Below are 56,313 nucleotides of genomic sequence, written 5' to 3' on the forward strand. Positions count from 1 at the left end.
GGCCGAGGCCCACCCCGGCTCCGGAGGTCGGGCCGACGACCGTGCGCGACGTGGTGGCGGTACGACCCGTCCACGGCGGGAGCAGCGATGAGCAGGCGCGCCCGCGCCCGGCGGCGGAACGAGCCCGCCCGCGGCGCCAACCGGATGCCGGCCCACGGCGCCGCGCGGGTGCGGGGCGCACCGGTGACGGCCGGCCCGGGCCGGTGGAGCGCCCGCGGCGCGGCCGGTGACTGGGTGCTGCTGCCCGGCGGCACATGGCGGCGCGTGGAGACGATCCGGGTACGGGCTCTGTTCGGCTGAGGCACGGGGCGTCCTTGGGCACCGTGACCGGTGCATGCCGAAGGCGTCCGGGTCGACCCGTGCGGGCCGGCCCGGACGCCTTCGGGAGGTCGCTCAGACCAGGTCGAACCGGTCGAGGTCCATGACCTTGGTCCACGCGGCGACGAAGTCCTTCACGAACTTCTCCTTCGCGTCATCACTGGCGTAGACCTCGGCGAGCGCCCGCAGCTCGGAGTTCGAGCCGAAGACCAGGTCGGCACGGCTGCCGGCCCACTTCACCTCGCCCGTGGCGGCGTCGCGGCCCTCGAACGTGGTCTGGTCCTCGGAGGTCGCCGACCACGTCGTGCCCAGGTCGAGCAGGTTGACGAAGAAGTCGTTCGTCAGCGAGCCGGGCGTCCTGGTGAGGACACCGAGCTGCGAACCCTGGTGGTTGGCGCCCAGGACGCGCAGACCGCCGACGAGGACGGTCAGCTCGGGGGCACTCAGCGTGAGCAGGTTCGCCTTGTCGAGCAGCAGGAACTCGGCCGGCAGGCGGTTGCCCTTGCCCAGGTAGTTGCGGAAACCGTCCGCGGTCGGCTCCAGCACCTCGAATGACTCGGCGTCGGTGTGCTCCTCGGTGGCGTCGACCCGGCCCGGGGTGAAGGGCACCTGGACCTCGAAGCCGCCCTCCTTGGCGGCCTTCTCCACGGCGGCGACGCCGCCGAGGACGATGAGGTCGGCCAGGGAGACCTTCTTGGCACCGGAGGAGGCGTTGAAGTCCTGCTGGATGCCCTCGAGGGTGCGCAGCACCTGCGCCAGCTGGTCGGGGTCGTTGACCTCCCAGCCGCGCTGCGGCTCAAGGCGGATACGGGCGCCGTTGGCACCGCCGCGCCTGTCGCTGCCACGGAAGGTGGAGGCGGACGCCCACGCGGTGGTGACCAGCTGGGACACGGTCAGGCCCGAGTCGAGCAGCTTGGTCTTCAGGGCCGCGATGTCCGCGTCGTCGATCAGCTCGCCCTCGCGCTGCGGCAGCGGGTCCTGCCACAGCAGGGTCTCCTCGGGGACCTCCGGGCCGAGGTAGAGCGACTTCGGGCCCATGTCGCGGTGGGTCAGCTTGTACCAGGCGCGGGCGAAGGCGTCCGCGAACTCCTGCGGGTTCTCGTGGAAGCGGCGGGAGATCGGCTCGTAGATCGGGTCGAAGCGCAGCGCCAGGTCGGTGGTGAGCATCGAGGGGGCGATCTTCTTCGAGGGGTCGTGGGCGGCCGGGACCGTGCCCTCGCCCGCACCGTCCTTCGGCCTCCACTGCTTGGCGCCGGCCGGGCTCTCGGTGAGCTCCCACTCGTAGCCGAAGAGGTTGTCGAAGAAGCCGTTGCTCCACTGGGTGGGCGTGGTGGTCCAGGTGACCTCGAGGCCGGAGGTGATGGTGTCGGCGCCCTTGCCGGTGCCGTAGGTGCTCCTCCAGCCCAGGCCCTGCTCCTCCATGGAGGCCGCCTCCGGGTCCGCGCCGACGTGGTCGGCCGGACCGGCGCCGTGGGTCTTGCCGAAGGTGTGGCCGCCGGCGATCAGGGCGACGGTCTCCTCGTCGTTCATCGCCATGCGGCGGAACGTCTCACGGATGTCGCGGGCCGCTGCGATCGGGTCCGGGTTGCCGTTCGGACCTTCCGGGTTGACGTAGATGAGGCCCATCTGCACGGCGCCGAGCGGGTTCTCCAGCTCTCGGTCGCCGGTGTAGCGCTTGTCGTCCAGCCAGGTGGTCTCGGGACCCCAGTAGACATCCTCCTCCGGCTCCCAGACGTCCTCACGGCCGCCGCCGAAGCCGAAGGTCTCGAAGCCCATGGACTCCAGGGCCACGTTGCCGGCGAGGACCATCAGGTCGGCCCAGGACAGGCTCTGGCCGTACTTCTTCTTGACCGGCCACAGCAGGCGGCGGGCCTTGTCCAGGTTGGCGTTGTCGGGCCAGCTGTTCAGGGGGGCGAAGCGCTGCTGGCCGGCGCCGGCGCCGCCGCGGCCGTCGCTGATGCGGTAGGTGCCCGCACTGTGCCAGGCCATCCGGATGATGAAGGGGCCGTAGTGGCCGAAGTCGGCCGGCCACCAGTCCTGCGAGGTGCTCAGCACCTCGGCGATGTCCTGTTTCACGGCCGGAAGGTCGAGGGACTTGAAGGCCTCGGCGTAGTCGAAGTCCTCACCCAGCGGGTTGGCGACGGCCGGGTTCTTGGCGAGGATCTTCAGGTTGAGCCGCTCCGGCCACCACTGGCGGTTGCCACCGCCCTGGGTCGGGTGCAGGGCGCGGCCGTGCGCAACGGGGCAGCCGCCGCTTCCCTCCTCCGACTTCGAGTCTGTGACGATCGCGTCGTGGTTCTCAGTCATGTGCAATCCTTCCGAACTGGACGGAACTCGGTGCTCAGGAACTGCGGCCGGGGGAACAGTCGGGGCAGGTGCCCCAGTAGACGACCTCGGCCTCGTCGATGGAGAAGCCACGGTCGTCCGACGCGGTCAGGCAGGGCGCCTCGCCGACCGCGCAGTCGACGTCCGCGACGGCACCGCACCACCGGCACACGGCGTGGTGGTGGTTGTCGCCGACGCGTCCCTCGAACCGGGCGGGGCTGCCGGCCGGCTCGATACGGCGTATGAGGCCCGCCGCGGTGAGTGCGTGCAGGGCCTCGTAGACGGCTTGCAGGGAAATGTGACCTACGCGGTCGCGGACCCCGGAGGCGATCGCCTCGACGCCGAGGTGGTCACCGTCCCGGACGGTCTCCAGCAGCGCGACGCGGGCCGCCGTCACGCGCAGGCCGGCACCGCGCAGCTCTTCAGCGGTGGTCGGAGTCTGGGATGCGGTCATGGCGCCGACCCTACCCTCATAAACACGAAGAGTTCAAGAAAACGAACGATGCAATTCTGGCCTCGTGTCGTCGGCTGATGTTCGCCTGTGCGTGGTGTTGCCCGACGGGGCCGGTGCGGGCACCGGAGCGCGCGGGCATGGACGCATCTTGTGGCCGTACGTCCCGCCCGGCGGCGCGCCGAGCCGCGGGGTCCACCGAACGGGTGAGCCCCGCGGCCCGGGACCGGCGCGTCAGCCACGACATGTGTCGGCGTGCAGTTCGTCGCGGATCACGCGGAAGTCCCTGCGCATCCGGGTCGGACTGAAGCCGGTGGCCGGCGTCTCGCCGGCACCGACGGTGTAGACGACACCCCGGGGGCGCAGTCCGCGCGGCGTCCTGGCGGCCCGGGCCGTGCCCGCGGGCAGCAGTGTCGCGGCGAGCCCTGCGGCCGCCGTCGCGGCGAGGAAGTGTGCGCGGTTGATCCCTTTTGGTCTTCTGCATACGGCCACCCTGGCGGGAGCGGGCCCGCCGACGCCGTCCGCCGATGGTCTACGGCACGGGACCGAAGGGAGGGCCTCGTGCGGCGAAAGTCGCGGCCTCCTCCGGCCGTCGTTCCCGTCGTCCCGGCCCCATGGGGGCTTCACTCGTATGGGCGTACCCGGGCCGCCGTCCGTGGCATCCCGGGGGTTCCGTCGTTCAGCAGCAGTGTGACCTTTGCAACGTGGCGTGATTGAGGCGGGGCGAACGGGCAATGTTCCCCTTCATGCCCCACGCGAACCTCCTGCGGCAGGTGATCGGATGACCACGGCGACGCCCCGGACGACCCGGACGCCGCCCACACGCACCGGCACGGCCTCGGCCAGATCCCCGGCGCCCGCCGCCATGTCCTCCCTGCCGTCGCTCACCGGCCTTCGCTGGGTGGCGGCGCTGCTGGTGTTCGGCCTGCACGTGAACAACTTCGGCTACTTCGGAGGTGACGCCGGCCGCATCGTGTCCTGGGGGTTCGGGGCCGGTGCCACGGGTGTGTCGTTCTTCTTCGTGCTCTCCGGTTTCGTGCTCACCTGGTCCGCCCGGCCCCATGACCGTCCGCTCGCCTTCTGGCGGCGGCGCATCGCGCGGATCTACCCGGTGCACCTGGTCACCCTGGCCGTCGCGTTCCTCATGACGTACACGCTGGCCCATCAGGCGAAGCCGGCACCCTCGCAGGCACTGGCCAACGTCCTTCTCGTCCACTCCTGGTGGCGCCCCTGGTGGCAGACGCTGAACCCGGTCAGCTGGTCGCTGGCCTGCGAGGCGTTCTTCTACGCGGTCTTCCCGCTGCTGATCCTGCTGCTGCGCCGGCTCGGCGCCCGGGGCGCGACGGCGCTGGGCGGCGTCTCGGTCGTGGCGGTGCTGGTCCTGGCCCGGGCGGACGCACACCATTGGACGAGCCAGCCGGTCTACTCCCTGCCCGCCGCCCGCCTCCCCGAGTTCGTGCTCGGCGCCGTCACAGCCCGGCTGGTGCTGCTCGGACGGTGGCGCGGGCCCGGCCTGGAGGCCTCGCTGGCCCTGGCGATCATCGGGTACTTCCTGGTCCCGCAGGTCACGCCCGGGTACTCCGCCACCGTCTGCACCCTCGCCGGGTTCGCCCTGCTCATCCCGGCGGCGGCCGTCGCGGACCTGCACGGGCTGCCCTCGCTGTGGCGGCACCGGCGGCTGGTGCGGCTGGGCGAACTGTCGTTCGCCTTCTACATGATTCACCTGCTGGTCCTGCGCGCGGGCACGACCCTGCTGGGCACCAAGCCGCACTTCGGGGTGCCGGCGGGTCTGGCGGTCACCGTCGCCGCCTTCACCGTGTCCCTCGCACTGTCGTGGGTGCTGTACGAGGCGGTGGAGCGACCGGCGAGACGCCTGCTGCTGCGCGGCCGCCGCAACGACGGCAGGTCCGCCCCGCAACGGGAGTCGGTCCCCTCCCGCCCCTAGGGCCTGGCCGGCGGATCGTGCCAGAACCGCGGGGTGCGGTAGCCGCTCGGGGGCGGGTCAGCCGCTGCGGTGACCCGACTGGGGTGCCGCTCGGGTCACCTCTCGGCTCCGGTCGGCACCGGTACGCGAGGCAGGCAGCGGCCAGGGCCAGGGCGGCGACGCCGGCGAGGAAGCCGTAACAGGTGACCAGGCCGTGCCCGTTGTCCTGGGCCAGCCGCATCGCGATCCCGGCCGCGGGCGCGGCCGCCGCCGTCAGGCGCCGCCCGGTGTCGGTGGCGGTGAGGAGGAGGGCCGCTGCGAGGGTGGCGGTGAGAAAGTAGGTGGCGCCCGAACTGCCCGCGAAATTGCGCGGGTCGGTGCTGGGGGCCGTCCCCCCGAAGGGAGCGTCGATCCGCTCGGGCAGCAGGATGCCCCGGCGAACAGCGTCAGCATGAGCGGGCCGCCCCAGAACCACTGGGCCGGCGCGGCGACGACAGCCGGCGTGACGATGTTCCAGGCGCCGCCGAAGAACCCGCCGTTCTGCAGGAACACCGAGGTGACGACACGCCACCAGCCGGTCCGGCGCGGATCGTGGTCCAGGGCGTCCATCGCCCCCGGCCCGGTCGCCTGCAGCACCACCGCGTCGACGGCCACCGCGGTCAGGCCGACGGCCGCCCAGGGGAACGGCCGCCGATGGATCGTGTCCTCACCGATTGTTCGGGAAGTCGTTCCTGTGGACGGCCCTGTTCCGGCGTCCCGCGCGGCCCGCGGCGGAACCGTATGCATAGGCCGGCCGCAGACAGGAACCCGGTCCTCTCTTGCAGCCGACAGGACGAGAGGTGGACTTCATGTCGCAGGTCGAGGAGTCCGTGCGGGTAGACGTTCCCGTGCGTGCCGCCTACAACCAGTGGACCCAGTTCGAGACCTTCCCCGAGTTCATGGAGGGGGTGGAGCGCATCGAGCAGCGCACGGACACCCTCACGCACTGGGTGACGAACGTCGGTGGGGTCCGGCGGGAGTTCGACGCGGCGATCACCGAACAGCGGCCCGACGAGCGGGTCGCCTGGACCACCGTGGACGGCGAGGCGCGGCAGGCCGGCGTGGTCACCTTCCACCGCATCGACGACTCCACGACGCAGGTCATGCTGCAGATGGAGTTCGACCCGGAGGGCCTGGCCGAGAACGTCGGCGACAAGCTCGGCTTCGTCAAGCGGCGGGTTTCCGGCGATCTGCAGCGGTTCAAGGACTTCATCGAGCAGCGCGGCGGCCTGGAGACCGGGGCGTGGCGGGGCGAGGTCGGCGGGTTGCACGGCCCCGGAGGTTTCTGACCCGTCGCACTCCCGGGTGACATGGACAACAGTCAGGAGAGACCGCCCTGATTCGGGGTAGACGGCACTGCGAAACCAGCCCGGCGGCCCAAGGCCGCCGGGCGCCGCTTGACGCAGTGAGGGAGCCGTGGCGGACGTGCGCGGGAAGGCAACCGGCGTGTCCCGGTGGGCGGGCGCGGGACTCTGCGCCCGCCCACCGCGCCGGTGCCTGCCGACGAGCACGGTGCCGCGGGCCCCGTCCACCGCACAGGCAGCGCGCCGCCGGACTCTCCGGCGGCGCGCTGCCTGTGCCCCGGGCGGATGACAGCGGAGAGGGCCCGACGGCCGGTGCGGTCGTGTCGAGCCCTCTCGTGCGCGCCGGGCCGGGTCCGCCAGGCGGCAATTCGGGTCGCCCCGACGGGGTTTGGCCCGGTCAGGGCCTCGGGGCTACCGTTGTCGCACGGCAATGATCGGCTCTGGGCCGGCCGACCGGCGACGGCGGCACCAGACTGTTGAAGAGAGAGGACGGACGTGCCGGAGCAGGACGCGGCGGGATCGGCGCCGCAGTTGGTGAGTTCCTTCCTGGAACGACGCCGCGAACAGATCGCCCAGCGCTGGGCGGACGCCCCCTTGTTCCGTTCGGTCTTCACCGTCTCCCGCGACGAGGCGGTCGAGGCCTGCAAGGCCGTCGTGGACGCCTTGTCCGACGTCGCGGTGAGCGGCCGGCTGGAGCACATCGGCGCCCCCGGCTTCACCACCGTGCGCGAACAGCTGGGCCGGATGGCGGCGACCCGGGCCCGCACCGGATCCACCGCGGCGCAGATCGCCGACGAGGTGGCCGGACTGCGCGTCCCGGCGGTCGAGCTGCTGCTCAGGGAGTTCCCCGACCCCTCCGGCGCCGAGGCCCAGGAGAGCGTGATCGCCCTGACCCTGATCATGAGCACGCTGCGCCTGGTGGTGATGGAGACGGCGCTCAGCGAAGGCGAAAACCTGATCCAGCGGCAGCGGCTGCAGCTGCTCGAAGCGGCCACGCCGGTCATCGAGCTGTGGGAGGGGACCGTCGCCGTACCGCTGATCGGGACCCTGGACAGCGCGCGCAGCCAGGTGGTCATGGAGTCCCTCCTGGAGGCGATCGTCGACCAGCGGGCCCGGTACGCCATCCTGGACATCACCGGGGTACCCACGGTCGACTCGCTCGTCGCCCAGCATCTGATGAAGACGGTGGCCGCCGCACGGCTGATGGGTGCCGAGTGCATCGTCTCCGGCATCCGTCCGGCGATCGCGCAGACGATCGTGCAGCTCGGCATCGACCTCGGAACGGTCATCACCCGTGCCTCGCTGGCCGACGCGCTCGCCTATACGCTGAGCCGGCAGGGCATCGAGGTCTCGACCCCCGCGGACGCCGGTGCGAGCGCCCGGTGAATCAGCCCGTTCCCGGTCAGGCCCAGGTACCCGTACTGGCGCTGGGCGACATCCTGCTGGTCACGCTGCAGGGGGAGTTGCACGACGGCATGGCCGAGCAGCTCCAGCAGGACGTCACCAGCCGGGTCGCGAACAGCGGGGTGACGGGCGTGGTGATCGACATCTCCGGTGTGGACATCGTGGACTCGTTCCTCGGGCGGGTGCTGGCGGAGATCGCCTCGACGGCACGGCTGCTGGCGGCCCGTACGGTGCTGGCGGGCATGCGGCCGGCCGTGGCGATCACGCTGGTCGAGCTGGGGCTCACGCTGCCCGGGCTGGTCACGGCACTCGACGTCGACCGGGCCATGGAACTGCTGTCGACGGGAGGGACCTGATGCCGGCCTCCGACCAGGCGTCCGCGACCAGCCTGCCCATCGGCTCGGACGCGGATCTGGCCTGGGTCCGGCAGCAGGTGCGGCAGTGCGCGGCGCAACTCGGTTTCGGCCTGGTGCAGCAGACCAAGGTGGTGACCGCGGCCAGTGAACTGGCCCGCAACACGCTGGTGCACGGCGGTGGCGGTCGGGCGGAGATCACTCCGCTGGACAACGGCCGCACCCGGGGGCTGCGGATGCGCTTCACCGACGAGGGACCGGGCATCCGTGACCTCGACCTGGCGATGCGGGACGGCTACACCTCCGGCGGTGGCCTCGGCCTCGGGCTGAGCGGCGCGAAGCGGCTGGTGCACGAGTTCGAGGTCGACACCGAGCCCGGCCGGGGCACCACGGTCACGGCCGTCGCCTGGGTCACGCACGTGCCGTCCTCCCGCCCGGGGGTGTGATGAGCCGGGTCTGGGAGGTCCCCGTGCACGACTCCACGCGGGTGCGGGACGTCCGCGTCGCGGCCAAGGAGGCGAGCGCCCACGCGGGACTGGGCTTGGACCGCACGGCGATCGCGGAGCTGGTCGCCACCGAGCTGGCGACCAACCTCCTCAAGCACGCGGGCGGGGGCCGCATAGTGCTGAACCTCGTGGACTGCCCGGCCACCGACGTGCCGTCCGGAGGGCGGTCGGTGCAGCTGTGCTCGCTCGACCACGGTCCGGGCATCGCCGACGTCGGCGGTGCTCTGCGGGACGGGTACAGCACCGCCGAGTCGTCCCTCGGCGCGGGCCTGGGCAGTTGCCGGCGGATCGCGAACGCCTTCCAGCTGTACAGCGTTCCGGGCCGGGGAACGGTGGCGACGGCCCGGATCGACCGCGAGCCGGCCCGGCGGCGGACGCCGGCGCCGGACGTGCTGGTGGGCGGGATCACCGTCGCACTGGCGCAGGCCGAGCACTCCGGGGACGCCTGGTGCTGGGTACGGTCGGGTTCCCTGCTGACGCTGCTGCTCGCCGACGGCCTCGGGCACGGCAGCAAGGCCGCGCACGCCTCCACCGCGGCGGTCGAGGAGCTGCGCCGGACGGCGCATCTGCCGCCGGTGGAGATCCTGCACCGCCTGCACGCCGCGCTACGGCCCACCCGGGGCGCGGCGGCCGCCGTGGCGCAGGTGGACACCGAGCGGCGGGAACTCGACTTCGCCGGGGTCGGCAACGTCGGCGCCCGGCTGCGCACGGCAGACGGCTGGACGTCCCTGATCTCCCACCCGGGCATCGTCGGGGCGTACTTCCCGGCGCACGTTCCGCTGCGCCGGGTGCCGTGGCGTGCCGACAGCCTGCTCGTCGTGTACAGCGACGGACTGCCCAGTCGCTGGTCGCCGCCCGACGACCCGCACCTGCTCGCCCATGATCCGACGGTGGTGGCCGCGACGGTCCTGCGCGACGCCAGCAGTCCCGCCCGCCCCGAACGCGACGACACCAGCGTGGCCGTACTGGCCCCCGACCGCCGGACCACCGCCCATGACAGTCGCCTCTGACACCTGGACCATCGCCTCGACCGCCGACGCGGCCCGCGCCCGTGCCCTGCTGGCGCGGCTCACGGTCGACGCCGGTGTGCCGGCGCTCGACCGCACCCGGTTCCTTGCCGCGTTCACCGGGCGGCTGCGCCGCTGCCTGAACACGGGCGGCGCGGAGATCGGCGTCCTGGCCGACGCACAGGGACACCTGCACATCGCCGTCCGGCAGCCGGGCCGGCCGGAGCCGTGGCGGCACACCCTCTCCTGCCCCTCTCCCCTGCCATGGCCGCTGCCGGGCCCCGCCGACCTGGATGGTACGGGGCTGGCCGAGGCGCTGCTCGACGCCGACGCGGACGCTGCCGCCGTACTGGAGAGCCTGGCCGAGACGGAGGAACTGGTCAGCCTGCACCGGGAGGAGCTGCACCAGACCGACCAGGGCGTCCTCGCGCTGCACGCCGAACTGGAGGCGGCCGCACTGGCGCAGCACGAACTTCTCGACGCCGAGCGGACCGCGCGGACCGCGGCGGAGAACGCCCGCCGGCTGCTCACCTTCCTGGCGAACGCGAGCGCCGCGCTCAACGCCTCGCTGGACCCCGAGGACATCCTGCGCCGGCTGCCCGACCTGCTCGTCCCGGAATACGCCCACCACGTGGACATCTGGCTGGTCGACGACGAGCGCACCCCGGCGGGCGGCCGCGCGGCCGCCACGGTCACCGCCGCGCGCACCGGGCGCCCCCAGCACGCGTCCGCCCACCCCGGCGAGCTGCCCGGCGTCGACGACGTGCCGGCCTCGGCCCTCTCCCCGGGCCGGCCGCTGCTGTGCATCCCGCTCGGCGCGCGCACGGTGCAGGGCGTGCTGACCCTGGCCGCACCCGGTGACCGCTTCGACCCGGACACCACCGTGATGCTGCTTGAGCTGGCCCGACGGGCGGGCATCGCCCTGGACAACGCCCGCCAGTACGAGCAGCACCGGGACGTGGCCGAGGCGCTGCAGCGAGCCCAGCTCACCGAACTGCCCAGCACGCCCGGCCTGTCGCTGGCCGCGCGGTATCTGCCCGCCACCCACGGCCTGAACATCGGCGGCGACTGGTACGACGCCTTCCCGCAGCCCGACGGCAGTGTGCTCGCGGTGATAGGGGACGTCACGGGGCACGGACTGCGCGCGGCCGTCATCATGGGGCAGCTGCGCACCGCCCTGCGCGCGTACGCCGTCGAGGGCAACGGACCCGCACGCATCCTCACCCTGCTGCACCGGATGCTCCGTCACCAGCAGCCGGAGCTGTACGCGACCTGCGCGATCGCCCGTTTCACGCCGGGAGATCCCACCCTGGTGTGGGCTGCCGCCGGCCATCCGCCGGCCATCGCACGGGAGCCCGGCGGCGAGGTCCACGTGCTGGAGGCCAAACCGGGGATCATGCTGGGCGTTCCCATCTCCTACGAGTACCAGGAGAACACCGTCCGGCTGCCCGCCGGATCCACCCTGGCGCTGTACACGGACGGTCTGGTGGAGCGGAGGGCCGCCGGGATCGACGCGGGCATCGAGCGCCTCGCGCAGGCCATGGGGGCGTTCGGTGCGACGGAACTGGAGGACCTGGACGCGGCGGCCGAGTCGCTGCTGAAGCCGATGCTGCACGACTCCGAACACGACGACGACGTCTGTCTGTTGCTCTGCCGTACGACGGAATCCTGAACAGCCCGTACGACGGAATCCTGAACAGCCGCGCGCCGGCCCCGGCGGGAGGGGCCGAGGGGCCGGCGCACGGCGTGGCGTCACTGCGAGGTGCAGACGTTGCCGACGGACGGGTTCAACAGACCGATGAGGTTGATGCTGTCGCCGCACAGGTTGAGGCCGAGATCGACCGGGACCTGGATGACGTTGCCGGAGAGGACGCCCGGGCTGTTGACGGCGGTGCCGACGGGGTTCGGGTCGGCCGCGTAGGCGGCCGTCGAGCCCGCCAGCCCAAGGGCACCCGCGAGAACTGCCGTGGTAACAAAGCTGCGCATACGCATGAGTTGCCTCACTGGTTGACGAATGGACCCTCTCATCACACCGGCAAGGGGCGTCGGCCGCCCGTCCTGGTACGCCGTCCGGGGCTTCGTGGGATGCTCCGATCAGGTGGTGGCCGGGAACCGTTCCCAGACTCGATGGGTGCCGAGCAGTTGGATGACCTGCTGAAGGGCGGTCGTCACGCTGTCGGCGAGGATCACGCCGGGCGCGTCGGAGGGGATGCCGGCGGCCTCCAGGACGTCCTCCCCGCCCTTGGAGGCGCCGATGGCCTTACCGTGCCGGAACGCCTCGTTCAGCAGCAGCCCGACCCGTGGGTCCGCGGTCGCCTGCCGGGCGGCGGGCAGTCCCGCCTTGGCGTCCCGGGAGCCGTAGGCGTCGGCGCCCACCCCGGGTGTGCCGGCCAGCAGGAGGGCGTCGAACTCGACGGACCGTGCGGTGGCGTAGGTGCGCTGGACGGTCAGGGCGTCCTGTCCCGAGCCGAGGGTGCCGCCCGCGGGGGCGATGACCAGCGGGACCATGCCGCCGTCCAGGATCTCCTGCCGCACGGCCCGTACGCCGTCCAGGTCACCGTCGGGGCCGGTGACCAGCCCGATGACGCGTCCGTCGGTGGGCCAGGTGCGGCCGACCTGGGACAGGGCGGGGCTGGGCTCGACGTCGGCCAGCGGGACGGTGGGCTGCGGGGCGGGCAGACCGAGGCCGGCGGCGACGCCCGCGCACAGCTCCGGGTCGATGTTGGCGAGGACCTGCAAGGTCCGTTCCCGGATGGGCTGTTCGTAGCACTTGCCGAGTTCGAAGGTGTAGGCGCCGATGATGTGCTCGCGCTCGACCGGGCTCATGCTCAGCCAGAACCGGCGGGGCTGGCTGAAGTGGTCGTCGAACGACTCGGGCGCCTCGCGCACCTTGGTCGCCTCCGGGATGCGCACGGGTGCCTCGACATAGGCGCCGAGGTCCGCGCCCGCGGTGAACGGGCAGCCGCCGTCCAGGGAGTTGGGCCGGTAGGGGGCGGTTCCGCGGTGCACGGCCGTCTGGTGCATGCCGTCGCGCAGCATGTCGTTGACGGGGGCGTGCGGCCGGTTGATGGGCAGTTGCGGGAAGTTGGGTCCGCCCAGCCGGGTGATCTGGGTGTCCAGGTAGGAGAAGAGCCGGCCGGCGAGCAGCGGGTCGTCGGTGATGTCGATGCCCGGGACGAGGTGCCCGACGTGGAAGGCGATCTGTTCGGTCTCGGCGAAGAAGTTCGTCGGGTTCCGGTTGAGGGTGAGCAGCCCGATGGGCTGTACCGGGGCGAGTTCCTCGGGGACGATGTTGGTCGGGTCCAGCAGGTCGATGCCCTCGAAGGTCTGGTCGGGGGTGTCGGGGAAGGTCTGGATGCCGAACTCCCATTCCGGGTAGGCGCCGGCCTCGATGGCGTCGGCGAGGTCCCGGCGGTGGAAGTCGGGGTCGACGCCGTTGATGATCTGGGCTTCCTCCCACACCAGGGAGTGCACACCCAGCTTCGGCTTCCAGTGGAACTTCACCAGGGTGGTCCCGCCCTCGGCGTCGACCAGCCGGAACGTGTGGACGCCGAAGCCCTCCATGGTGCGGTAGGAGCGCGGGATGCCCCGGTCGGACATGTTCCACAGGGTGTGGTGGGTGGCCTCGGTGTGCAGGGTGACGAAGTCCCAGAAGGTGTCGTGGGCGCTCTGCGCCTGCGGGATCTCCCGGTCCGGGTGCGGCTTGCCGGCGTGGATGACGTCCGGGAACTTGATCGCGTCCTGGATGAAGAACACCGGGATGTTGTTGCCGACCAGGTCGAAGACGCCTTCGCTGGTGTAGAACTTCGTGGCGAAGCCCCGGGTGTCGCGGACGGTGTCGGAGGAACCCCGGGAACCCAGAACCGTGGAGAAGCGCACGAAGACGGGTGTCTCGACGTCCTCCGCGAGGAACGCCGCCTTCGTCACGTTGGCCGCCGTGCCGTAGCTGCGGAACACGCCGTGCGCTCCGGCGCCCCGGGCGTGCACCACGCGCTCCGGGATGCGTTCGTGGTCGAAGTGCATCACCTTCTCCCGCAGGTGGTGGTCCTGCAGGAGCACCGGGCCACGGGGGCCCGCCTTCAGCGAGTGGTCGGTGTCGTACAGCCGGGTGCCCTGGGCGTTGGTGAGGTAGCTGCCGCTCTGGGCCATCCGTGCCTGGTCGGCACCGGTCGGCTGACCGGTCGGCGAGACGGTGTCCGGACCGGTCTGGTCGGGCTTGGGGGGCAGCGGCTCCCGGGGCTCGGTCGGCTCGGCGAGCGACGGCGACTCGGGGCCCGGCTTGCCGGGAATGCCCTCCTCCGGACCTTTACCCTCACCCTGCACCGCCTGGGCGACCTTGTCCGCCGCGCGCTTGAGGGGGTTGGTCTCACTCATCACTACCATCCTTCGCTGGTCACGAGGGTGCCCGGTACGGGCGGGGCCGGATGTTCGGCACACGGGAGCCGACGTAGGCCGTGCTGCGTACGTATGTGGTCGGAGCATTGAGCGTGGGGCCTCACACCGAGGTCCCCGGGCCAGGGCGTCCGAAACCGGGGATCACTTGGCATTTCCCCGTGGGGTGAAGTCGGGACGACGCGCGCCGCCTTGGCGGTGCGCGTCGGCCCTTCGGACGTGTTCACCCGGACCCGGAGACCAGCGGGCGGGGTCAACCGCCCCCCTGCCGAGGGCGGGTTCGCCAGGGGGCCGGCTTCTTGACCCGGGGCGGGACGGCACCGGGCCGCCCGCACACGCCACCCTAAGCGCCGGCCCCGGTCCGCGCAGTTCGGGACAGCTTGATCATGTACGTGCCACGACGCGCACGGTTTCCAGGGACGGGTCCGCCGCGCCGGCGATCAGGAAACCGTGCTCGACACCGCTGCGCAGGTAGTCGACGATCTCTGCCGTGATCACCTCGCCCGGCGCCACGACCGGTGCACCCGGCGGGTAGGGGCAGATCATCTCGGCGGCGATCCGTCCGGCCGCCCGTTCGGCGGGCACCTGTTCGGCGGGGCCGAAAAAGGCATCGCGGGGCAGGACGGCCTGCTCCAGTTCGAGCGCGCGGGGTTCGGGCAGCCTGACGGCGGGCTGCCGTTCGATGGAGTCGGCGCGCTCCACGAGCGAGGACATGGACTCCAGGAGCAGTTTCTCGGTCTCGTCGTCGTCGGAATGGGTGATGGAGGCGCTCATCCGGCAGGTGTCGGAGCCGCCCACGTCGATGTGGCAGTTGGCGCGCAGCCACTCGGCCGCCTGCATACCGCTCACGCCGAGACCGCGTACGTCGATGACGATCTTCAGCGGGTCGAACTCGGCGGCCAGCCCCTCCTCGATGATCTCCCCGCCCATCACCCGCAGCCCCGGCAGCTCCCCCAGCCGGGCCCGGATGCGTTCGGCCCGGCGCAGGGCCGTGTCCAGCAGCCCGCGCCCCTGCTCCACCATCTGCCGTCGCCAGCCGTCCAGGGCCGCGTACACCAGGCTGGAGGCGCTGGTGGTGCCGAGCAGGTCCTCGCGCTGCTTGAGCACGTCGGCTGAGACCCGGTCGTGCTGGAGGTGGAAGACCGAACTCTGTTCGATCGCGCCGCCCATCTTGTGGACGCTGGTGACGACCAGGTCCGCGTCCGCGTCCATGCCCCAGGCCGGCAGGTCCGGGTGGAAGGGCAGATGGGCGCCCCACGCCTCGTCCACGATGAGCGGCACGTCGAAGGAGTGGCAGACGTCGGCCACCGCACGGATGTCGGCGCAGGTGCCCCAGTCGGTGGGCGTGATGAGCAGCATGCCCTTGGCGTCCGGGTGCTCCCGCAGCCGGTCGCGTACGTCGTCGGGCTCGGGTGGGTGGGCCATGTGCCGTTCGGCGTCGAACTCGGGGTGGACCCAGATCGGCTCCACGCCGTTGATGATGACGGCCGCGATGACCGACTTGTGCGCGTTGCGGGAAAGCAGCAGCTTCTCCCCCGGGCCGGCGACCGAGCACATCGCGGTCTTCACCGAGAGGGAGCTGCCACAGGTCGAGAAGAACGCGTGCTCGGCGCCGACGGCGTCGGCCATCAGCTCCTGCGCCTGCTCCAGCACCCCCTGGGACTGACGGCGGTCGTCCAGCCCGTTCAGGGAGAGCACATCCGAACGGAACACGTCCAGGCCGAGGATCTCGGCGACCCGCGGATCGGTCCCGCGGCCTTGTTTGTGCCCCGGCGGCCCGTAGGCCACGTCACCTCGGCGCCGGAACTCCTGCAGGGCCTCCAGGACTGGTACGCGTGAGTGATCCATTGCTGTCCTCCAGAGCCGGTCGGTCCCGCACGGACCGTGTTGCACCCGCTGCGCACTCCAAACACGCGAGCCGGTGTCGGGAACCCGTACGGGTGGAACCCGACTCGGCAGGAAGGAACCCGCCGAGCCCCAGGAGGCCTCGTGTCGCAGTACCGCCCTGTCCGGGAGGAGGTCGCGCGGCGCGCCGACGCGTTGTGGGCCGTCGCCTGCGCCCTGCACGCGGACCCGGAGACCGCGTTCGCCGAACACCGGGCGGCGGCGTTGCTCACGGGCGAGCTGGAGCGCGCGGGTTTCGAGGTGCGGCGGGAGACGGCCGGCCTGTCCACCGCGTTCACGGCACGCGCGGGCCGGGGGCGGCCCGTCGTCGCCTTTCCCCTGGAGTACGACGCCCTGCCCGGCCTGGGGCACGCCTGCGGGCACAACCTGATCGCGGCGGCGGGACTGGGGGCCGCCCTGGTCACGGACGCCGTGCTGGACGGGTGCGAGGGAACGGTACTGGCGGTGGGTACGCCCGCCGAGGAGGGCGGCGGTGGCAAGGCTCTGGAGGTGGAGGCCGGGGTCTTCGACGACGTGGACGCCGCCCTGATGTTCCATCCCGGGGTGTACGACTGGATGCGAGCGCCCCTGACCGCGCAGGAGCAGTACCGGATCGGATTCCGGGGCCGGGCCGCACACCCCACGGGCAACCCCACCGAGGGCATCGACGCCCTCGCGGCCCTGATCGAACTGTTCAACGTGCTGTCGGCCCTCGGCCGGCGGCTGCCGGAGGGATCCCACGTCCAGGGCATCGTCACCCAGGGCGGCACGGCCACGAACATCGTCCCCGAGTACGCCGAGGGACGCTTCGGGCTGCGCGCGCTCACGACCGCCGCCCTGGACGACCTGGCGGCACAGCTGCACACCTGTGCCGAGGGCGTCGCCCGGGCCACCGGCACGTCCTTCGAGGTCGAGCGCGCGAGTGTGCGCTACGAGCACTTCCGCGACAGCGAGGTGCTGTCCGAGCGCTTCGCCGGTCATCTGACCCGGGCCGGGATCAACCTGACTCCGCCCGCCGCCGGCGTCTACCTGGGGTCTTCGGACATCGGCAACGTCAGCGCCCGGGTGCCCGCCATCCATCCCTTCGTCGCGATCATGGATGCCGACGGCTCCGATCACACCCCGGAGTTCGCCGCGGCGGCGGCCTCCGAGCGCGCCCGCCGCGTTCTCGTGGCCGTGGTGGAGGCGCTGGCCTGCACGGCCGTGGACGTTGCGCGGGACGCGGGCCTGCTCGCCCGTGCCTGGGACCGGCACCGCTGACCGCCGTACGGCCGCTCCTCGCGGCGACGCCCCTCCGGCGGGTGTGTCCCTGGACGGAGGTGCTCCGTCCAGGGACGGACGAGGCTACGGGAACGCCGTGGGCACCGCCTGCTCTGCTCAGGAGTCGCACGCGTTCTCCTTGTTGCCGAAGGGCCGGTGGCACCGGAACGATCCGGCCCGGTGCCTTCCCCGGCAATGGCCTCCGTTGCTCCGCCTCGTGCACTTTCGCGGTGGCGCTCTCCGCTCAGCGCTCCGCGTCCGCGCCTGTGGAAAGGGGGACCTCCCAGGTCAGTTGCCGGATCAGCACGGCGTCCTCATGGTGCCGTCCGGAAGGAGGGCGCGACGGGGTACGGGTGCCCCGGGAGATGCCGCCGCTGACGGTGATGTTGTGCTCCACGCGGGGGCGGCGGTGGTGCTCGTAGACGGCGAACGCGGTGTGCGGATCGGGGGCGTCGCGCAGGGCCTTGGCGAGGACGACGGCGTCCTCGAGCGCCATGGAGGCGCCCTGTCCGGTGGCCGGTGAGGCCGCGTGCGCCGCGTCGCCCATCAGGAGGACACGGCCGGTGTGCCAGGGCGTGCCGAGCGGCATCTCGGTGGCGTTGGTGATCATGACACGGTCGGTGCAGGCAGCGACGATGTCCCCGGCCGGGGTGGCGTCCTCGCGCAGCAGCGGGAGCAGCTCGGCGCGGGGGTCGGGGGCCGCACGGTCCCCGGGTCGGACGGCGGGCAGCGGGTCGCCGGCGACGCGGGCGAACCAGTACGTCTGGCCCGCCGGTGAGACCGCGTACCCGAAGGCGGCCGCGCTGCCGCGCACCATGGTGATGACGCCGGTGCCCCCGGTGGCGGGAGCGCGGTCCGTGTAGCCGTAGTAGACGCGCTGGCCCGCGTAGTGAGGCCGCGCCGTGGGCGCGACGACGTGCCGGCGCACGGCCGAGCTCAGGCCGTCCGCACCGATCAGCAGGTCTGCGGTGGCGCTGCCGCCGTCGGCGAAGTGCGCGGTGACGCCGTCGGGTCCGTCCGTCACCGACAGCAGACGGCTGCCGTGGCGCAGCGGGATTCCGCGGCGGACCGCCTCGGCCTGCAGAGCCGTGTTCAGCTCACCGCGGCGCAGACAGCGGTAGCGCAGGGCCGGGTCGTCCGCCTCGCCGAGCGGTGCGTGCGCCGCCTCGGCGCCCCGGCTGTCGAGCAGGCGCAGGGAAGTCAGCGGAAAACCGACGGCCGTGACGGCGTCCGAGGCGTCGAGCTCGGCCAGGGCGCGCATGCCGTTGCTCGCCAGGGTCAGGAAGGCTCCGATGTCCTCGGCGGTGTCGGGGTGGGCCTCGAACACGGCCACGTCGTGTCCGGCCTTGTGCAGGCCCAGCGCTGCCGCCGTGCCCGCGATGCCGCCGCCGATCACCAGAATGCGTGCCATCGGTTCCACCCCCACCGTCCCGTTCCGGTACCTCGACCGGTGGCACAGGTACGCCACGGACGGCGGGGCGGGCAAGCCGACGCGCCAGATTCGGTCGCGTCCGCGGAGCGGGACCCGGCGGACGCGCCGGCCCCGAATCCCCCGGACGCCGGGCTCACTTGGCGAGCTGCTGGTACAGCGACGTGAGGTCCTGCGAGAGGACCGACTTGACCCAGCGGGTGGTGTCATCGCCGAGCACCTCGTGCGCTCCGGACTCGATGCCGTCGAGGGCGGCCGCGCGCCCGAGGGCACGGTGCCTGCCCGGCAGACGCGACCAGATCACCACCCGCGGCCTGCCCGGCTTCGTCGCGCTGCGCACGGAGGTGGGGCGGGCGGTGCGACAGGGCGACTGAGGGCGGGGCATCCTGGGAGGCGTACGTCGAGCCGGGAGGTGCGGGCATGCGGTGGTGGGCCGGCGGGTGGGTGGCAGCGGTGGTGGTCGTGCTGCTGGCGGGGTGCGGTGCGCCGGCGGGCGGGGGTTCGGGCGCGAGTGCCGGACCGTCGGAGAGCCGGGGCGCGGGGCCGTCGGAGAGCCCGGGCGGAAGCGCGGGGCCGTCGGAGAGCCGCTCAGAGCGGCCGTCGCCCTCGACCCGCGCCCCTTCGTCGCCCTCGGTCTCGGCCTCCGCCTCGGCGGAGAAGTGCGCCGCCCGGCAGGCCGAGGTCACGGTCTCCCCCGGCGGCCCGGTCCGGCAGCGGGTGTGCGTGCGGCCCGGGACCGTGGTGACCCTCGTCCTGCGCCCCCGCGTGGACGACAAGCGGTGGACGGGGGTGCGGAGTTCGGCCCCGGCCCTCGTCCTGCCGTCCGGCTGGCGCGTGGCCGCCGACGGCACCGCGCACGCCACCCTGCGCTGCGCGGGCACCCGGGGCGGTGCCGTCGAGATCACCGCGGCGGCCAGGGCACCGGACGTGGCGGGTGCGGCGCGCACCGCCTTCACGCTGGACGTGGACGTGGTGCCGTACGCGCGGGAGGGGTGACCCGGCGGGCCACCCCTCCCCCGGTGCATACCGCTCAGCCGAGTGCGCGCAGCTTGACGGCGTAGATGCCCCGGCCATGGGTGGCCGCGTACAGGATGCCGCCGTCCGGGCTCGTCTTGAGCTGCAGGACGGCGACGGCCGGGAGGCTGCCGACCCGCTGCCACGTCGTACGGCCGGGCGCGCGGTAGACGACGCCGAGGTCGGTGGCGAGGGCGACGCCGCCGTTCGCCGTGACCAGCGCGGAGTCGGTCGGCACGTCGGGAAGGTTCGCCGAGATGTCCTTCCAGGTGGTGCCGCCGTCCCCGGACTCGAAGACATGGCCGACGCCCGCGCCCGGACCCTCGGTCCAGTGCCGGGAGAAGCCGTTGACCGCGAGGAAGACGTGGTCGGCGTTCTTCGGGTCGACGGCGAAGCCGCTGAGGTAGCGGTTGGGCACCGTGCCGTCCACCGGCAGGCTGATGTCGTGCCAGCCGGTGCCGTCCGCGTTGCCGACGGCGATGCCGCGGGCGAAGCCCTGGTTGTTGCACGGGCCGCACCAGGCGGCGTAGATCCTGCCGCCGGAGGCCGCGACGGCGGTGGCCACGCGGCCGGCGCCGAAGTCGTGCACGCTGGTCCACTCGGAGCCGCTGCGGATGGCGTAGCCGTGGGTCTGCACCCAGATGTGGCGGCCGCCGGCGATCCAGGTGGAGCCGTTCTTCAGGTCCGCTGCGAGCGGGGCGATGAAGCGGGCCTCGCTGGTGGCGTTGTCGGGTGGGGCGACGCCGTAGGACGTCGCCTTGCTCGCGTCGGTGGTCCAGCTCCCGTCGTTGACGGCGCAGTTGTTGGTGACCTGGATCGCGAGGTAGACGTACTCCTGGGCGATGTCGCAGCCGTTGGCGGGGTTCGTGAGGGTGTCACCGCCGTCGCCGCCGAAGTTGGAGCCCATCACCGTGTCGTTGCTGCGGAGGATGGACTGGCCGTTGTCCTGCAGGCCACCGGTGACGGACAGACCACCGTGGTCGAGGTCCTTGCCGATGCCGACCGAGTAGTACTGCAGGGTGTCGATGGTGCCGTCGTTCAGAGAGGTCCAGTCGGTGGCGTGGCCGGAGGCGTCCTGGGAGCCGTGCACCGGGCGCCTGTACACCCCGCCGTCGTTGCCGACGTACACGTAGGCCCTGCCGTGGTAGCGGCCGATCGCCACGCCGTGCTGGTCGGAGTGGGTGGTCTGGTGGCAGTCGCCGGACTGCTTGGCCGGGTCGATGCTCCAGCAGGAGAAGCCGAAGTTCCAGTACGGGCCGACGGTCGACCAGGTGCCGCCGCCGTCCTTGGTCTCGTAGACCTCCTCGAGACCGGCGTAGAGGTGCTGCGGGTCACTCGGGTCGACGGTGAGGAACTGGTTGTACCAGGCCTGGACACCCGGCATGTAACCGGGCGAGGTGAGCGCCGAGTTGTCGGCGGCCAGACCCTTGTAGTCGGCGATCTTCGTCCAGGGGCCGGTCGGCGAGCCGGACCTGGAGACGAAGATGCCCTCCAGGCCGCTGTCCGGGTTGGTGTTGAGCTGCTCCGGGGACTGGTCGATGGCGTAGTAGCGGGAGCCGTCGGCGGAGCGGGCGAAGGTGACGTTGCCGACGTTGTCGGCGTCGGCGGGCAGGTCACCGAGACCGTCGGCGATCCGCTTCCAGGTGCCGTGGGTCTTCGTGTAGAAGCCGTTGTAATCGTCACCGCTGCGCCAGCCGACGGCGAGAACCACCTTGGACGGGTCCTTGGGGTCGATGGCGATGTCGTTGGCGATGTTCTTGTACGGGGCGCCCGGGTCGTCGGCCTCCGAACCGCCCGGAAGGAACTCCGGGTTGGGCGCGAATTCCAGCTTCCACGGGCCGCTCAGCTTCTTCGTGGAGTGGCTCCAGACGCCTTCGCTGGTGGCCGCCCACACCTTGCCGCCGCCGAAGCGCAGTTCGTGGATGGTGGTGCTGTCCAGCTCGTCCCCGCCGACCCGGCGGCGCGGGGAGAACGTGCCGTGGTGCGGGTGGGCCAGGAGGTAGACGCCGCTGCCGAGGTAGGCGTCCGCGTTGGTCGTGGCCTCGCCGGTGCCCAGCCACAGTCGGCCGGCTCCGTCGAGGGCGAGGGCGCCGGTGGACTGCGCGGGCAGCCGGTCGCTGATGGGCTGCCAGTGGCCGCCGCCACGGTGCGAGCGCCAGATTCCGCCGCCGGCGCTGCCCGCGTAGACGTAACCGTCGTCGTCGGCCGCGATGGCGGCCATGCGGCCGGTGACGTCGCCCGATCCGCCGCTGGAGTTGGAGTCGATGTCGCGGTAGCGGGGATCGTCGGAGTTGTACGGCAGATCGGTGACGTTGCGCCAACTCCCCTTCGTCGCAGGCAGGCGCTGAAGACTGCGCCAGGCGGCGCCGTACGCGCCCGGTGCGACGACACCGGGTGAGGTGCGGGCCTCGGCGTACTGGTCCGCGCCCTCGGCGATCTCGTCCGCCTCGTTGCCGTCGTCGTCATCGGCCTGCAGATGCGGGGACGGGGACACCGGGCCCACCGACCGCTCCCGCTCCTTGGCGAGTTGGCCGAGCGTACGGACTCCGAAGGGACTGGCGCCGCCCCGGCCGGAGGCGGCGGACGGGGGTATCGCGACGAGCGCGGCGGACGCGGTGAGCGCACAGACGGTGAACCACCGTCTTCTGCGGGTTGGCACGGACACCGAGGGACCTCCCAGAAGGACATCGACACTGCCGACGCAGGAGACCCGATCACGTGCACGCGGGAACGTCCGCCGTTTGGCGCAATCTTGACGAGAACCTGCCAGTAATCCCGGTGTCGGCCCATGATTTTCCGGCGTGGCCGGAGCTGATCGTGGCCCTGTTCTTTCGCCGAGGGCGCCGCGCGGACCGGACCTGCCGCTCGCGCCGTCGCCTCTGCCGACGGAGGTGACAACACCGGCGCCCGTGGTGCGTAGTGGGCCGGTACCTCGCCACCCGCCCACTGGTCGCCGGGGCGCTCGGCCGCCGGGGGCACGTCCTGCCGTCCCTGATGCTGATCGCCCTCGGTCTCCTCACCCTGATCGAGGCCGGTGCGTTCGGACTGTGGCGGCGGCCGCCCGGCCCTGGGTGCGCAGCTGCCCCACCGTCTTCAGCAGCCGGTCGGCGGGCTCGCGCAGCCGGGGATGAGCCAGGACCGTGTTCCGCAGGCCGCGTACCGGTCTGCGCCACAGCCGTTGCGCCGCGGCCACGGGGTGGGCGCGCGCGGCGAAGCCCTCCCCCACCCGCAGTTCACGGGTCTTGAGCCAGTCCTTGTACTCCTTGTCGCCACGCCCCAGGTCGACCAGGGTCACCCCGTGCCGGGCGGCCGCCTCGGCGGTCCTCAGGTGCATCATCAACCCGGGCGAGTAGTAGTGCAGTTCCGGGGCGTACGCGGTGAACCAGGCCGCCAGGACCGTACTGGAGCGGGGACCGAAGTGGGCGGCGACCGGACGGTCGCCGGCGTAGAGCACGGACAGCACGCCGGTGAAGTGCTCCTCGCGCACGTGGAAGAGGTGGTCCACGAGGTCCACGATCCAGGGGCGCGAGAACCGGTCCATCCGTCCCGTCCGGCGGTACTGGGCGGACTTCCACCCCATGAGCGTGCGCAGCATCCGCGGGTCCCGTTCGTCGAACTCGAACCGCACCTCGCCGATGTCCCGCCCGAGCCGGCGCTCCTTCTTCAGCGTCGTCTTGGCCAGGCCCGGGTAGGCGCCGCGCAGCCACTCCGCGTAGGTGCCGTCGCCCGGTTTCACGTCGATCACCGGGGAGGCGAAAGTGCCGGTGACGTGTGGGGCGAACGGCAGCTGCTCCTGGACGAGATGGTCGAACTCGAAGATGCTGAGCCCGCAGGCGCGCAGCAGTTCCCCGGCGTCCCAGCTGACTCCGGGCCGGTGCACGAGGGCCTGGCAGTCGGACAGGCCGAGTCCGATGGCCCGGCCGGTGCCGAAGGGTCCCCGCTCGTACGGGAAGAAGCCGACCGGTTCGCCGCCCTCCCACAGGACCGCCACCCGTGCCCCGCCCCTTTGGCGGCCGACCCCGATCGTGAACTCCGGTGCCAGGAACGGGTTCGCGTACTCGGGCGACTCGTCCATCGCCCGGTGCCAGGCCCCGCGCAGCGCGGCGGTCAGGTCACCGGGTCTGTGGATGGTGATCTCCACCTCAGATCGACCACCCTTCCGCCGGCCCCACGAGTGACGTCTCATGTGCGGCACAGGCCGGTGAGGCGTGTGCATCCTGGCTCATGGATCGCATGGGCGACCGCTCCCCCCATGACGCGCCGAGCGCGTCCTGCCGTCTCTGCCGACTGAAGATATTCGCCGTGCGCCGATGCTCAAACGTCGCGAAACAGTACGCACACCGTCAAGGGTGCCCCAGGCGACGGTTGGTCCGCCATGGGTATGCGGACATCGGTGATGAGTCAGGACGGATGGCGGGATTTTCACGCCCCCCGTTATGGTCTCCGCGGTCCTGCAAGAGGGCCGCTGGCCTCCGGGCCCGCGGGAAGACCCACCCCCAGGCCCTTCTCCGCCTGGCCCGCCAGCGGATCAACGTGCTGTTCGCGATGCTCCGCGACGGCACCTTCTACGAACCCAGAACCCCACGCCTCGCTTGACGAAAGACATAGAGGCACCCCCCGGGAGGGGCGGCCGCATCCCGTGGCGCAGGGCAGGCCGACGCTCCCCGGCGCCCGGAGGGCCACCGGCCCCTCAGCCCGGCCGATGTCCCGACCGGTGCGCGCCCGGCGTCATGTGCTGCGTGCCGATCACCGACAGCAGTTCGAGCTGCGCGGCACCCTCGGTGCCTGGCGGGGCGCTGAACCACAGCAGGCGCTGACGGCCGTCCTCGCTGAACAAGTTGTGGCAGTCCAGCGTGGCCGGCTGGACGTGCGCGGTGGGGCCGTGGTCGGCCGGCACCGGGCGCCTGCCCGCCGGCCGCCGCCCGCTGCACACCCACGTCGACCCCAGCCGCGACGGCAGCGAGGTCGTCTCGGCGGCCGCCGACCGGATCCGCGCCGACTTCTTCCGCCGCGCCGGACTCGAGGACCTGCTCTCCGCGGGCAGTTCCCTCTGACAGCCCATCAACCCAGGAGTGCCACCATGCCGTTCGCGAACTTCAAGGTCCCCGCAGGAAGCCTGGACGAGAAGCAGAAGGAGCTGATCGTCACCCGCACCACCGAGCTGTACGCCGAGATTTACGGCGAGCGCGCACGCGCCAACACCATGGTCCTGGTCGAGGAGGTCACCGACGGCGGCTGGGGCATCGGGGGCAGTGTGCTGACCCTGGCCATGCTCCAGCAGCCGTCCGAGGAGTGACTGGCGCGTTCGCGTCCACGGGACCGGCCCGCTGCGGAGGGTGCTGGCACACTGCCTGCTCGACGTGCGCAGCACCCACGGCAGTCACGAAAGGCGGTACGCCATGTCCCTGTCCGAACCGGCCGTCCCGAAACCCGCCGACCTGCTGGCCACCATGCCGTTCGCGGCCAGGCTGGGCATCGAGTTGCAGGAGGCCACGGCCGAGCGCACCGTCGGCAGCCTTGCCTGGTCCCCGGACGTCTGCACGGCGGGCGGCGCCGTGCACGGCGGAGCGCTGATGGCGCTGGCGGACAGCGTCGGCGCCGTGTGCGCCTACCTCAACCTGCCCGAGGGAGCCGCCGGTACCTCGACGGTGGAGTCCAAGACCAACTTCCTGCGGGCGGTCACCGCCGGCCTCGTCCGTGCGACGGCCCGTCCCCTGCACCTGGGCGGCACCTTGCTGGTGGTGCAGACCGACCTGCGCGACGACCGGGACCGGCTGGTCGGGCAGACCACGCAGACGCAGATCGTGCTCAGGAGGAACCCCGCCTGAGCCTCCGCGGGACGAAGGCCGGCCCCGGCTGGATGCTGGTCAACGTCGGGTACGGCTACCCATGTGACGGCCATCTACACGCCGAGCCTGCCGCTCGACCGCGGCTTCACTCTTCGCCTGAGGTGAGGAGCTTCGGGTAAAGAACGCGCATGGTCTAGTCCAAAGAGGCTTTTGGACTAGACCAACCCATTGACGTGACCGCATCAGCTCCCGGAGGCTGGGGCACCTCCTCACCCCCACCCCTCTGGAGCCACGCAGTGAGACGTCTTCGTGCATGTCTGGGCGCGGCGGCCGCCGTCGGACTCGCCGCCACGGGCACGACCGCGCTCGTCGCGGGCAACGCCTCGGGCGCGACCACCGCGCTGAGCAACCGGTGGTACGCCGCAGCCCCTTATCTGATGCCGCTGGACAACGACCCGCCGGACGCGGCCGCCATCATGGACGCCACCGGCCTCAAGGCGTTCCAGCTGGCCTTCGTCCTCGCCCCCAACGGCGGCGGCTGCTCCCCCACCTGGGGCGGCACGGCACCGGTCTCCTCGGACACGGCAGTGCGGTCGGTGATCAACACCATCCGCGCCAAGGGCGGTGACGTCTCCGTCTCCATCGGCGGGTACGGCGGCACCAAGCTCGGCCAGACGTGTGCGGACGCGGCCTCCACGGCGGCGGCGTACCAGCAGGCCATCACCAAGTACGGGCTGCACGCCATCGACTTCGACCTGGAGGAGCCGGAGTACGAGAACACCGCGGCGATCAAGAACGAGATCGGCGCGGCGAAGATCCTCCAGCAGAACAACCCGGGGCTGTACGTCTCCGTGACCACGGCCGGTACTGCGGACGGCACCGGATGGTTCGGCAAGCAGATGCTGCTGGAGGCCAAGTCGCAGGGGTTCACCCCGAACAACTTCTCCATCATGCCGTTCGACGGCGGCTTCAACGGCGCGGCGAGCCAGACCAGCGCGCTGACCAACTTCAACTCGATCCTGCAGTCCACGTTCGGCTGGGACCAGGCGACCGCCTACGCCCACGAGGGCTTCTCCGGCATGAACGGCCGCAGCGACACCGGTGAGTACTTCACGCAGGCCGACTTCCAGACCGTGCTGGACTACGCCACCAGCCACCACATGGACCGGTTCACGTTCTGGTGGCTGAACCGCGACCGCCAGTGCACGCCGGCCGACAATGGCGGACGCACGTCGGGCACCTGCTCGAGCGTGACCCAGAACTCCTGGGACTTCGCCACGTACTCGGTGAAGTTCGCCGGGGTCACCCCGCCGACCACCACCCCCACCCCCACCCCGACGCCGACACCGACGCCCACCTCCTGCAAGTCCGCCTGGAGCTCGACGGCGGTGTACACGGCCGGGAACGAGGTGTCGTACAACAAGCACAACTGGAAGGCCAAATGGTGGACCCAGAACGAGGTGCCCGGCGCCTCGGAGTGGGGACCCTGGCAGGACGAGGGGGCCTGCTGAACCCCTTGACGTGTCTGGTTCAGACCTTTAACTTCACGGGTCATCGATCACCAACGACGCGTTCAGCGTTCATCATGCTGAACGCGTCCCGGTCCGACGAAGGGACCCCCCACATGACCCGGTACCGGATCCTCGCGGTGACGACCGCCGCGGGCCTCGCCCTCAGCCTCACCGCCCTCGGCAGCGCGGACGCGGCCGACCCCCGTGTCGCGCCAGGCGGCAACTTCGATCTGTCCATATGGCAGCTCCAGGAGCCCGTGGGCTCCCCCGGCTCCCCGACCACCATCCCCTCGTCCCGGCTGCAGGGCGCGAACGGTTACCAGGACGCGTACTTCTACACCGACACCCACGACGGCGCGATGACCTTCTGGGCGCCCGAGAAGGGCGTGACCACCCCGAACTCGAACTACGCCCGCTCGGAGCTGCGGGAGATGAACCGCAACGGCGGCGCGGCCGACTGGCCGCTCAGCGGCTCGCACCGGATGAGCGCGACCCTGCGGGTGGTGTCGGTGACCAAGAACGTGTGCGTGGGCCAGATCCACCTCGGCTCCGGCGGCTCCTCCACCAAGCCGCTGCTGGAGCTGTACTACCACGCGAACGGCGACATCGTGCTCGGCACCGAGAACTCGCCCTCCGGCGGCCAGACCCCGCACTCCGTGGGCCATGTGCCGGTCGGCAGGACCTGGAGCTACACCATCGCCGTGTCCGGCGGGAACACCATCGAGCTGACCGTCAACGGGACCGCCACCCGCTACGCCGTCCCGTCCTCCTTCAAGCCGTACAAGCAGTACTTCAAGGCCGGCTCCTACAACCAGTCCTCCTCCGACAGCACCACGAACGGTGCCCGCGTCGCCTTCTACGGACTGACCGTCTCGCACGGCTGACACACGGTGCGACCTGCGCGACTGGTGCAACCGGGCGGACGGTCGTAGCGTCGAGATGCACGCGGTCGGACACGGCACGACGGGTGGGAAAGCCATGCGCGGATCACTGGTGGGAACGGCAATCACCCTCGCGGCCGGAACCCTGCTCACAGCGGCCATGACCACGGCCTCGGCCAGTCCGCCGACCGCCTCGGCCCCGAAGGCCCATCCGCAGCAACCCGTGCTCGTCGTGCTCGTCGACTGCCTGTGGCACCGCGACGTCCGCCCGACCGACTTCATCCTGGCCTGCGGCGACGGCAACAGCCGCCTCGCCGGCCTCCACTGGACGAAGTGGACCCCGGACCGGGCGAAGGCCGTGGGCGTCAACTGGGTCAACGACTGCAAGCCGTACTGCGCGGCGGGCCGCTTCCACTCGTACCGGGTGACCGTGCGACTGGACCGCGCGCAGCCTTGGAAGAAGCACCCGGACGTCCAGCACTTCACCCGGATGACCCTCACCTACGACGGCGCCCGCCCGGACGGCTTCCAGCAGATCGTGACCTACCCACTCTGGGACTGAGCGGGCACCGCTCGCCGCGGCCGGCCCCGGCCGCGGCGAGCGCCCGTCTCAGGCGATCTCGACCAGCAGGTCGCCGCCCTCCACCTGCTGGATCCGGTTGATGGCCAGCCGGGACACCCGGCCCGCCTTCGGCGCGGTGATCGTGGCCTCCATCTTCATCGCCTCGATAGTGGCCACCGTCGCACCGGCCGCCACCTCGTCGCCCTCCGCCACCGCGAGCGTCACCACGCCGGCGAACGGTGCCGCCACGTGGCCCGGGTTGCCGCGGTCGGCCTTCTCCGTCACCGGCACGTCAGAGGCGGCCGCCCGGTCGCGCACCTGAATCGGCCGCAGCTGGCCGTTGAGCGAGGACATCACGGTGCGCATACCGCGCTCGTCGGCCTCACCGATCGCCTGCAGCTCGATCAGCAGCCGGACGCCCGGCTCCAGGTCGACGGCGTACTCCTTGCCCGGGCGCAAGCCGTAGAAGAACGCCTTGCTGTCCAGGACGCTGGTGTCGCCGAAGCTCTGGCGGTGCGTGTCGAACTCGCGGGTCGGGCCGGGGAACAGCAGCCGGTTCAGGGTCGCCCGGGGCTCCTTCGCGAGCCCCTCGCGGTCCTCGGCGGACAGCTCGGGGACGGGCTTGGGCTCGCCACGGCCCTGCAGGGCCTTGGTGCGGAAGGGCTCGGGCCAGCCGCCGGGCGGGGTGCCCAGCTCGCCGCGGAGGAAACCGATGACCGAGTCGGGGATGTCGAACCGGTCGGGGGTGGCCTCGAAGTCCTCCGGAGAGACTCCGGCGCCGACCAGGTGCAGGGCGAGGTCACCGACCACCTTGGACGACGGGGTGACCTTGACGAGGCGGCCGAGGATGCGGTCGGCGGCGGCGTACATGGCCTCGATGTCCTCGAAGCGGTCGCCGAGGCCGAGGGCGACGGCCTGGGTGCGCAGGTTGGACAGCTGCCCACCGGGGATCTCGTGGTGGTAGACGCGACCGGTCGGGGAGGCCAGGCCCGCCTCGAACGGGGCGTAGATCCTGCGGACACCCTCCCAGTACGGCTCCAGGTCGCCGACGGCCTGCAGGTCGAGTCCGGTGGGCCGCTCGGAGTGGTCGGTGGCGGCGACGAGCGCCGACAGCGACGGCTGTGAGGTCGTACCGGCCATGGAGGCCACCGCGCCGTCCACCGCGTCGGCGCCGGCCTGGATCGCCGCGAGGTAGGTGGCGAGCTGGCCGCCGGCCGTGTCGTGCGTGTGCAGGTGCACGGGCAGGTCGAACTCGCGGCGCAGCGCGGTCACGAGCTTGGCCGCGGCCGGGGCGCGCAGCAGGCCGGCCATGTCCTTGATGGCGAGGACGTGCGCGCCGGCCTCGACGATCTGCTCGGCGAGGCGCAGGTAGTAGTCGAGGGTGTAGAGCCGCTCGGCGGGGTCGTTGAGGTCGGCGGTGTAGCAGAGGGCGACCTCGGCGATCGCGGTGCCGGTCTCGCGTACGGCCTCGATGGCGGGCCGCATCTGGCCGACGTCGTTGAGGGCGTCGAAGATGCGGAAGATGTCGATGCCGGTGGCGGCGGCCTCCTGTACGAAGGCGTCGGTGACCTCGGTCGGGTACGGCGTGTAGCCGACGGTGTTGCGGCCGCGCAGCAGCATCTGCAGACAGATGTTCGGCACGGCCTCGCGCAGGGCGGCCAGCCGCTCCCAGGGGTCCTCGGCGAGGAAGCGCAGCGCCACGTCGTAGGTCGCACCGCCCCAGCACTCCAGGGACAGCAGCTGCGGCAGGGTGCGGGCCACGACCGGGGCCACGGCGAGGAGGTCCTTGGTGCGCACCCGGGTGGCCAGCAGCGACTGGTGTGCGTCGCGGAAGGTGGTGTCGGTGACGCCGATCGTCGGGGACTCGCGCAGGTGCCGGGCGAAGCCCTCGGGGCCGAGGTCGACCAGCCGCTGCCGGGAGCCGGCCGGAGGCTCGCCGGCCGGCAGCGGCGGGAGCTTGGTGACCGGGTCGAGCAGGTCGGGGCGGCCGCCGTGCGGCTTGTTGACGGTGACGTCGGCGAGGTAGGTGAGCAGCTTGGTGCCGCGGTCGGCGGAGTGCCGGGAGGTGAGCAGGTGCGGGCGCTGCTCGATGAACGAGGTGGTGACCCGGCCCGCCTGGAAGTCGGGGTCGTCCAGGACGGCCTGAAGGAAGGGGATGTTGGTGGCCACACCGCGGATGCGGAACTCGGCCACGGCACGCCGGGCGCGGCCGATGGCGGCCTTGAAGTCCCGGCCCCGGCAGGTGAGCTTGACCAGCATCGAGTCGAAGTGCGCGCTGATCTCCGTACCCGCGTGGGTGGTGCCGCCGTCGAGGCGGATGCCGGAGCCGCCCGGTGAGCGGTAGGCGCTGATCCGGCCGGTGTCCGGGCGGAAGCCGTTGGCCGGGTCCTCGGTGGTGATACGGCACTGGAGGGCGGCGCCCCGCAGGGTGACCGTGTCCTGGGACAGGCCGAGGTCGGCGAGGTTCTCGCCGGAGGCGATGCGCAGCTGGGCCTGGACCAGGTCGACGTCGGTGACCTCCTCGGTGACCGTGTGCTCGACCTGGATGCGCGGGTTCATCTCGATGAAGACGTGGTTGCCGTCGCGGTCGAGGAGGAACTCCACGGTGCCCGCGTTGCGGTAGCCGATCTCGCGGGCGAAGCGCACCGCGTCGCCACAGATCCGGTCCCGCAGTTCCGGGTCGAGGTTGGGTGCGGGCGCCAGCTCGATCACCTTCTGGTGGCGGCGCTGGAGCGAGCAGTCACGCTCGTAGAGGTGAATGACGTTGCCCTCGCCGTCGGCGAGGATCTGCACCTCGATGTGGCGCGGGTCCACCACGGCCTTTTCCAGGAAGACGGTCGGGTCGCCGAAGGCGGACGCGGCCTCGCGCGAGGCGGCCTCGATGGACTCCCGGAGCTGGGCGGGGTCCTCCACGCGGCGCATGCCGCGCCCGCCGCCACCCGCGACCGCCTTGACGAAGACGGGGAAGCCGATCTCCTCGGCGGCACGGACCAGTTCGTCGACGTCGTTGGAGGGCGCGGAGGAGCCCAGCACGGGCACGCCGGCCGCTCGGGCGGCGGCGACCGCGCGGGCCTTGTTGCCGGTCAGCTCCAGCGTCTGCGCGCTCGGTCCGACGAAGGTGATGCCCGCCTCCTCGCAGGCACGGGCGAGCTCCGGGTTCTCGGACAGGAACCCGTAACCGGGGTAGACGGCGTCGGCGCCCGCCCGGCGTGCGGCGTCCACGATCTCCTGCACGGAGAGATAGGCCCGCACGGGATGCCCTGGTTCCCCGATCTCGTATGCCTCATCGGCCTTCAGCCGGTGCAGCGAGTTGCGGTCCTCGTGCGGAAACACGGCGACCGTGCGCGCACCGAGTTCATAGCCCGCCCGGAACGCGCGAATCGCGATCTCTCCACGGTTGGCGACCAGCACCTTGCGGAACATCCTGGATTCCCTTCAGCTGCCTGGCGGCGACGAACACCATGGTGTCAGCCCATGCCCTGCCGTACGTCGCGGCAACATTAGGGGGTACCCGCACGTGTCGAAGTGCGAAAAGCGTCACATTGACGTGACCACGGGAGGGCTGCGGGGAGATCCCGCACGCACCGCGATCGACTCCCGCACCGGCAAGTCCCACACGGCGTGCGTCGCCGCGACGAGAACCAGACGTACGGAAAGCAGCCCTCCTTCGGGCACGGGCCGCACGTGTGCCCCGGCGCGGCGCTGTCCCCGTCTGGAGGCGGGTGTGGCGCCGCCCTCGCTGTGCGCCCGCTTCCCGGTCCCGGACCTGGCGGTGCCGGCACCGAACCGCGCAACCAGCCAGTGGCGACCCAGAATGGCCTGTCCGAGCCGCCCCTCCGCCTGAACGCCTGAGTTGACTTCGAGTGCGCTCCAAGTCATAGCGTCGCAGACACCCCGGCGTACGAAGGTCATGGCGCCCGGCGTCCCCCACGGGATGCCGGGTGACGGATTCCGTCGCTAGATGGACACGGGCCTTCGTGTCGTACGGAACGACGATCGATGTGCGGGAAAGGCTGGAACACCACATGCGACAGCGCAGTCTGCGGGATCTCCAGGTATCGGCCATCGGCCTCGGCTGCATGGGCATGTCCGCCTTCTACGGCACGGCCGACCAGGACGAGGGCATCGCCACCATCCGCCGTGCCCTCGAGCTGGGCATCACCTTCCTCGACACCGCGCAGGTGTACGGGCCGCTCACCAACGAGTCCCTGGTCGGCGAGGCCGTCCGGGGACACCGTGACGAGTACGTGATCGCCACGAAGTTCAACTACCGGATGGACGACGCGGTGCCGGGCGACATGAGCACGGTGGGCCGGCAGGACGGCTCGGCCGAGCATGTCCGCAGCTCGGTCCACGGCTCGCTGGAGCGCCTGGACACCGACCACATAGACCTGTACTACCAGCACCGGGTCGACCCCAACGTGCCTATCGAGGAGACGGTGGGTGCCCTGGCGGAGCTGGTGGCCGAGGGCAAGGTGCGGCACATCGGGCTGAGTGAGGCGAGCGCGGAGACCATCCGGCGCGCCCACGCCGTCCACCCGGTCACCGCCGTGCAGAGCGAGTACTCGCTGTGGACGCGGGACGTGGAGGCCGAGGTACTGCCCGCCTGCCGGGAGCTCGGCATCGGCTTCGTACCGTACTCGCCGCTCGGGCGCGGTTTCCTCGCCGGCCGCTTCTCCTCCCCCGAGGAGCTGGACGAGAACGACTTCCGCCGCAGCAACCCCCGCTTCACGGACGCCAACCTCGACGCCAACCTGCGACTGGCGGCCAAGGTGAAGGAGATCGCCGCCGAGAAGGACGTGACCCCGGCCCAGCTGGCGATCGCCTGGGTGCTGGCCCAGGGCGAGGACCTGGTCCCGATCCCGGGCACCAAGCGCCGCAGCTATCTGGAGCAGAACGCGGCCGCGGCCGACATCGAGCTGACCAAGGACGACCTCGCCCGCATCGACGCCGAGCTGCCCGAGGCGGCGGGCGAGCGCTACGACGAGGCCGGCATGCGAACGGTGAACCGCTAGCGGTATCGGAGCATGCCGACAGCGGGGCCCGGCCCGCGCGTCCGGCGCATCGTCGCCTTTCAGCTGCGCGCACCCCGCTCCGACCGGCCGGACAGGCACCGTTCCTGTCCGGCCGACCTGATCCAGAAGACACCCTGCAGCCGGTCCGGCGCAGCCGCCGGCGCGAGGCTCCCGCAGACCACGGACAGCGTGGTCGGCGGGTCTCTGCGCGGGCTCGATCGGGCGGCCCGGGGGGCGAAGCCGGTGGGCGCCGCCCTCCTTCGGTGGGACCGGAGGTCTGTCGCCACTCCACGTGGCCGGTGCCGGGCCCGGCAAACCGCTCACTCCGCACGGTGGAGCGCCTGTGAGGAACCGCACGCGGGAGTCCAAGTGCCAGGAGGGGGAACCGTGTTGACGCTCGTACGGTCTCGTCGGCGCGGGCACCGGCGACGACTCGCCCCTCCCGTCTGCCACGATGGTCGGCGCCCCTGACCGGGTGGCCCGGCCGCGCAGCGCAGCCGGCCCGACGGGTTCCGCCGGTCTCTTTCCCCACCCCAGGCTGTCGAGTACCCGCCTTGTCATCTTCCCCTGCCCTGCCCACACCCATGCCCGGAACCGGCCCCGCCCCGAGCACCTCGCGCTCACCGTGGCGGTCCCTGCGGTACCGCAGCATGCGCTGGTGGTCGGCCGCGAACTTCGTCTCCAACGCCGGCACCTGGATGCAGCTCACGGTGCAGAACCTGCTGGTGCTGCAGATCACCGGCTCCGCCGCGGCGACCGGTCTGTCGATGTCGGTGCAGGCGGCGCCCGCCCTGTTCGTGAGCCTGCTGGGCGGTGCGGCGGTGGACCGCTGGCCGCGGAAGCTGACGGTCGCCGTCAGCCAGGCCCTGCTCGGCACGGTCGCCTTCACCACCGCCCTGCTCGTGGCGCTGGACCGGATCGACATGACGGCACTGCTGGTCCTGGCCGCCGTGACCGGCGTCATCGCCACGGTCGACGGGCCGGCGTGCGCCCTGCTCGGCAATGATCTCGTCCCGGTGGAGGACGTACCGTCCGCCATCGGCGTGGGCGCCCTCGTGCACAGCGCGGGCCGGCTGACCGGCACGGCCCTGGCCGGAGTGACCGTCGGCTTCCTCGGCACGTCCGCCGCGTACGCCGCCAACGGGCTGTCGTTCCTGTTCGTGGCGTCGGTCGTCCCCTTCCTGCGCCCCGCCCCCGGCGCGGTCCAGGAGCCGAGGAGCACCGAACGCGCCGTGGCGGATCGCGCGGAGATGGGCGTGCGGGAGGGCCTGGCCTTCTTCGTGCGCCGGCCCCGGCTGGTCGCGCTCGCCGCCGTCACGGGCCTCAGCTCCGTCTTCGGCCGCAACTACGGCCTGACCCTCGCCGTCCTCGTCACGGGGCCGCTCGCGGGCGGGGCCAGGGCGTTCGGCACGGTCTCCACGGTCCTGGCCGTCGGCGGCATCCTCGGCGCGGTGCTCGGCGCCCGGCTGCGCCGGCCCTCGGTGCGGACGGTGGGCCTGCTCGCGGCGGCGGGCGGACTGCTGCAGGTGGCGGCGGGTCTGTCGCCGTCCCTGGTGGTCCTGCTGGTGCTGGTCCTGCCGATGGCGGTGGTGGAGTCGGTCTCGGACACCGCCGGTACGGCCGTCCTGCAGACCGATCCGCCCGCGCATCTGCGGGGCCGGGTGCTCGGCGTGTGGAGCAGCACCGGCACGGTGTGGGGCCTCGGCGGGCCGCCGGCGCTGGGCCTGCTCATGGAGTGGGCCGGAGCCCGTGGCGCCCTGGTCGGCGGCGGGCTGCTGGTCGCGGGTGCGATCGGCGCGGGCCTGCTCGGCCGGCGTCGTACGGCCTCGGCGCAGGTGACGCTGGCCGCGAGGGACGGCGGCATGACCGGCCGGGAGGCCCTGGGCACGGCCGCCTGAGCCAGGCGGACCGCGTCGGTGGCTGATCCGGTTCAGGATCCGGTTCAGGCTCCGGTTCAGGATCCGGTTCAGACGGACGGCTGCGGCGCCCGCTCGGGTACGGGCAAGTGGTAGACGTGGAAGGCCTGCCCGATCACCGGCTGGGCCACGTTGCGGACCCGGACGCCACCGCTGGTCATGCCGTGTTCGGTGCCGGCGTGGGCGTGCCCGTGCACGGCGAGGTCGGCGCCGGCGGTGTCGATCGCCTCGGCGAGCAGGTAGCTGCCGAGGAACGGGTAGATCTCCGGCGGCTCCCCGGCCAGGGTGTCCGGCACGGGTGAGAAGTGGGTCAGGGCGATCCGCACGTCGCAGCTGCGGTCGTCCAGGTCCTTCAGGGCGCCCAGGAGGCCGTCGGCGCACCGGCGGCTGTAGCGGACGAACTCCTTCATCAGGGGCTCGCCGAACTCCCCGGCGCAGCGGCCGACGAAACCGCCGCCGAAGCCCTTGGTCCCGGCCACCCCGATCCGCGCACCGTCGGCGCCGACGACGGTGGCCGCTCCCTCGAGGACCTGAGCGCCGGCGTCGCGGAGGATCGCGGTGACCTCCTCGGGCCGCTCGGCGTGGTGGTCATGGTTGCCGAGGACGGCGACGACCGGGACCGGCAGGTCCTTGATCTCCCGGGCGACGACCTGCGCCTCCTCGGGGGTGCCGTGCCGGGTGAGGTCACCGGCGAGCAGCAGGACGTCGGCGCACCCGGGCAGCGACTCGAAGGCGGGACGGAGCGTGCCCTGGCTCTCCGGCCCCATGTGGATGTCTCCCACGGCCGCTACGCGGATCATGTGAGGTCCTCCCCGTGGTCGGGCGAGGAGGTCCCGGCGACGAGGATGTCGCAGTGGACCGGGTGCCCCGCCAGCTCTTCGCGGGCCATGCCGAGGATCTCGTCCCGGCACTGGGTGGACGGCACGGTGCCCGTCAGCAGGACGGCGTCGCCGTGCGGGACGAGCCGCACGCCCAGTTCCCCGAGGGGGCCGGAGGCGAGCCGGTCGGCGAGGTGGGCGACGCGGTAGTCCAGGTTCTCGGCCGCGGGCAAGCCCGGCGGCCGTACGTCGTGGTCGGTCATGAGGACCCCTCCCGGAGTTCGATCACGTTCAGCCGTTCGAGCAGGAACAGGAAGGCGGCGGGCATGGGACTGTCCCCGCAGGAGGCCCGCACCTCGGCCCAGTCGACCTTCTCGCGTACCGCGCGGGCCACCGGGAGGACCGCCCCGAAGTCACAGTAATGCTCCGAGAAGGCGCTGATCAGGCTGCGGATCAGGTCGGTCGGGGACAGTACGGGCATCAGGACCGAGTCGACCGGGAGGCACTCCGCCCGGGCCAGCATGTCCTTGGTGACGGGCTCATGCGCCAGCTGGAAGATGATGTCGATGTCCTGCCCACGGCAGGTCGTCTTGAGCAGCCAGTCCTCCGGCGGGGTGCGCACGGCCAGACCCGCCTCGTGCAGCGAAGCGGCCACCGCGTCGGCGTCCTCCGGCAGCACCGCGAAGTCGGCGTCGTGCTGGAGGTGACGGCTGCCGCCATGTGCGTAGACGGCCACACTGCCCGCCAGCGCGAACGGGTGGCCCTTCCTCTTCAGCAGGGCCCCCATCTGCTTGGCGGCCTCGAGGATCGCCTGGCTGCGGTCCTGCGGCAGGTCCTGCGCGTTCGGCAGCGGTGCTGCCGAGTGCACCGGCCTGTCCGAGGCGAGGCGGAGTTCGATGACCTCCGGCCGTCGGACGGGGGTTGTCTCCTCCCCTTTGTGCGTCATGTCCTCTCCATTCACGGCGCCCGGCACCCCCGGACGGCCGGGTCGGCCCCGGGGCCCTTTCGGGTACCCGGAGGGCCCCCGCGTCAGTCGTCACCGTCGGGCGCGGGACACCCCGTAATGAGCCCGGAGCACCGGAGCGCGTTGTTGCGTGTGCCGCACGGCGCGGTCGGGAGCACCCTGGTAGGCATGAGGCTCCGGCGGACAGGTTCGGGTCTGCGGCAGCCATGGCTGTCGTCCCATGCCCTGCTGCTGCTCCCCATCACGCTCATCGTGGTGATCACAGTGGTGGACCTCCACTCCCCCGAGAACATCCATCTGGGCCCGGCACTGGTCATCGCCCCGGCGCTCACGCCGTCGTTCGCCGGCCCCCGGACCACGGGGGTGGTCGGCGCGCTGGCGGTGGCCGCCCAGGCCCTGATCGGCGTCTACCACGGTGGCATCGCCACGACGAACCACATCGTGCAGCTCGTCACGCTCGCCGTGCTCTCGGTGCTGGTCGTGGTCTACGGCGCGGTGCGGGAGCGGCGCCAGGCGCAGCTGGCCCAGGTCCGCACGGTCGCCGAGGCCGCGCAGCACGTGCTGATGTGGCCGCTGCCCGAGTACATCGGCCCGCTGCGGATCGCCTCGCTGTATCTGGCCGCCGAGGACGAGGCGCAGATCGGCGGCGACCTGTACGCGGCGACCCGGTGCGACGGCTCGGTGCGGGTGCTCATCGGGGACGTGCGCGGCAAGGGCCTGCCCGCCATCGGGGAGGCGGCACTGCTGCTGGGCGCCTTCCGGGAGAGCGCGCACCGGCATGTCGCACTGGCGGAGCTGGCCACGTCGCTCGACCAGAGCATCAGCCGTTACACGGCCGAGCTGGAGACGCCGGAGGAGGCGGGCGAGCGCTTCGCCACCGCCCTGCTGGTGGAGATCCCGGACGGGGATCCGGTCACCTGGATGACCAGTTGCGGCCATCCGCCGCCGCTGCTGCTGAGCCCGGGGCAGGTGGTCACGGTCCCGAGCCTGCACCCGTCGCCGCCCCTCGGGGTGCACGCGGGCGCCGAGCACACGCTGGACGTGTTCTCCCTCGAGCCGGGCGACACGCTGCTGCTGTACACCGACGGTGTCGTCGAGGCCCGGGACGCCCGCGGCCGGTTCTATCCGCTGGCGGAGCGGGTCGCGCGCTGGACGGACGACAGCCCGGAGGCGCTGATGCACCATGTGCGGCGCGATCTGCTCGCCCACGTGGGCGGCCGTCTGAACGACGACGCCGCCCTCATCGCCCTGCACCGCACGGCCCTCGACGCTCGCCGCCACCACGGGCGGGGTGCCGGCGCCGAGGGCCGCCGGCACGGGCCCGGCACCCGCACGGAGTGAGGCCCCGGAGCACCGGATCCCGCTCGGGTCGGCCGGTCAGGCACGGTTCCTGTCCGCCGACGTGACCCGCGGACACCCCCTGAGAAGCCCGGGTCGGGGTGGAGGACGCGTGGGACGGGGTCCGGACCGTCTGCGGCCCGGGCGGGGCGCACGGGCAGCGGCGGGCTCGCGGTCAGGCCGCCCCGGCGGCGGGCAGAAGAAGGCCCGTACACGCTCGAACGCTTGTTCAGCAACGCACAAGGTCGACCCCGGGCCGTCCTCAGGAGCCGGAGCCAGGCACGTTCAACAGCCTTTGTGCCAATGTTCAGTCACGGAGGTGGTCCGCCCGGGCGGGCCGTTGCGAAAATCGCGGGCGCCCCGAGAACAGGGAGGTCCGATGTCCGTACGACACCTGCTCGCCGGCCTCGCTCTGGTGCCGGTACTGGCGTTACCGGCCACCGCGCAGGCGGCCCAGGGCGGCCCGCCACACGCCCGTTTCGACCTGCAGGCCCACCGCGGCGGCCTCGGGATGACGACCGAGGAGTCGCTGGAGGGCTTCGGCAAAGCGATGCGGCTCGGGGTGTCCACGCTGGAACTGGACACCCACGTCACCAAGGACCTGAAGGTGGTCGTCAACCACGACCGGCAGATCAGCGGCGTCAAGTGCCGCGACACCGCGCCGGTCACGCCCGGCGACCCGATGTACCCGTACGTCGGCAAGTACATCAAGGACCTGACGCTCGCTCAGATCAAGACGCTGGACTGCGGCTACCGGCAACTGCCGGGTTTCCCGGAGCAGGAGGTCGTCCAGGGCTTCCGGATGGTCGAGTTGAAGGACGTCCTGAACCTGGTGAAGAGCTACCACGCGCACCGGGTCAAGCTGAACATCGAGACCAAGGTCGAGGCGGGCGCACCGGAACAGACCGCCCCGCGGGAGGTGTTCGTCCGCCGGGTGTACGAGGAGATCCACCGCTCGGGCATCGAGCGGCAAGTCACCATCCAGTCCTTCGACTGGGGCGCGCTGAAGGCGATGCACCGCCTGGCGCCGAAGTGGCCGCTGGTGGCGCTGACGAACTACGACTTCCTGCAGGTCGGCCAACCGGGCGCGTCCCCGTGGCTCGGCGGGATCGACGCCGACGACTACGGCGGCGACTTCGTCAGGGCGGCCGCCACCGTCCCCGGTGTCACGGCCCTCTCCCCCGCCTACGGCTTCCCGCAGTCCGGGAAGGTCGGCGACCCCGGCTTCCGCTTCTACTCGGACGCGGCGATGGTCGCCGAGGCCCATGCCCGCGGCCTCGAGGTGGTCCCGTGGACCTGCGACGACCCGGCGACGGTGGAGGCGCTGATGGACTTCGGCGTCGACGGGATCATCACGGACTACCCCGACCACGTACGGCAGATCATGGCCGACCGCGGGATGCCGCTGCCCCGCCCGTACTTCCCGCACGACCGGCCCTGACCACCACGAAGCCCCGCCCCGAGTGGGGCGGGGCGGGGCTGCGCGCCTGTTCCCGCCGGTCAGCGAACCGGCTTCAGGTCGGTGATCTTCAGCGTCTTCAGGTCGGACTGCACGTCGATCCTGCTGACCTCTGCGGAGCTGCCGTCGCCCCAGGTGAGCGTGACCCTGCTGGTGGCGTGACCCGCGCCGGAGCCGGTGTAGGCGACCTTCCACTTCACCGGGACGTTCTGGGCGAACAGAATGCCGTCGGCGTGGTTCTTCTTCTCGAACGCGGCGACCTTCTTCTGGGCGGCGGCGGACAGGTAGAAGGCGCGCAGTGCCTTGGCGTTGGCCGCGGCCGCCGGGTCCTCGTTGTCCCACACGGAGTCGATGTAGGCGCCGTAGAAGTCGGTCACGCGCTGGGTGACATTGCGCGGGTCGCCCTGGGCGGAGGACGCGGCGGCGGCCCGGGTGGTGTGGCTTGCGCCGGTGTAGGCAAGGGCGGGCGTGACGGCGGCCAGGGTGAGGCCCGCGGTGAGGGCGGCGGCGGTCAGAAGGGTCTTGCGGTGACGGACGGTCATGTCTCTCGTTCCCCCGTATCCTTCGCGACCGGACTCTTCCCGGCCGTCGACGGACCTTAAGACCGCAATTCCTTCCGCCCGGTTCCACTTCTCACCGCATCTCTCCCCTCTTTCTTTCCCCGTATTTCCCGGCATCTGACACGACGACAAAGGTTGCGCCGAATTCCGGTCCATTTCCCTGCCTTTTCGGCCACGTCGCTCAGGCCGTCGGCGGATTCCGCTCTTCCACCAGCCGGGCGAGATGGTCCAGGGCCATACGGGTGCCGAGTTCGTTGTCCTCGCGGGGGATGTCGTCGGGGACGCCCTCGTGCAGGATCTCGACGTCCGTCGCACCGTCCTCCGTCTCGGTGAGCGTCGTCGTCATGGTCATGGTGCCCCGCACGGCGTCGTCGTCGGTCTCGAACGCGAACACCTCCACGACCTGGACGCCGGGCAGGAGTTTCGCGAAGTGCCCGTGGTAGGTGTCCGTGCGCCCGCCGGACTTGCCGGCGCCGCGCTGGCCGTCGTAGGTGAGGGAGATGCGGAAGGCGCCACCCTCGCGGGCCTCGAAGGTGTGGACGCGGGCGGTCATGTTCTCGGGGACCCGCCAGGCGGCGAGGGCGTCCGGATCGACCAGGGCACGGTAAACGGCCGCTGCGGGCGCCTGCACCCGCCTCGTGACTCGCGTGGCGTACATGGCCTCACGCTACCGGCCGGGCAGCGGCCCGTGCCGTCGTACGACAGTGCGGGGCTCACTTCCACGCAGGCACCGCCGGCGTCGTCGCTCCACGGCTTGCTCCAGCCGCGGGCGCCCAGCTGCCGGGCCGGTATCCTACGCGCGCACCGGTGCTGCCTCGGCCGGTCAGCGGCGCAGCGGGAGTGCCGACCGCTCTCGTCCGTCGGGCTACCCGGCGCGGGGTCCGTCGCCGGGCGCGGCGTCGGGCAGTACGCGGAAGCCGGACAGGCCCTCGGGCTCCTCGGAGACGCTCGTGCACTGACTCACCCGCGCCGCCGGCGGGCCCTCGGCCGCCCAGCGCGCCATGTGGTCGACGTCGTCCGAAGCTCCTTCGAACACGGCCTCGACGTCTCCGTTGTGCAGATTGCGCACCCATCCCGCGACTCCCCGTTCCTCGGCGAGCCGACGGCAGGTGTCGCGATAGAACACACCCTGTACGCGGCCAGTGGCACGCACGTGCTGCCGGACGGTCATTCCTGGGGCCTCCTGTGCTCGTCCCGCACGTCCTGGGGCGTCTCTCCTCGTCGTGCGGTGATCCGGCGCAGGTCCGGCCGACGCACGTCGTAGGCCCGGCCCAGGCGCTCGAACCAGCGGATCAGGCGGGCGTCGGCGTCGAGCCGGCCGGTCAGCACGCGGCGCCGGGCGCCGGCGCGCCACGCCGGGATGCGTTCTTCGACGACCTGCATGGGCGGTGATTATCCGGGCCGAAAGCGGCGGTCCCGGGCCGCGACAACTCGTTCGGCCCAGGACAGCGGCCCCTACCACCCGGATGCGCGAACGTCCTCGCCGAACTCACGGTCGCCGCCCGTGGCGCCGGCCCCGCCGCCGCTTCACGAGGGGCTCGTCCGTCCGGCGCGGACCGCAAAAGAAAATGGGGAAGGGAGTTACCCGCTCCTTTCCACTGTCAACCTATAGCGCACTGGGGGACTTGCGGCAAGGCCCCCGTCGTGCCGCAGAATCGTCGGCCGAGGCCAGAACCTGCGGAAACGGGGAGATTCACGAAGTGCGTGTGTTGTTGGCGTCTGGGTCGCACGGGGATGTCGAACCGCCGGCGGGACTCGCGGTGGCGTCGTGGGAACTCGGCGCGCAGGTGCGGGTGTGCGCGCCTGCGGACGCGGGGTTCGCGGCGCTGCCGGTGGGTGTCGGCGTGCCGCGCGGCGCGGACACGCCGGCACCAGCCGCGCGGGCCGGGACGGTCCACCTGGCGGTACCCCGGATCGTGGAGCAGCCGTGCTGGGCGGGCCGGATGGCCGAGCCGGGCATCGGCGCGGCACACGACGGTCCGGCTCGACCTTCGAGTCCCTGTCGGCCGCGCTCAGAACGGCCCTCACCCCCGGGACTGGCGCACGAGCAGCCACCGTGGCCGCCATGATCCACACTGACGGGGCGACGGTGGCCGCGAAGCTGCCGCTCGGCACGGTCGGCCGGGAAAACCCGCCCAAGCCCGCCTGAAGCACACCGATCGCCGGGCCGGAACCCGGCACACGAGAACTCGCAACCCCCTCGCCACGCCGGTCCAGACGCCTTGCCGCGCCCATGGACGCAAGCGGCCGCATATCGGAGCTGATGCCGTGAACCCCCTGACCACCAGCGCGTTCGACCTTCCCGATCGCCTCTCCCCCAAGGCCGACCCGACGCTGATCGCCGGTGACGAACAGCACTTCGCGGCCATCGCCGAGTGCCTCGAGCAGTCGATCGCCGAAGTGTCCGACCGCCTCGACGCCGAGCGCAGGGCTCCCGGCGGACTGGGCCGGCAGGCGATGGACCGGGACACGGAGATCCACCGGCTGTCCGCTCGCCTGCGCGCCCTGCGTCGCTTCGGACTGGACCTGTGCCTCGGGCACATGGTCGGCGCGGACGACTCCCAGCCCGTGTACGTCGGACGACTCGGCCTGACCGACAGCACGGGTCGTCGACTGCTGCTCGACTGGCGCTCCCCGGCGGCCGAGCCGTTCTTCGGAGCGACCCACGCCAACCCGATGGGTCTGGCGAGCCGCCGCAGGTACCGCTGGACCCGCGGCCGGATCAGCGACTACTGGGACGAGGTGTTCACCGCCGACGGGCTCGAACGGCACGCCGCGCTCGACGACCAGTCCGCCTTCATCGCCAGCCTGGGCAGCGACCGGTCGCCCCGGATGCGAGACGTGCTCGGCACCATCCAGGCCGACCAGGACGCCATCATCCGCGCCGGATCCAGCGGCGCTCTCGTGGTCGACGGCGGTCCGGGCACGGGCAAGACCGTCGTCGCCCTGCACCGCTCCGCCTACCTCCTCTACTCCGACCCCCGCCTCGGTCACCGCCGGGGCGGCGTGCTGTTCGTGGGTCCGCACCGGCCCTACCTGGCCTACGTCGCCGACGTCCTGCCCAGCCTCGGAGAGGAGGGCGTGCAGACCTGCACGCTGCGGGACCTCGTCGCCGAGGGAGCCGGGGCGGTGCTCGAGACCGACCCGGACGTGACCCGCCTGAAGTCCTCCGCGGACTTGGTGAAGGCGATCGAGCCGGCCGTCAGGTTCTACGAGGAGCCGCCCACCGAGGGGATGACGGTCACGACCCACTGGTCCGACATCCAACTGACCGCCGTCGACTGGGCCGTGGCGTTCGAGGCGGCGGAACCGGGAACTCCGCACAACGAGGCGCGCGGGCAGGTCTGGGAGGAACTGCTCACGCTCCTGGTGGACAAGCACGAGGGCGACGCCCCGGAGGCTCTGCTCCGCAAGTCGCTGCGGCAGAACAGGGAGCTGCTCACGGCCTTCAACCGCGCATGGCCGCTGCTCGAAGCCGCCGACCTCGTAGGAGACCTGTGGTCGGTGCCCGCTTATCTGCGGATGTGCGCTCCTTGGCTCAGCCGCGACGAGGTCCGGAGGCTGCAGCGCACGGAAGCCCAGGCCTGGACGGTGTCCGATCTGCCGCTCCTCGACGCGGCACGGCAGCGGCTCGGCGACCCGGAGGCGGCGCGGCAGAAGCGCCGGCACCAGGCCATCCTCGCCGCTCAGCGCGAACGCATGGCGCGGGTCGTGGACAACCTGATCGAGGCCACAGCCGACTCCGGTGCCGACGGCGACGACGGCGAAGGCCTCGTGACGATGCTGCGCGGCGAGGACGCCCAGGTCAGCCTGGTCGACGAGACGGAACTGCCCGCCGTCGAACCCGACCTGCTCGCCGGCCCGTTCGCGCACATCGTCGTGGACGAGGCGCAGGAACTGACCGACGCCGAGTGGCAGATGCTGCTGCTCCGCTGCCCGTCCCGGAGCTTCACGATCGTCGGGGACCGCGCCCAGGCCAGGCACGGGTTCGCGGAGTCGTGGCAGGAACGGCTCGAGCGGATCGGGTTCGACCGCGTCAACCTGGCCTCCCTGAGCATCAACTACCGGACACCGGAAGAGATCATGGCGGAAGCCGAGCCGGTCGTCCGTGCCGTTCTCCCGGACGCCAACGTGCCGACTTCCATCCGCAGCAACGGCCTCCCTGTCGTGCACGGATCTGCTTCCGATCTGAAGTCGATCCTCGACACGTGGCTCGCTGCGCATGCCGAGGGGATCGCCTGCGTCATCGGCGATCCCGGATTCCGGTCGACGTCCCGCGTCCGGTCGCTGACCCCGGAGCTGTCGAAGGGGCTCGAGTTCGACCTGGTCGTCCTCGTCGACCCGGAGAAGTTCGGCGAGGGCATCGAAGGAGCGGTCGACCGCTATGTCGCGATGACCCGGGCGACCCGGCAACTCGTCGTCCTCACGCGCTCCTGACGTCTGCCGGACAGCACCCGTTCCCGGCCGGGTGGGAGGACTGGGCGCGCCGCTCAGGTGTCGGCCATGAGCCCGGCCGCGACCGTGGCACCCAGCTCCCAGCATGCCTGCACATCGGCCTTGGCGGGTTCGCCGGTGACGGTCACCGCCTCGGCCGTGCGGCGCCAGCCGAGGCCGGTGGTGAGGGCCTCGATGGCACGCACGGCGCCCGTGACGTCGTTGCCGCCGTGGACGTAGTAGCCGAAGGGCCGGCCCCGGGTCTCGTCCAGGCACGGGTAGTAGACCTGGTCGAAGAAGTGCTTGAGGGCGCCGGACATGTAGCCGAGGTTCGCCGGGGTGCCGAGGAGATAGCCGTCGGCCTCGAGGACGTCGGAGGCGGTGGCGGACAGGGCCGCCCGCCGCACGACTCGGACGCCCTCGATCTCCGGCGTGGTCGCGCCGGAGACGACGGCCTCGAACAGGGCCTGGCAGTTGGGCGAGGGGGTGTGATGCACGATCAGCAAGGTAGGCACAGTCCGAAACCCTGCCCTGCCGGTGCCTGCGCCCGCAAACGGCGTCCGGCACCCGGCGCGCGGCGTTGTGGGCCCCGCACCCGGGGTGCGACGATGCCCGGCACCTGCAGGAGTCGGGAGGAGCCGTCTTGACCGAGGAAGATCGCCGGGCACCGGCCGCCGTGGTGTTCGACGCGCTGGGCCTCGACTACGAGAAGGCGTTCGCCTCGTCCGGGGCGCACCGGGCGTCGCTCCAGTGGCTGCTGGACCGGCTGGAGCCGGGCAGCCGGGTGCTGGACGTGGGCAGCGGGACGGGACGGCCGACCGCTCAGACCCTCACGGAGGCGGGGCACAGGGTGCTCGGCGTCGACGTCTCGCCGGTCATGGTGGACCTCGCCTCCCGCCAGGTGCCCGCGGCCGAGTTCCGCCTCGCCGACGTCCGTGAACTGTCGCTCCCCGAGGGCGGGTTCGACGCGGTGTGCGTGTACTTCTCGCTGCTGCAGATGTCCCGTGCCGAGCAGACGGAGGTCGTGGGCGGGCTGGCGCGTGCCCTGCGGCCCGGCGGGTTCGCGGTGCTGGCCACCGTCCCTCTCGACGTGGAAGCCGTCGACGCCGTTTTCATGGGGCAGCCGGTGCGCGTGACGAGCTTCGGCGCCGGTGACTTCACGACGGTGGTGACCTCAGCGGGCCTGACGGTCCTGTCCGAGGAGCACGCCACCTTCGCCCCGGCCCATCCCGACGCCGTACCCGAGCCGCACCTGTTCCTGCACTGCCGGCGCGACGGGGACTGAGCCCCCGGCCAGGGACCCTTATGGCGTACGGCGGTGTCGGCGCCCTCGGTTACCGGGGCTCTTGCAGAAAGCCTCGGTGGGGCCACGGTCCTTGGGCGGCATGGGGCCGTCCTCATGCGCTGGGGAGCGCTCCCACAAGAGCCGGGTGGAATCCCGGAAACGTGCGGCGGCCCCACCACTGGAGGGGTGGGGCCGCCGTTCACGCATCCGCCCTTGCGTTCAGTACCGCAGACGCCTGGCCCGCAGCAGCATGACGAGCCCGGAGAGGGCGAGCAGCGTACCGATCGCCGCCGGCCACAGGTGTGCTCCGGTCTCGGCGAGTCCGCCCTGGACCGCCTGGGGTTCGGTCTGTGCGGCCGGGGCGTGCGACGGGCCGCCCGCGGGGGTCTGGGTGGCCTGGCCGACGTCGCCGGCACCGGACTCGGACGGTGCGGCCGAAACGGCCTTGTCCGCCCTGGCCTGCTCGGTCTGCCTGGCCGGCTTGCCCTGCTCGGTGGGCTTGCCGTGCTTGGTGGTGTTCGCCGGCGAGGTCGTCTTGTACGTCTTCGGCTGCTGGGCCGGGCCGGAGGAGGCCGGAGCCGGCGGCGCGGCCGTGACGCTCGTGCCCGGGGCCGCCGTGGCTCCGCTGCCCGGGGCCGCCGTGGCTCCGCTGCCCGGGTCGGCCGTCGCACCGGTGTCCTGGCTCGGGCTCGGATCCGCCGTGCCTCCGGAGTCGTCACCGCCGCGGGCTCCGCAGGTCCGGCCGGAGTTGATGCAGTCGACCATCTCGCGCATCAGGTTCTCGGTGAAGACGTTGATGAAGTCGCCGTGGTCGGTGACCGGCTTGTGCAGCTGCTCGGGGAAGGAATCCACCGCGAAGAGCGGAACCGTACGCCCGCCGTCGTTCAGGCTCGGCGCGGCGACGTCGTAGACGATGCGCTGCACCAGCTGCGGAATCGCCCGGAAGCCCTCGGGGCAGGAGCCGTCGGGGGCGGCGAAGGCCACATGGGTGCGGTGGTTGGCGCTGTCGATGTTGCGGCCGTCCCAGCAGCTCTGGAAGTGGAAGGTGCGCACCACGTCGCTGCCGGCCGGGCACAGCGGATACTTGTCCTTGAGCTGCCGGTTCTCGTAACCCGTACAGCTCCAGGAGGCGTTGGCGTTGGCGGGACCGTTGACGAAGGCCTTGGCGTCGCCGGTGATGATGCGCAGCAGACGGGGCATCTCGGTGACCTTGCCCCGCGGGCTGCCCACGAAGGTCAGCGTCACCTGCTTGGGCGTGACGATCTGGCCCGCGTTGCCCTCGGTGCCGCCGCCCGGGGCGCCGGCGTCCCGTTCCTGCTTGCCGTTCTGCAGCCGCAGCACCGGCCAGTAGTACGTGGACCTGTCGCCCTGGTCCACGCAGCTGGTGTCGGCCTTGGCCAGGTCGTCGTCACTGGCGAAAGCGTTGTTGGACTGGTTGCCGACGTAGTCGTGGAAGTGGTGGGCGCCGTTGGAGACCCCGGGGGCGACGATCACGTTGTCGGAGTTGAACAGGCCGTTCGCGTTCACGCCGCACTCGGAGGTGAAGGTGCCGCGCGAGGCGTCGGCCTGCTGGGGCGGGTTCTGCACGTTGGGCTGGACGGAGGTGATGTCGACGTAGTCGGAGGCGACGGGTCCGTTGCCGCCCTGGCCGGCGCCCGTCTGGCCGCCACCGTTCTGGCCCTGTCCGCCGCCCTGCTGGGATCCGTCGCCCGGGGTGGCGGTGCTCTGGCCGGCGCTGCCCGTGTCGCCGCCCGCATTGTCCTGGCCGGGCCGCAGCGTGCAGGCGGCCAGGGACTCCAGACCGTCCGGCCGGTCCCCCACCCGGTCGATGGCGACGGCGATGCGCTCGATGGTCGCCGACCGCTTCTCCTCCAGCGGGTTCATGATCGGGTCGTCGGCGGCGCCCGGATCCTGGCGCACGGCCTGCGCCGACGCCTGCAGTTGCTGGTAGGCACCCGCTATCTGCTGGTCCAGCTGGGCGAGTTCACGGTCGACGTCCGCACGGGCCCCGTCCGGCACCGCGGTCAGCCGGTTGCCGACGTCCGGGCAGTCGATCGTGGCCATGCCCGCGGACCTGACCTGTCCGGTCGCGTCGGGGCCGTCCTGTCCTCCCCAGGTGCCCTCGGTGGCCGAGGCGTAGACGTTGACGGCGACGAGCCCGCCTCCACCCAGCATCAGGGCGACCGCTGCGAGGGTCGCGCGTCGTGCGCCGGTCGGGCGTCTGCGCCTGTTGCGTACCAAGGTCGTCCCCTTGTGTGAAGCGGTCGGTCGGGCATGGAGTTCCCCCGCCCCATACGGATGGCGGCGCCCGGGCGTTCAACCGGATCGAAAATTAACAGGGACCTCACAGCAAAGCGCAATCACAGCGCCCTCCACCAGGTGCGGCAGTTCGGCGGCGGGGCCGGTCCCGTCGGAAGGACGACGAGTTTTCCCACTCGAACGGCACGGCGAACATCACAAATATGTATCGGACATTCCGCCCTTCAACCTTCACACCAGGGACACAAGTTGGCTAGGTTGACGCCAGGCCGCCCGGCTGCCCAGCGAATCCGCCGTGGTGTCCGGGCCCGGGGCTCGACCGACTCCGGGTTCGGCCCAACTGCCCTGTGGGCAAGGAAGGAGTACGTCTTCCATGGCGCCGGAAAGCCGCGACGAGGTACGGCAGCGGATCGACTCCCTCTACGAGCAGGCCGAGAACGCGACGGGGAACTACAACGCGACCCGGGCCCTGTCGGCGGCGACACGTTCGAGAGGCGTCCCGCTGGCCAAGCGATCCGGCCGACGCCCGGATCCCGACCTCGACGCGGTGGCCCGGCAGTGGTTCGACGGGGCGCGCGCAAAGCTCGGGCCGACGGTCCCCGCCGTGCTCCCCGCCGATCGGCAGCCCGCCCGGCCGGCGGCCCCGGCCCGCTCCCGGGACCGTGCGGCCGGCGGTGCGGGGGAGGCCCTCGGTATCGGTCTCGGCCTGCCCGAGCTGCCCCCCGGGTCGGACCGGCCCGCCGATCGCGGGGCGGCCGAGCTGACGGCCGGGACCTCGGCGGGCCCGAGCGGCCGCCCGCGGGCCGCCCTGGAAGCGGGGATCGCGGCACTGCCGAGCGGCCTGTCCGCCGAAGTTCCCAGCCGCGCACTGGAGTTGCCTGGTCCGGGCACGCCCGGGCCGACCAGGTGGGACACGACGGAGAGTCCCGGCCGCGCCTTGCCGGAAGCAACGGGCCAGGGCCCAGCCGCCCAACTCGCCGGGGGCCTGCCCCAACTGACCCGCCCTGGCGCGACGGACCCCCGCGGCCTCGGCATGCCGGACCCGACCGCCGCCCCGCTGGTCGGCGGCGTGGCCCAGCTCTCCGGACCCGGCCCCGCCGGATCCCCCGGGTTGCCGGGGCCGGGCGGCCGCGGTCCGGTCGAGACGGCAGTTCTGCCCGTCGCCGCGCTGCCCGCAGCCCAGGGCGCTCCGGTGCTTGAGCCCCGGGAGCTGCCGTTCTCCGCCGCCACACCCCGGCGCCCCTCCCCCGCGGACTTCAAGGCGAACAACCGGCGCAAGCTCGCCACGGCCAGGGACCTGCTGTCCCGGTACACCGCCCGACTCGGCACGCCCCCCGCGGCCGTCCCCGCCGCGCCGGGCGCCTGGAACACCGGAGCCCGGCCGGCGTCGCAGCCTGGTCTCGAGCAGATGGGGCAGTGGGCCCTGGAGGGGACGGGCCGGCTGAGCCCGGCCGAGTGGGAGCAGCCGGGTCAGCCGGTCACCGGGCAGTGGCAGCAGCCGCAGTGGACGACACCCGGCACGCCTGCGACCCCGGACACGGCCCTCCCCCTCACCACGCCGACCCCGGCGACCCCGACGGCCGACACGGGCTCCTTCGCACCGCTCACCGCCAACCCGCCCACCAGCACGGGCTCCTTCGCGCTCCTCACCGACACGGGATCCTTCGCGCAGCCAAGCGTCCCGCCGCTCACCGACACGGGATCCTTCGCACCGCTCACCACCAACCCGCTCACCGACACGGGATCCTTCGCCCAGTCCGCCGTCAGCTCGCTCACCGGCACGGGCTCTTTCGCACCTCTCACCGACACGGGCTCCTTGGCACAGCCAAGCGTCCCGCCGCTCACCGATACGGGCGCCTACACACCGCTCACCACCAACCCGCTCACCGACACGGGATCCTTCGCCCACCTCACCGCTGCCGCCGCGGCCGAAAGCCGCTTCACACCTCCCACCGCTGCCGCCGCGGCCGACACCGGCTCCTTCGCGCCCCTCACCGCGCCCGTCCTCGGAAGTGCCCCCCAATCCAGTCACGTCGTGCGCGTTGCCAAGGCCATCGCCTTCGCGCGGGCGCAGATCGGGAAGCCGTGTGTGTGGGGAGCCACCGGACCGGACTCGTACGACTGCTCCAGCCTCACCCAGGCGGCGTGGAAGGCGGCCGGGGTCACGCTGCCGCGTGCCGCGCACCAGCAGGCGCTGGCCGGCACCCCGGTCACGCTCGCCGGTCTCGAACCGGGTGACCTCGTCCTCTTCTTCGACGACGACCGGCACGTGGGCCTGCACATCGGCGACGGCATGATGGTCCATGCGCCGGGCCCGGGGTCGTACATCCGCGAGGAGTCGATCTACGGCGCTGGGGAGTCGGCGATCCACCGGGTGATACGGCCGGCGTGACGACCGCCGGGGCGCCCGCCTCGGCGCCGGTCGCGCCGACGGGCGCGTCGGCTCTCGTAGTGGTCCAGCAGGGTCTCCGCCACCGGCCGGTAGGTGAGCCCCAGTTCGTGGATGCTGCGGCTGTTGTCGACGCGGAAGCGGATGCCGAGGTGCTTGCGGATGTAGTCCTGGGTGAGGCCGAAGACGGGGCCCAGGATCCGGACCGGCCAGTGCGGGAGCGCGGTGCGCGGCAGGCGCGGGTCGTGGGGGTGACGGGTGCGGATGACGCGTGACATCTCGTGGAACGACGTCATGGTCTCGGCCGCCACGATGTACCTGCCCTCGGCCGTCGGGTTCTCGGCGGCCGCGATGTGCGCCTCGGCCACGTCCCGTACGTCCGCGGTGGTGAAACTGAAGGTGGGTGCGCCGTAACAGAAGTAGCCCTTGAACAGCTCGTCGAGGAGGAAGAGGCTGCCGGACTCGGACGCCGGGGTGAGTGAAGGACCGAGGACCAGGCCGGGGTTGACGGACACCATGCGCCAGCGGTCCTGCGCCGCCGCGGCGTCCCATGCGGCGCGTTCCGCGAGGGTCTTGGCGTAGTGATAGGGGTTGTTCTCCAGTGTGCTGGTGGTGTTGAAGTACCGCTCGGACAGCACCTGGCCGTCCATACGCAGGACGTCCGCGTAGTCACCGAAGATCGCGCCGACGGTGGAGGTGAACACCAGGGTCCGGACCTCCGGGGTGCGCTCGATGCTCGCCAGCACGTTGCGGGTGCCCAGCAACGCCGGATCGACGACGTCCCGTCGGCCATCCTTGATCTGCTCGGGCATCAGGAACGGCGAGGCCACGTGGAAGACGACCGAGCAGCCGCGGAACGCCTCGTCGAACGACCCCTCCTTCAGCAAGTCCGCCTCGAACAAGCCCAGTTGGCCGGGGAACGCCTCCTGCATCTCCCACAGGGGCCTTACCTTCGCCGCATGCGCGGTGCGGCGTACGGTGGCGCGCACCCGATGGCCCCGCTCCAGCAGCCGCCGTACCAGATGGCCGCCGACGAAACCGCTGCCGCCGGTCACCACGACGGTCCTCTCCCCGCGTCCGCCCACGCGCCCTCACCCCTCGCTGCCGGTCGTCGTCCGTGGGTCCGCCGAGGACAGGGTCGGCCATGCCGGGGCGCGAGGGAAGGGAGCGGAAGGACGGTGGGCGGGAGGGAAGGGCGCGGAGGCACGGCGGGCGGCCCGGAGGCACGGCGGGCGGCCCGGCCGACTTCCGCTTCCATAAGCGACCCCAGGACAGGCCATAAGATCGACTTATGGGGTCATAGACCGAACCCGTGTACTAACTTAGGTCTGCCTTAGTCTAGGCTTCCCGAGCGAGTCGCCTGTTCACGCTCGAAGGGAACTGATCATGCCGCGCCCCCTGCGGGTAGCCATCGTCGGAGCCGGTCCCGCCGGGATCTACGCCGCCGACGCCCTGCTGAAGTCCGGGGTGGCCGCCGAACCCGGCGTGTCCATCGATCTCTTCGAGCGGATGCCCGCGCCGTTCGGCCTGATCCGGTACGGCGTGGCGCCCGACCACCCGCGCATCAAGGGCATCATCACCGCCCTGCACCAGGTGCTCGACAAGCCCCAGATCCGCCTGTTCGGCAACGTCGACTACCCGACCGACATCAGCCTGGACGACCTGCGCGCCTTCTACGACGCGGTGATCTTCTCCACCGGTGCGACGGCCGACCGGGAGCTGCGCATACCCGGCATCGACCTGGACGGTTCCTACGGCGCCGCCGACTTCGTCTCCTGGTACGACGGCCACCCGGACGTGCCGCGCACCTGGCCGCTCGACGCCGAGAAGGTCGCCGTGCTCGGCGTCGGCAACGTGGCGCTCGACGTCGCCCGGATCCTCGCCAAGACGGCGGACGAACTGCTGCCGACGGAGATACCGCCCAACGTCCACGACGGTCTGAAGGCGAACAAGGCCGTGGAGATCCACGTCTTCGGCCGCCGTGGCCCGGCGCAGGCGAAGTTCAGCCCCATGGAGCTGCGCGAGCTGGACCACTCCCCGAACATCGAGGTCATCGTCGACCCCGAGGACATCGACTACGACGCGGGCTCGATCGAGACCCGGCGTGGCAACAAGCAGGCCGACATGGTCGCCAAGACCCTGGAGAACTGGGCGATCCGGGACGCCGGCAACCGGCCGCACAAGCTGTTCCTGCACTTCTTCGAGTCGCCCACGGAGATCCTCGGCGAGGACGGCAGGGTCGTGGGTCTGCGCACCGAGCGCACCGCGCTCGACGGCACCGGCAACGTCAAGGGCACCGGCGAGTTCAAGGACTGGGACGTCACCGCGGTCTACCGGGCCGTCGGCTACCTCTCCGACAAGCTCCCGAAGCTGCCGTGGGACCTCGAGTCGGGCACGGTTCCGGACGCGGGCGGCCGGGTCGTCGAGGAGAGCGGCGCCCACCTGCAGTCGACGTACGTCACCGGCTGGATCCGGCGCGGCCCGGTCGGCCTGATCGGCCACACCAAGGGCGACGCCAACGAGACGGTGGCCAACCTGCTGGACGACTACGCCAACGGCCGCCTGCACACGCCCGTTTCGCCCGACCTCGAGGCCGTGGACTCCTTCCTCGCCGAGCGCGACATCCGCTACACCACCTGGGAGGGCTGGTACAAGCTGGACGCCGCCGAGCGCGCGCTGGGCGAGCCGCAGGGCCGTGAGCGCGTGAAGATCGTCGAGCGCGAGGACATGCTGCGGGAGAGCGGGGCCTAAGTCCCCGGGGCGCCGCAGAGGCTTCGGGGGCGAGTCCAACGAAGCCTCCCGGGGCGCCTGTTAGGGTCCTGCGGTGTACTCCCTCCGGGAACCCGCCTTCTTCACCCGTCTGCGCGAGGCGCGCCGGGTGCTCGTCGCCGGTGCGGGCGGCGGCTTCGACGTCTACGCCGGACTGCCCCTGGCGTTCGCGCTGCGGTCGGCCGGCACGGAGGTCCATCTGGCCAACCTGTCCTTCTCCGACCTGTACGGGCTGAGCCTGGAATCCTGGGTGGCGGAGGACGTCGCCGCCGTCCGCCCCAACACCCCGCTGCGCGGCGACTACTTCCCGGAGCGCTCGCTCGCCCGGTGGCTCGCGGAACAGGGACTGCCCGACACCGTGTACGCCTTTCCCCGTACGGGTGTGGCACCGCTGCGCGCCGCCTACCGGGCGCTTGTCGGGCATCTGGGCGGCGTGGACGCCGTCGTGCTGGTGGACGGCGGGACCGACATCCTGATGCGCGGGGACGAGCACGGGCTCGGCACCCCCGAGGAGGACATGGCGAGCCTGGCCGCCGTCGCCGGGCTCGACGAGGTCCCGCACCGGCTGGTGGCCTGCCTGGGCTTCGGGGTCGACGCCTACCACGGCGTCAACCACGCCCTGTTCCTGGAGAATCTGGCCGCCCTGGACCGCGAGGGCGCCTATCTGGGCGCCTTCTCACTCCCCCGCGAGAGCCAGGAGGGTGCCCTCTACCTCGACGCCGTGGCGCACGCCCAGCGGTGCCATGCGAGTCATCCCAGCATCGTCCACGGGTCGGTCGCCGCTGCCGTGCACGGGGACTTCGGGGACGTCCGGTTCACCGAGCGCACCCGGGACAGCGAGCTGTTCGTCAACCCGCTGATGGGCCTCTACTTCTGTGTGGACCTGCCCGCGCTGGCCCGCGCCAACCTCTACCTGGACCGGCTGGAGGGCACGATGCTGATGCGGCAGATCAGCTCGGTCATCGCCGCATTCCGTGAGGAGCTGCCCCGCCAGCGGCCGCCCCGGGCGTTCCCGCACTGAGAGCGGGACCGCCCGGACGGGCCCGTCCCGCTCAGCGGTGGGCGAGGTCCCGGCGGGCCACCACTGCCGCGCCCCGGTCAGCAGGGCGAGTGCCGCCATCCGGCTGATGCCGCCGCCCGGGAAGGCGCCGGGCACGCTCACGTGCGGCCGAGGGCGGCGGGCCGCGATCCGGACCGCCGGGACGAGCGGGCCCGGCGTCGAGGGGGAGCGCGGCTCCGGGCGGCGTGTCGTCCGTACGTCGGGTGCGCCACAGGATCCGGCCACGCCGACGACGAACCAGGTGGCCGGTGCGCACACCGCGTCGGGCGACGGAGCGGCGGGAGGTGCTGCCACCGGCGGGGAACGGGGCCTGCCCCTGAGCGGATGGGCGGGCGGACCCCGTTCGCCGCACCATTGTGTTCACCGTGCGACGGTCCGGGGACGTGTGAACGAGGGTCGCCCGAGGCGTGCGGCGCGCACCCCGGACGAACGGCGCGCATCCCGTGCGCGGGGCTTGCCGGCCCGCCTTGCGTCTGCGTCTGCACCCCCGGATCCCCGTACGACGGGGCATATGACCGCCGCGACGCGCCGCCCGGAGCCCCCGCCCGGCGTGCCCCGCCGCCGGGCAGTGATACTGGGAGGCGCACCCGCCCCCATCAGCAGATTGGCTCATGTCGAACTCCGCCACCGACCACGCCACCATCCCGCAGACCCTGTGGGCGGCACGCGGTCGCCACACCGGTCCCGAACCCGACGACGTCGTCCGCCGCACTCTGCGCCGGCACAAGGAGAGCGGGGGCATCGACGACTTCGCCGAGCCGCCCGCACCCGAGGACTCATTCGTACAGATTTTCGAGGCACGCTGGCGCACCGACGGCACGGTGACCGTGCGGGCCCGGCTCACCCTCCTACCGCGCCGGGACCGGCCGGAAGGGCGGGAGTGGACGCTCGTCGCTGAGGCGGAGCGGCCGTGGGACGACGCGTGGCCGTCGCCGGCGACGCTGTTCTGGCCCGAGGCCGGAGCGACCGATGCCACCGACGGCGCCTGGGACCATCACCCCACCGTCGTGGGCCTGCGCTTCCGGCAGGTCAACGCGCTGCCCGAGGACGACAAGGAGATGCGCCGCCGGCTGCGGGACGCGGCGCGCGACGCCTGGTGCGTCAACCTCGTCGTGCACGAGGCGATGACCCCGGACGAGCGCGGCCGGCTGCCGCTGGCCCGGCTGCTGCCGCCGGGTCTGCGACACCGCGTGGTGGAGCACCGGGCCGCGCCGCAGCAACTGCGCGCCGTCAACTGGGCGCTGAAGGACCTCGGCGTCGAGGTGCCGCGCGGCGGTGCCGTGCTGCTGCCCCCGGACCCGGCGCCGGCCGGCTACGACGGCCGGGAACACAGCGTGCGCACCGTCTTCCTGGACGGCTCCGAACCGACCGAACTCCTCACGGCCGTACGGCACGTTGCCGGCCTGCCCCGGCCGTTCCCGCAGGGCGCCGAGGAGGCGCTGATGGACCTGCGCGAGAACTGGACGCTGCTGACCCTCCAGGAGGAACTGGAGCGCGAACGGCGGCTGGTCGCCATGTACGCCGAGGCGCTTCAGGCCATGACGAAGTCCCGGGACCTGTACCGGGAGGCCGCCGAGCAGGCCCACCAGGCCCTGGCCGTCTACCGCGACGCGCCCGTGCCGCCCGCCCTGCCGCACCAGCAGCAGCGGGCCGGCAGCCGGTCGCCCTCCGCGCTGCAGCAGTTGACGCGAACG

48 protein-coding genes and 3 pseudogenes (1 of these 51 cut by a window edge) are annotated in these 56,313 nt (G+C 72.1%); 28 read left to right on the forward strand and 23 right to left on the reverse strand.

Annotated elements, in window-relative coordinates; genetic code table 11:
* Nucleotides 1-87 precede the first annotated feature (87 nt).
* Nucleotides 88-300 (forward strand): hypothetical protein, encoded by a 213-nt coding sequence (locus tag ACFZDC_RS01160; protein WP_391319264.1) that lies wholly within the window; start codon nt 88-90, stop codon nt 298-300.
* Between the two features lie 93 nt (nt 301-393).
* Here ACFZDC_RS01160 and katG read toward each other — a convergent pair whose 3' ends face one another.
* From katG to ACFZDC_RS01175, 3 genes are all read right to left on the reverse strand, one after another.
* Nucleotides 394-2,625: a catalase/peroxidase HPI gene (katG, locus tag ACFZDC_RS01165; protein ID WP_391319265.1), complete on the reverse strand. Its 2,232-nt coding sequence runs from the start codon at nt 2,623-2,625 to the stop codon at nt 394-396.
* 34 nt (nt 2,626-2,659) lie between these two features.
* On the reverse strand, nt 2,660-3,097 hold the full coding sequence (locus ACFZDC_RS01170) for a transcriptional repressor (RefSeq protein ID WP_391319266.1): 438 nt from the start codon (nt 3,095-3,097) through the stop codon (nt 2,660-2,662).
* 231 nt (nt 3,098-3,328) lie between these two features.
* Nucleotides 3,329-3,586 (reverse strand): hypothetical protein, encoded by a 258-nt coding sequence (locus ACFZDC_RS01175; RefSeq protein ID WP_391319267.1) that lies wholly within the window; start codon nt 3,584-3,586, stop codon nt 3,329-3,331.
* A 289-nt stretch (nt 3,587-3,875) separates the two neighbouring features.
* On the opposite strand from ACFZDC_RS01175, the gene ACFZDC_RS01180 reads away from it, so the two are divergent.
* Complete coding sequence (locus ACFZDC_RS01180; RefSeq protein ID WP_391319268.1) at nt 3,876-5,039, forward strand: acyltransferase family protein; 1,164 nt, start codon at nt 3,876-3,878, stop codon at nt 5,037-5,039.
* A gap of 252 nt (nt 5,040-5,291) precedes the next feature.
* Here ACFZDC_RS01180 and ACFZDC_RS01185 read toward each other — a convergent pair whose 3' ends face one another.
* Nucleotides 5,292-5,672: a hypothetical protein gene (locus ACFZDC_RS01185; RefSeq protein ID WP_391319269.1), complete on the reverse strand. Its 381-nt coding sequence runs from the start codon at nt 5,670-5,672 to the stop codon at nt 5,292-5,294.
* A 194-nt stretch (nt 5,673-5,866) separates the two neighbouring features.
* On the opposite strand from ACFZDC_RS01185, the gene ACFZDC_RS01190 reads away from it, so the two are divergent.
* From ACFZDC_RS01190 to ACFZDC_RS01215, 6 genes are all read left to right on the forward strand, one after another.
* Nucleotides 5,867-6,346 carry an SRPBCC family protein gene (locus ACFZDC_RS01190; protein WP_391319270.1) on the forward strand — a complete coding sequence of 160 codons (480 nt, stop codon included), beginning with the start codon at nt 5,867-5,869 and terminating at the stop codon, nt 6,344-6,346.
* Between the two features lie 510 nt (nt 6,347-6,856).
* Entirely contained in the window at nt 6,857-7,747 is an 891-nt protein-coding gene (locus ACFZDC_RS01195; RefSeq protein ID WP_391319271.1) for an RsbRD N-terminal domain-containing protein, read from the forward strand.
* Nucleotides 7,744-8,121, forward strand: a complete 378-nt coding sequence (locus ACFZDC_RS01200; RefSeq protein WP_391319272.1) for an STAS domain-containing protein — start codon at nt 7,744-7,746, stop codon at nt 8,119-8,121. Before ACFZDC_RS01195 ends, ACFZDC_RS01200 begins: the two co-directional genes overlap by 4 nt.
* The gene (locus ACFZDC_RS01205; RefSeq protein ID WP_391319273.1) at nt 8,121-8,564 is read left to right on the forward strand and encodes an ATP-binding protein; all 444 of its coding nucleotides are present in this window, start codon (nt 8,121-8,123) and stop codon (nt 8,562-8,564) included. Before ACFZDC_RS01200 ends, ACFZDC_RS01205 begins: the two co-directional genes overlap by 1 nt.
* Nucleotides 8,564-9,634: a SpoIIE family protein phosphatase gene (locus tag ACFZDC_RS01210; RefSeq protein ID WP_391319274.1), complete on the forward strand. Its 1,071-nt coding sequence runs from the start codon at nt 8,564-8,566 to the stop codon at nt 9,632-9,634. The genes ACFZDC_RS01205 and ACFZDC_RS01210 overlap by 1 nt, the downstream gene beginning before the upstream one ends.
* Nucleotides 9,618-11,303, forward strand: a complete 1,686-nt coding sequence (locus tag ACFZDC_RS01215; RefSeq protein ID WP_391319275.1) for a SpoIIE family protein phosphatase — start codon at nt 9,618-9,620, stop codon at nt 11,301-11,303. Before ACFZDC_RS01210 ends, ACFZDC_RS01215 begins: the two co-directional genes overlap by 17 nt.
* Before the next feature lie 80 nt (nt 11,304-11,383).
* Here the strand turns inward: ACFZDC_RS01215 and ACFZDC_RS01220 are convergent, their stop codons facing one another.
* The 3 genes from ACFZDC_RS01220 to ACFZDC_RS01230 all read right to left on the reverse strand — a co-directional run bounded on the left by ACFZDC_RS01220 (nt 11,384) and on the right by ACFZDC_RS01230 (nt 15,871).
* Nucleotides 11,384-11,617: a chaplin family protein gene (locus ACFZDC_RS01220; protein ID WP_391319276.1), complete on the reverse strand. Its 234-nt coding sequence runs from the start codon at nt 11,615-11,617 to the stop codon at nt 11,384-11,386.
* Between the two features lie 108 nt (nt 11,618-11,725).
* A complete protein-coding gene (locus tag ACFZDC_RS01225) occupies nt 11,726-14,005 on the reverse strand; it encodes a catalase (protein ID WP_391319277.1) in 2,280 nt (759 codons plus the stop codon).
* Nucleotides 14,006-14,407: 402 nt separating this feature from the next.
* Complete coding sequence (locus ACFZDC_RS01230) at nt 14,408-15,871, reverse strand: aminotransferase class I/II-fold pyridoxal phosphate-dependent enzyme (RefSeq protein WP_391319278.1); 1,464 nt, start codon at nt 15,869-15,871, stop codon at nt 14,408-14,410.
* A 141-nt stretch (nt 15,872-16,012) separates the two neighbouring features.
* Between ACFZDC_RS01230 and ACFZDC_RS01235 the strand changes: the two genes are divergently transcribed.
* Nucleotides 16,013-17,167 carry an amidohydrolase gene (locus tag ACFZDC_RS01235; protein WP_391319279.1) on the forward strand — a complete coding sequence of 385 codons (1,155 nt, stop codon included), beginning with the start codon at nt 16,013-16,015 and terminating at the stop codon, nt 17,165-17,167.
* Nucleotides 17,168-17,411: 244 nt separating this feature from the next.
* Here ACFZDC_RS01235 and ACFZDC_RS01240 read toward each other — a convergent pair whose 3' ends face one another.
* Together ACFZDC_RS01240 and ACFZDC_RS01245 are read right to left on the reverse strand one after the other, a co-directional pair.
* Nucleotides 17,412-18,578, reverse strand: coding sequence for an FAD-dependent oxidoreductase (locus ACFZDC_RS01240; RefSeq protein WP_391319280.1), 1,167 nt, complete (start codon nt 18,576-18,578; stop codon nt 17,412-17,414).
* Between the two features lie 154 nt (nt 18,579-18,732).
* Entirely contained in the window at nt 18,733-18,981 is a 249-nt protein-coding gene (locus ACFZDC_RS01245; RefSeq protein WP_391319281.1) for a hypothetical protein, read from the reverse strand.
* A gap of 35 nt (nt 18,982-19,016) precedes the next feature.
* On the opposite strand from ACFZDC_RS01245, the gene ACFZDC_RS01250 reads away from it, so the two are divergent.
* Complete coding sequence (locus ACFZDC_RS01250) at nt 19,017-19,592, forward strand: hypothetical protein (RefSeq protein WP_391319282.1); 576 nt, start codon at nt 19,017-19,019, stop codon at nt 19,590-19,592.
* A gap of 34 nt (nt 19,593-19,626) precedes the next feature.
* On the opposite strand, the gene ACFZDC_RS01255 is transcribed toward ACFZDC_RS01250, so the two are convergent.
* Both ACFZDC_RS01255 and ACFZDC_RS01260 read right to left on the reverse strand, forming a co-directional pair.
* A complete protein-coding gene (locus ACFZDC_RS01255; protein WP_391319283.1) occupies nt 19,627-22,275 on the reverse strand; it encodes a glycosyl hydrolase in 2,649 nt (882 codons plus the stop codon).
* Between the two features lie 351 nt (nt 22,276-22,626).
* The gene (locus tag ACFZDC_RS01260; RefSeq protein ID WP_391319284.1) at nt 22,627-23,751 is read right to left on the reverse strand and encodes a GNAT family N-acetyltransferase; all 1,125 of its coding nucleotides are present in this window, start codon (nt 23,749-23,751) and stop codon (nt 22,627-22,629) included.
* A 332-nt stretch (nt 23,752-24,083) separates the two neighbouring features.
* On the opposite strand from ACFZDC_RS01260, the pseudogene ACFZDC_RS01265 reads away from it, so the two are divergent.
* Nucleotides 24,084-24,206, forward strand: a pseudogene (locus ACFZDC_RS01265) (IS110 family transposase); the annotation flags it as partial.
* A gap of 94 nt (nt 24,207-24,300) precedes the next feature.
* Here the strand turns inward: ACFZDC_RS01265 and ACFZDC_RS01270 are convergent.
* A pseudogene (locus tag ACFZDC_RS01270) lies at nt 24,301-24,465 on the reverse strand (transcriptional regulator); the annotation flags it as partial.
* Here ACFZDC_RS01270 and ACFZDC_RS01275 point away from each other — a divergent pair.
* From ACFZDC_RS01275 to ACFZDC_RS01300, 6 genes are all read left to right on the forward strand, one after another.
* Nucleotides 24,464-24,664, forward strand: coding sequence for a short-chain dehydrogenase/reductase (locus ACFZDC_RS01275; RefSeq protein ID WP_391319731.1), 201 nt, complete (start codon nt 24,464-24,466; stop codon nt 24,662-24,664). The pseudogene ACFZDC_RS01270 and the gene ACFZDC_RS01275 overlap by 2 nt on opposite strands.
* A 26-nt stretch (nt 24,665-24,690) precedes the next feature.
* Nucleotides 24,691-24,906, forward strand: a complete 216-nt coding sequence (locus ACFZDC_RS01280) for a tautomerase family protein (protein ID WP_391319285.1) — start codon at nt 24,691-24,693, stop codon at nt 24,904-24,906.
* A gap of 103 nt (nt 24,907-25,009) precedes the next feature.
* Nucleotides 25,010-25,438, forward strand: a complete 429-nt coding sequence (locus ACFZDC_RS01285) for a hotdog fold thioesterase (protein ID WP_391319286.1) — start codon at nt 25,010-25,012, stop codon at nt 25,436-25,438.
* A gap of 257 nt (nt 25,439-25,695) precedes the next feature.
* Nucleotides 25,696-26,910: a carbohydrate-binding protein gene (locus tag ACFZDC_RS01290; RefSeq protein WP_391319287.1), complete on the forward strand. Its 1,215-nt coding sequence runs from the start codon at nt 25,696-25,698 to the stop codon at nt 26,908-26,910.
* Nucleotides 26,911-27,023: 113 nt separating this feature from the next.
* A complete protein-coding gene (locus tag ACFZDC_RS01295) occupies nt 27,024-27,794 on the forward strand; it encodes a polysaccharide lyase family 7 protein (protein WP_391319288.1) in 771 nt (256 codons plus the stop codon).
* A 94-nt stretch (nt 27,795-27,888) separates the two neighbouring features.
* The gene (locus ACFZDC_RS01300) at nt 27,889-28,353 is read left to right on the forward strand and encodes a hypothetical protein (RefSeq protein WP_391319289.1); all 465 of its coding nucleotides are present in this window, start codon (nt 27,889-27,891) and stop codon (nt 28,351-28,353) included.
* Nucleotides 28,354-28,401: 48 nt separating this feature from the next.
* Here ACFZDC_RS01300 and ACFZDC_RS01305 read toward each other — a convergent pair whose 3' ends face one another.
* On the reverse strand, nt 28,402-31,776 hold the full coding sequence (locus ACFZDC_RS01305) for a pyruvate carboxylase (protein ID WP_391319290.1): 3,375 nt from the start codon (nt 31,774-31,776) through the stop codon (nt 28,402-28,404).
* Between the two features lie 237 nt (nt 31,777-32,013).
* Here ACFZDC_RS01305 and ACFZDC_RS01310 point away from each other — a divergent pair.
* From ACFZDC_RS01310 to ACFZDC_RS01320, 3 genes and pseudogenes are all read left to right on the forward strand, one after another.
* Nucleotides 32,014-32,205 (forward strand): annotated as a pseudogene (locus tag ACFZDC_RS01310) (cytochrome P450); the annotation flags it as partial.
* A gap of 173 nt (nt 32,206-32,378) precedes the next feature.
* On the forward strand, nt 32,379-33,368 hold the full coding sequence (locus tag ACFZDC_RS01315) for an aldo/keto reductase (RefSeq protein WP_391319291.1): 990 nt from the start codon (nt 32,379-32,381) through the stop codon (nt 33,366-33,368).
* Between the two features lie 650 nt (nt 33,369-34,018).
* Nucleotides 34,019-35,266, forward strand: a complete 1,248-nt coding sequence (locus ACFZDC_RS01320; protein WP_391319704.1) for an MFS transporter — start codon at nt 34,019-34,021, stop codon at nt 35,264-35,266.
* A gap of 68 nt (nt 35,267-35,334) precedes the next feature.
* Here ACFZDC_RS01320 and ACFZDC_RS01325 read toward each other — a convergent pair whose 3' ends face one another.
* The 3 genes from ACFZDC_RS01325 to ACFZDC_RS01335 are packed head-to-tail and all read right to left on the reverse strand — an operon-like array spanning nt 35,335 to nt 37,048.
* Nucleotides 35,335-36,084 carry a metallophosphoesterase gene (locus tag ACFZDC_RS01325; protein ID WP_391319292.1) on the reverse strand — a complete coding sequence of 250 codons (750 nt, stop codon included), beginning with the start codon at nt 36,082-36,084 and terminating at the stop codon, nt 35,335-35,337.
* Complete coding sequence (locus tag ACFZDC_RS01330) at nt 36,081-36,365, reverse strand: BON domain-containing protein (protein WP_391319293.1); 285 nt, start codon at nt 36,363-36,365, stop codon at nt 36,081-36,083. Before ACFZDC_RS01330 ends, ACFZDC_RS01325 begins: the two co-directional genes overlap by 4 nt.
* On the reverse strand, nt 36,362-37,048 hold the full coding sequence (locus tag ACFZDC_RS01335) for a hypothetical protein (RefSeq protein WP_391319294.1): 687 nt from the start codon (nt 37,046-37,048) through the stop codon (nt 36,362-36,364). The genes ACFZDC_RS01330 and ACFZDC_RS01335 overlap by 4 nt, the downstream gene beginning before the upstream one ends.
* Nucleotides 37,049-37,234: 186 nt before the next feature.
* Between ACFZDC_RS01335 and ACFZDC_RS01340 the strand changes: the two genes are divergently transcribed.
* Together ACFZDC_RS01340 and ACFZDC_RS01345 are read left to right on the forward strand one after the other, a co-directional pair.
* Nucleotides 37,235-38,407, forward strand: coding sequence for a SpoIIE family protein phosphatase (locus ACFZDC_RS01340; RefSeq protein ID WP_391319295.1), 1,173 nt, complete (start codon nt 37,235-37,237; stop codon nt 38,405-38,407).
* Between the two features lie 376 nt (nt 38,408-38,783).
* Nucleotides 38,784-39,845: a glycerophosphodiester phosphodiesterase family protein gene (locus ACFZDC_RS01345; protein ID WP_391319296.1), complete on the forward strand. Its 1,062-nt coding sequence runs from the start codon at nt 38,784-38,786 to the stop codon at nt 39,843-39,845.
* Between the two features lie 59 nt (nt 39,846-39,904).
* On the opposite strand, the gene ACFZDC_RS01350 is transcribed toward ACFZDC_RS01345, so the two are convergent.
* The 4 genes from ACFZDC_RS01350 to ACFZDC_RS01365 form a co-directional block, all read right to left on the reverse strand.
* A complete protein-coding gene (locus ACFZDC_RS01350) occupies nt 39,905-40,405 on the reverse strand; it encodes a hypothetical protein (RefSeq protein WP_391319297.1) in 501 nt (166 codons plus the stop codon).
* Nucleotides 40,406-40,604: 199 nt separating this feature from the next.
* Nucleotides 40,605-41,081: an SRPBCC domain-containing protein gene (locus ACFZDC_RS01355; protein WP_391319298.1), complete on the reverse strand. Its 477-nt coding sequence runs from the start codon at nt 41,079-41,081 to the stop codon at nt 40,605-40,607.
* A gap of 207 nt (nt 41,082-41,288) precedes the next feature.
* A complete protein-coding gene (locus ACFZDC_RS01360; RefSeq protein WP_391319299.1) occupies nt 41,289-41,594 on the reverse strand; it encodes an acylphosphatase in 306 nt (101 codons plus the stop codon).
* A complete protein-coding gene (locus ACFZDC_RS01365) occupies nt 41,591-41,806 on the reverse strand; it encodes a hypothetical protein (RefSeq protein WP_391319300.1) in 216 nt (71 codons plus the stop codon). Before ACFZDC_RS01365 ends, ACFZDC_RS01360 begins: the two co-directional genes overlap by 4 nt.
* An 885-nt stretch (nt 41,807-42,691) precedes the next feature.
* Between ACFZDC_RS01365 and helR the strand changes: the two genes are divergently transcribed.
* Nucleotides 42,692-44,860 carry an RNA polymerase recycling motor ATPase HelR gene (gene helR / locus ACFZDC_RS01370; protein ID WP_391319301.1) on the forward strand — a complete coding sequence of 723 codons (2,169 nt, stop codon included), beginning with the start codon at nt 42,692-42,694 and terminating at the stop codon, nt 44,858-44,860.
* A 53-nt stretch (nt 44,861-44,913) separates the two neighbouring features.
* Here the strand turns inward: helR and ACFZDC_RS01375 are convergent, their stop codons facing one another.
* Nucleotides 44,914-45,372 carry an NAD(P)H-dependent oxidoreductase gene (locus ACFZDC_RS01375; RefSeq protein ID WP_391319302.1) on the reverse strand — a complete coding sequence of 153 codons (459 nt, stop codon included), beginning with the start codon at nt 45,370-45,372 and terminating at the stop codon, nt 44,914-44,916.
* A 128-nt stretch (nt 45,373-45,500) separates the two neighbouring features.
* Between ACFZDC_RS01375 and ACFZDC_RS01380 the strand changes: the two genes are divergently transcribed.
* Nucleotides 45,501-46,142, forward strand: a complete 642-nt coding sequence (locus ACFZDC_RS01380; protein WP_391319303.1) for a methyltransferase domain-containing protein — start codon at nt 45,501-45,503, stop codon at nt 46,140-46,142.
* A gap of 219 nt (nt 46,143-46,361) precedes the next feature.
* Here the strand turns inward: ACFZDC_RS01380 and ACFZDC_RS01385 are convergent, their stop codons facing one another.
* The gene (locus tag ACFZDC_RS01385; RefSeq protein ID WP_391319705.1) at nt 46,362-48,317 is read right to left on the reverse strand and encodes a DUF1996 domain-containing protein; all 1,956 of its coding nucleotides are present in this window, start codon (nt 48,315-48,317) and stop codon (nt 46,362-46,364) included.
* Between the two features lie 457 nt (nt 48,318-48,774).
* Here ACFZDC_RS01385 and ACFZDC_RS01390 point away from each other — a divergent pair, with 457 nt between their 5' ends.
* Nucleotides 48,775-50,793 carry an NlpC/P60 family protein gene (locus ACFZDC_RS01390; protein WP_391319304.1) on the forward strand — a complete coding sequence of 673 codons (2,019 nt, stop codon included), beginning with the start codon at nt 48,775-48,777 and terminating at the stop codon, nt 50,791-50,793.
* Here the strand turns inward: ACFZDC_RS01390 and ACFZDC_RS01395 are convergent.
* A complete protein-coding gene (locus ACFZDC_RS01395; RefSeq protein WP_391319305.1) occupies nt 50,745-51,875 on the reverse strand; it encodes an NAD-dependent epimerase/dehydratase family protein in 1,131 nt (376 codons plus the stop codon). The two genes, ACFZDC_RS01390 and ACFZDC_RS01395, sit on opposite strands and share 49 nt — an antisense overlap.
* A 301-nt stretch (nt 51,876-52,176) precedes the next feature.
* Here ACFZDC_RS01395 and ACFZDC_RS01400 point away from each other — a divergent pair, with 301 nt between their 5' ends.
* The 3 genes from ACFZDC_RS01400 to ACFZDC_RS01410 all read left to right on the forward strand — a co-directional run.
* A complete protein-coding gene (locus tag ACFZDC_RS01400; RefSeq protein WP_391319306.1) occupies nt 52,177-53,541 on the forward strand; it encodes an FAD-dependent oxidoreductase in 1,365 nt (454 codons plus the stop codon).
* A gap of 73 nt (nt 53,542-53,614) precedes the next feature.
* Nucleotides 53,615-54,580, forward strand: coding sequence for a DUF1152 domain-containing protein (locus tag ACFZDC_RS01405; RefSeq protein ID WP_391319307.1), 966 nt, complete (start codon nt 53,615-53,617; stop codon nt 54,578-54,580).
* Nucleotides 54,581-55,230: 650 nt separating this feature from the next.
* On the forward strand, nt 55,231-56,313 hold the 5' portion of the coding sequence (locus ACFZDC_RS01410; RefSeq protein WP_391319308.1) for a hypothetical protein. 99 nt of this gene lie beyond the right edge of the window; only the first 1,083 of its 1,182 coding nucleotides appear in the window; it begins with the start codon at nt 55,231-55,233; the stop codon falls past the right edge of the window.

Source organism: Streptomyces sp. NPDC007905, from assembly GCF_042959345.1.
Lineage (GTDB): Bacteria > Actinomycetota > Actinomycetes > Streptomycetales > Streptomycetaceae > Streptomyces.

What these genes read in the sequence shown, in the direction of transcription:
- ACFZDC_RS01205 (WP_391319273.1), top strand. Translation starts at nt 8,121, where the DNA reads ATGCCGGCCTCCGACCAGGCGTCCGCGACCAGCCTGCCCATCGGCTCG.
- ACFZDC_RS01230 (WP_391319278.1), bottom strand. Translation starts at nt 15,871, where the DNA reads ATGGATCACTCACGCGTACCAGTCCTGGAGGCCCTGCAGGAGTTCCGG.
- ACFZDC_RS01300 (WP_391319289.1), top strand. Translation starts at nt 27,889, where the DNA reads ATGCGCGGATCACTGGTGGGAACGGCAATCACCCTCGCGGCCGGAACC.
- ACFZDC_RS01225 (WP_391319277.1), bottom strand. Translation starts at nt 14,005, where the DNA reads ATGAGTGAGACCAACCCCCTCAAGCGCGCGGCGGACAAGGTCGCCCAG.
- ACFZDC_RS01330 (WP_391319293.1), bottom strand. Translation starts at nt 36,365, where the DNA reads ATGACCGACCACGACGTACGGCCGCCGGGCTTGCCCGCGGCCGAGAAC.
- ACFZDC_RS01320 (WP_391319704.1), top strand. Translation starts at nt 34,019, where the DNA reads ATGCGCTGGTGGTCGGCCGCGAACTTCGTCTCCAACGCCGGCACCTGG.
- ACFZDC_RS01390 (WP_391319304.1), top strand. Translation starts at nt 48,775, where the DNA reads ATGGCGCCGGAAAGCCGCGACGAGGTACGGCAGCGGATCGACTCCCTC.
- ACFZDC_RS01385 (WP_391319705.1), bottom strand. Translation starts at nt 48,317, where the DNA reads ATGCTGGGTGGAGGCGGGCTCGTCGCCGTCAACGTCTACGCCTCGGCC.
- ACFZDC_RS01160 (WP_391319264.1), top strand. Translation starts at nt 88, where the DNA reads ATGAGCAGGCGCGCCCGCGCCCGGCGGCGGAACGAGCCCGCCCGCGGC.
- ACFZDC_RS01305 (WP_391319290.1), bottom strand. Translation starts at nt 31,776, where the DNA reads ATGTTCCGCAAGGTGCTGGTCGCCAACCGTGGAGAGATCGCGATTCGC.
- ACFZDC_RS01325 (WP_391319292.1), bottom strand. Translation starts at nt 36,084, where the DNA reads ATGATCCGCGTAGCGGCCGTGGGAGACATCCACATGGGGCCGGAGAGC.
- ACFZDC_RS01170 (WP_391319266.1), bottom strand. Translation starts at nt 3,097, where the DNA reads ATGACCGCATCCCAGACTCCGACCACCGCTGAAGAGCTGCGCGGTGCC.
- ACFZDC_RS01215 (WP_391319275.1), top strand. Translation starts at nt 9,618, where the DNA reads ATGACAGTCGCCTCTGACACCTGGACCATCGCCTCGACCGCCGACGCG.
- ACFZDC_RS01220 (WP_391319276.1), bottom strand. Translation starts at nt 11,617, where the DNA reads ATGCGCAGCTTTGTTACCACGGCAGTTCTCGCGGGTGCCCTTGGGCTG.
- ACFZDC_RS01360 (WP_391319299.1), bottom strand. Translation starts at nt 41,594, where the DNA reads ATGACCGTCCGGCAGCACGTGCGTGCCACTGGCCGCGTACAGGGTGTG.
- ACFZDC_RS01365 (WP_391319300.1), bottom strand. Translation starts at nt 41,806, where the DNA reads ATGCAGGTCGTCGAAGAACGCATCCCGGCGTGGCGCGCCGGCGCCCGG.
- ACFZDC_RS01350 (WP_391319297.1), bottom strand. Translation starts at nt 40,405, where the DNA reads ATGACCGTCCGTCACCGCAAGACCCTTCTGACCGCCGCCGCCCTCACC.
- ACFZDC_RS01400 (WP_391319306.1), top strand. Translation starts at nt 52,177, where the DNA reads ATGCCGCGCCCCCTGCGGGTAGCCATCGTCGGAGCCGGTCCCGCCGGG.
- ACFZDC_RS01285 (WP_391319286.1), top strand. Translation starts at nt 25,010, where the DNA reads ATGTCCCTGTCCGAACCGGCCGTCCCGAAACCCGCCGACCTGCTGGCC.
- ACFZDC_RS01340 (WP_391319295.1), top strand. Translation starts at nt 37,235, where the DNA reads ATGAGGCTCCGGCGGACAGGTTCGGGTCTGCGGCAGCCATGGCTGTCG.
- ACFZDC_RS01345 (WP_391319296.1), top strand. Translation starts at nt 38,784, where the DNA reads ATGTCCGTACGACACCTGCTCGCCGGCCTCGCTCTGGTGCCGGTACTG.
- ACFZDC_RS01180 (WP_391319268.1), top strand. Translation starts at nt 3,876, where the DNA reads ATGACCACGGCGACGCCCCGGACGACCCGGACGCCGCCCACACGCACC.
- ACFZDC_RS01190 (WP_391319270.1), top strand. Translation starts at nt 5,867, where the DNA reads ATGTCGCAGGTCGAGGAGTCCGTGCGGGTAGACGTTCCCGTGCGTGCC.
- katG (WP_391319265.1), bottom strand. Translation starts at nt 2,625, where the DNA reads ATGACTGAGAACCACGACGCGATCGTCACAGACTCGAAGTCGGAGGAG.
- ACFZDC_RS01295 (WP_391319288.1), top strand. Translation starts at nt 27,024, where the DNA reads ATGACCCGGTACCGGATCCTCGCGGTGACGACCGCCGCGGGCCTCGCC.
- ACFZDC_RS01250 (WP_391319282.1), top strand. Translation starts at nt 19,017, where the DNA reads ATGCGGTGGTGGGCCGGCGGGTGGGTGGCAGCGGTGGTGGTCGTGCTG.
- ACFZDC_RS01210 (WP_391319274.1), top strand. Translation starts at nt 8,564, where the DNA reads ATGAGCCGGGTCTGGGAGGTCCCCGTGCACGACTCCACGCGGGTGCGG.
- ACFZDC_RS01315 (WP_391319291.1), top strand. Translation starts at nt 32,379, where the DNA reads ATGCGACAGCGCAGTCTGCGGGATCTCCAGGTATCGGCCATCGGCCTC.
- ACFZDC_RS01245 (WP_391319281.1), bottom strand. Translation starts at nt 18,981, where the DNA reads ATGCCCCGCCCTCAGTCGCCCTGTCGCACCGCCCGCCCCACCTCCGTG.
- ACFZDC_RS01240 (WP_391319280.1), bottom strand. Translation starts at nt 18,578, where the DNA reads ATGGCACGCATTCTGGTGATCGGCGGCGGCATCGCGGGCACGGCGGCA.
- ACFZDC_RS01355 (WP_391319298.1), bottom strand. Translation starts at nt 41,081, where the DNA reads ATGTACGCCACGCGAGTCACGAGGCGGGTGCAGGCGCCCGCAGCGGCC.
- ACFZDC_RS01335 (WP_391319294.1), bottom strand. Translation starts at nt 37,048, where the DNA reads ATGACGCACAAAGGGGAGGAGACAACCCCCGTCCGACGGCCGGAGGTC.
- ACFZDC_RS01280 (WP_391319285.1), top strand. Translation starts at nt 24,691, where the DNA reads ATGCCGTTCGCGAACTTCAAGGTCCCCGCAGGAAGCCTGGACGAGAAG.